The organism is Bacteroidota bacterium, from assembly GCA_036522515.1.
Classification (GTDB): Bacteria; Bacteroidota; Ignavibacteria; order UBA10030; family SZUA-254; genus VBOC01.
In genome coordinates this window covers 1-57671 of record DATDFQ010000044.1, presented here as the reverse complement: position 1 = coordinate 57671, position 57671 = coordinate 1, and the positions used below count along the sequence as shown (strand labels likewise).

39 protein-coding genes (1 of these 39 running past the window's edge) are annotated in these 57671 nt (G+C 57.9%); 17 read left to right on the top strand and 22 right to left on the bottom strand.

Annotated features, from left to right (window positions below):
• Positions 1-1145 carry the final stretch of a T9SS type A sorting domain-containing protein gene (locus VI215_08505; GenBank protein ID HEY6192347.1) on the top strand. It extends 2314 nt beyond the left edge of the window, so the window shows 1145 of its 3459 coding nt (coding positions 2315-3459); its start codon lies beyond the left edge, outside the window; it ends in the stop codon at positions 1143-1145.
• Positions 1146-1521: 376 nt separating this feature from the next.
• Here VI215_08505 and VI215_08500 read toward each other — a convergent pair whose 3' ends face one another.
• Both VI215_08500 and VI215_08495 read right to left on the bottom strand, forming a co-directional pair.
• Positions 1522-1782 (bottom strand): hypothetical protein, encoded by a 261-nt coding sequence (locus tag VI215_08500; protein HEY6192346.1) that lies wholly within the window; start codon positions 1780-1782, stop codon positions 1522-1524.
• 77 nt (positions 1783-1859) lie between these two features.
• The gene (locus VI215_08495; protein ID HEY6192345.1) at positions 1860-2324 is read right to left on the bottom strand and encodes an AraC family transcriptional regulator; all 465 of its coding nucleotides are present in this window, start codon (positions 2322-2324) and stop codon (positions 1860-1862) included.
• A 478-nt stretch (positions 2325-2802) separates the two neighbouring features.
• Here VI215_08495 and VI215_08490 point away from each other — a divergent pair, with 478 nt between their 5' ends.
• The 3 genes from VI215_08490 to VI215_08480 all read left to right on the top strand — a co-directional run bounded on the left by VI215_08490 (position 2803) and on the right by VI215_08480 (position 4873).
• Positions 2803-3990, top strand: coding sequence for a sialidase family protein (locus tag VI215_08490; protein ID HEY6192344.1), 1188 nt, complete (start codon positions 2803-2805; stop codon positions 3988-3990).
• Positions 3987-4283, top strand: a complete 297-nt coding sequence (locus VI215_08485) for a MoaD/ThiS family protein (protein ID HEY6192343.1) — start codon at positions 3987-3989, stop codon at positions 4281-4283. The genes VI215_08490 and VI215_08485 overlap by 4 nt, the downstream gene beginning before the upstream one ends.
• Before the next feature lie 101 nt (positions 4284-4384).
• Positions 4385-4873 carry a DinB family protein gene (locus VI215_08480; protein HEY6192342.1) on the top strand — a complete coding sequence of 163 codons (489 nt, stop codon included), beginning with the start codon at positions 4385-4387 and terminating at the stop codon, positions 4871-4873.
• A gap of 4 nt (positions 4874-4877) precedes the next feature.
• On the opposite strand, the gene VI215_08475 is transcribed toward VI215_08480, so the two are convergent.
• From VI215_08475 to VI215_08440, 8 genes are read right to left on the bottom strand one after another with little or no spacing between them, the layout of a single operon-like run.
• Positions 4878-7310, bottom strand: coding sequence for a TonB-dependent receptor (locus VI215_08475; protein HEY6192341.1), 2433 nt, complete (start codon positions 7308-7310; stop codon positions 4878-4880).
• A complete protein-coding gene (locus VI215_08470) occupies positions 7311-8309 on the bottom strand; it encodes a hypothetical protein (protein ID HEY6192340.1) in 999 nt (332 codons plus the stop codon).
• Positions 8310-8364: 55 nt separating this feature from the next.
• Positions 8365-9519: a glycosyltransferase gene (locus VI215_08465; protein ID HEY6192339.1), complete on the bottom strand. Its 1155-nt coding sequence runs from the start codon at positions 9517-9519 to the stop codon at positions 8365-8367.
• A gap of 12 nt (positions 9520-9531) precedes the next feature.
• Positions 9532-10221 (bottom strand): ChbG/HpnK family deacetylase, encoded by a 690-nt coding sequence (locus VI215_08460; GenBank protein ID HEY6192338.1) that lies wholly within the window; start codon positions 10219-10221, stop codon positions 9532-9534.
• Positions 10218-11309: an aminoglycoside phosphotransferase family protein gene (locus tag VI215_08455; protein ID HEY6192337.1), complete on the bottom strand. Its 1092-nt coding sequence runs from the start codon at positions 11307-11309 to the stop codon at positions 10218-10220. The genes VI215_08460 and VI215_08455 overlap by 4 nt, the downstream gene beginning before the upstream one ends.
• Positions 11306-12340: a phosphotransferase gene (locus VI215_08450; GenBank protein HEY6192336.1), complete on the bottom strand. Its 1035-nt coding sequence runs from the start codon at positions 12338-12340 to the stop codon at positions 11306-11308. The genes VI215_08455 and VI215_08450 overlap by 4 nt, the downstream gene beginning before the upstream one ends.
• Positions 12333-14138, bottom strand: a complete 1806-nt coding sequence (locus tag VI215_08445) for an ABC transporter ATP-binding protein (GenBank protein ID HEY6192335.1) — start codon at positions 14136-14138, stop codon at positions 12333-12335. Before VI215_08445 ends, VI215_08450 begins: the two co-directional genes overlap by 8 nt.
• Complete coding sequence (locus VI215_08440; protein HEY6192334.1) at positions 14128-16731, bottom strand: glycosyltransferase; 2604 nt, start codon at positions 16729-16731, stop codon at positions 14128-14130. Before VI215_08440 ends, VI215_08445 begins: the two co-directional genes overlap by 11 nt.
• Before the next feature lie 889 nt (positions 16732-17620).
• Here VI215_08440 and VI215_08435 point away from each other — a divergent pair.
• From VI215_08435 to VI215_08425, 3 genes are all read left to right on the top strand, one after another.
• Positions 17621-19834: a DUF5916 domain-containing protein gene (locus tag VI215_08435; GenBank protein ID HEY6192333.1), complete on the top strand. Its 2214-nt coding sequence runs from the start codon at positions 17621-17623 to the stop codon at positions 19832-19834.
• Positions 19835-19844: 10 nt separating this feature from the next.
• The gene (locus VI215_08430; protein ID HEY6192332.1) at positions 19845-20294 is read left to right on the top strand and encodes a hypothetical protein; all 450 of its coding nucleotides are present in this window, start codon (positions 19845-19847) and stop codon (positions 20292-20294) included.
• A 175-nt stretch (positions 20295-20469) separates the two neighbouring features.
• Entirely contained in the window at positions 20470-20949 is a 480-nt protein-coding gene (locus VI215_08425) for a hypothetical protein (GenBank protein ID HEY6192331.1), read from the top strand.
• 82 nt (positions 20950-21031) lie between these two features.
• On the opposite strand, the gene VI215_08420 is transcribed toward VI215_08425, so the two are convergent.
• On the bottom strand, positions 21032-21634 hold the full coding sequence (locus VI215_08420; GenBank protein ID HEY6192330.1) for an ester cyclase: 603 nt from the start codon (positions 21632-21634) through the stop codon (positions 21032-21034).
• Positions 21635-22145: 511 nt separating this feature from the next.
• Between VI215_08420 and VI215_08415 the strand changes: the two genes are divergently transcribed.
• Positions 22146-22592 carry a nuclear transport factor 2 family protein gene (locus tag VI215_08415; protein HEY6192329.1) on the top strand — a complete coding sequence of 149 codons (447 nt, stop codon included), beginning with the start codon at positions 22146-22148 and terminating at the stop codon, positions 22590-22592.
• 36 nt (positions 22593-22628) lie between these two features.
• Entirely contained in the window at positions 22629-23573 is a 945-nt protein-coding gene (locus tag VI215_08410) for a 2-dehydropantoate 2-reductase (protein HEY6192328.1), read from the top strand.
• 49 nt (positions 23574-23622) lie between these two features.
• Here VI215_08410 and VI215_08405 read toward each other — a convergent pair whose 3' ends face one another.
• The gene (locus VI215_08405) at positions 23623-24249 is read right to left on the bottom strand and encodes a plasmid pRiA4b ORF-3 family protein (GenBank protein HEY6192327.1); all 627 of its coding nucleotides are present in this window, start codon (positions 24247-24249) and stop codon (positions 23623-23625) included.
• A gap of 32 nt (positions 24250-24281) precedes the next feature.
• Positions 24282-25412, bottom strand: coding sequence for a Fic family protein (locus VI215_08400; GenBank protein HEY6192326.1), 1131 nt, complete (start codon positions 25410-25412; stop codon positions 24282-24284).
• Positions 25413-26053: 641 nt separating this feature from the next.
• On the opposite strand from VI215_08400, the gene VI215_08395 reads away from it, so the two are divergent.
• The 4 genes from VI215_08395 (at position 26054) to VI215_08380 (ending at position 32456) form a co-directional block, all read left to right on the top strand.
• Entirely contained in the window at positions 26054-29299 is a 3246-nt protein-coding gene (locus VI215_08395) for a S41 family peptidase (protein HEY6192325.1), read from the top strand.
• A 350-nt stretch (positions 29300-29649) separates the two neighbouring features.
• Entirely contained in the window at positions 29650-30096 is a 447-nt protein-coding gene (locus VI215_08390; protein HEY6192324.1) for a response regulator transcription factor, read from the top strand.
• The gene (locus VI215_08385) at positions 30089-30715 is read left to right on the top strand and encodes a hypothetical protein (protein ID HEY6192323.1); all 627 of its coding nucleotides are present in this window, start codon (positions 30089-30091) and stop codon (positions 30713-30715) included. Before VI215_08390 ends, VI215_08385 begins: the two co-directional genes overlap by 8 nt.
• A gap of 409 nt (positions 30716-31124) precedes the next feature.
• Positions 31125-32456 (top strand): aminotransferase class V-fold PLP-dependent enzyme, encoded by a 1332-nt coding sequence (locus tag VI215_08380; GenBank protein HEY6192322.1) that lies wholly within the window; start codon positions 31125-31127, stop codon positions 32454-32456.
• 395 nt (positions 32457-32851) lie between these two features.
• Here VI215_08380 and VI215_08375 read toward each other — a convergent pair whose 3' ends face one another.
• The 8 genes from VI215_08375 to VI215_08340 all read right to left on the bottom strand — a co-directional run bounded on the left by VI215_08375 (position 32852) and on the right by VI215_08340 (position 49278).
• Positions 32852-38650, bottom strand: coding sequence for a PKD domain-containing protein (locus VI215_08375; GenBank protein HEY6192321.1), 5799 nt, complete (start codon positions 38648-38650; stop codon positions 32852-32854).
• A 65-nt stretch (positions 38651-38715) separates the two neighbouring features.
• Entirely contained in the window at positions 38716-39018 is a 303-nt protein-coding gene (locus VI215_08370; protein HEY6192320.1) for a T9SS type A sorting domain-containing protein, read from the bottom strand.
• 257 nt (positions 39019-39275) lie between these two features.
• Positions 39276-39941: a response regulator transcription factor gene (locus VI215_08365; protein HEY6192319.1), complete on the bottom strand. Its 666-nt coding sequence runs from the start codon at positions 39939-39941 to the stop codon at positions 39276-39278.
• Complete coding sequence (locus VI215_08360) at positions 39938-43258, bottom strand: PAS domain S-box protein (GenBank protein ID HEY6192318.1); 3321 nt, start codon at positions 43256-43258, stop codon at positions 39938-39940. Before VI215_08360 ends, VI215_08365 begins: the two co-directional genes overlap by 4 nt.
• 81 nt (positions 43259-43339) lie before the next feature.
• Positions 43340-46291, bottom strand: a complete 2952-nt coding sequence (locus VI215_08355; GenBank protein HEY6192317.1) for a protein kinase — start codon at positions 46289-46291, stop codon at positions 43340-43342.
• A gap of 125 nt (positions 46292-46416) precedes the next feature.
• Complete coding sequence (locus VI215_08350) at positions 46417-47193, bottom strand: VOC family protein (GenBank protein ID HEY6192316.1); 777 nt, start codon at positions 47191-47193, stop codon at positions 46417-46419.
• Between the two features lie 57 nt (positions 47194-47250).
• Complete coding sequence (locus VI215_08345) at positions 47251-47835, bottom strand: YdeI/OmpD-associated family protein (GenBank protein HEY6192315.1); 585 nt, start codon at positions 47833-47835, stop codon at positions 47251-47253.
• A 3-nt stretch (positions 47836-47838) separates the two neighbouring features.
• Positions 47839-49278 carry a PLP-dependent aminotransferase family protein gene (locus VI215_08340; protein HEY6192314.1) on the bottom strand — a complete coding sequence of 480 codons (1440 nt, stop codon included), beginning with the start codon at positions 49276-49278 and terminating at the stop codon, positions 47839-47841.
• 269 nt (positions 49279-49547) lie between these two features.
• Here VI215_08340 and VI215_08335 point away from each other — a divergent pair, with 269 nt between their 5' ends.
• From VI215_08335 to VI215_08320, 4 genes are all read left to right on the top strand, one after another.
• Entirely contained in the window at positions 49548-51044 is a 1497-nt protein-coding gene (locus VI215_08335; GenBank protein ID HEY6192313.1) for a pyridoxal-dependent decarboxylase, read from the top strand.
• The gene (locus tag VI215_08330; GenBank protein HEY6192312.1) at positions 51041-52021 is read left to right on the top strand and encodes an EamA family transporter; all 981 of its coding nucleotides are present in this window, start codon (positions 51041-51043) and stop codon (positions 52019-52021) included. The genes VI215_08335 and VI215_08330 overlap by 4 nt, the downstream gene beginning before the upstream one ends.
• Positions 52018-52389 carry a cupin domain-containing protein gene (locus VI215_08325; protein HEY6192311.1) on the top strand — a complete coding sequence of 124 codons (372 nt, stop codon included), beginning with the start codon at positions 52018-52020 and terminating at the stop codon, positions 52387-52389. The genes VI215_08330 and VI215_08325 overlap by 4 nt, the downstream gene beginning before the upstream one ends.
• Positions 52390-52521: 132 nt before the next feature.
• Entirely contained in the window at positions 52522-54465 is a 1944-nt protein-coding gene (locus tag VI215_08320; GenBank protein HEY6192310.1) for a prolyl oligopeptidase family serine peptidase, read from the top strand.
• 114 nt (positions 54466-54579) lie between these two features.
• Here the strand turns inward: VI215_08320 and VI215_08315 are convergent, their stop codons facing one another.
• On the bottom strand, positions 54580-57288 hold the full coding sequence (locus VI215_08315; protein ID HEY6192309.1) for a protein kinase: 2709 nt from the start codon (positions 57286-57288) through the stop codon (positions 54580-54582).
• Positions 57289-57671: the final 383 nt, after the last annotated feature.

The window sequence follows — 57671 nt, the reverse complement described above, 5'->3', positions numbered from 1 at the left end:
CCGGGAATGGAAGGGCCCACTTTGAACTGCGGTTCCATGAGAACTCTCCCCAATTCGAGATGGTCTATGATACCGTGACAGGCGGGGGGAGCAACGCGACGATCGGGGTGCAGCAGGGCACGGGCCCGAACTTCTCCCAGTATGCGTGTAATGTGTCGGGAAGCGTCACGATCGGGCGTATGTTGACGTACACGCTTCCGCCCTGCGTGGATGGCGGCGGGCCATGCGGGAATTGTGTGTTGACATGTCCCTCGAACGTCAACGTCAGCAACGATCCGGGCCGTTGCGGCGCGGTGGTAAATTATCCACCACCGACGACGAGCGGGAGTTGCGGCACGGTGACTTCGACTCCGGCCTCGGGCTCGTTCTTTCCCATCGGGACCACACAGGTGCATTGTGTCTCGACGAGCGGGCAAAGTTGTTCGTTCACCGTGACGGTGGCGGATACGACGCGGCCGACCTGCTCGATCACGGTGAGTCCGTCGGTTTTGTTGCCGATTAACCATAAGCTGCAGAATGTCTCCGTGAAGATGGTATCGGTCGACAATTGCCCGGGACTCACGTGTGCTCTCACCTCGATCACAAGCAGCGAGCCCGATAGCGGCATTGCCAAAGGCGACGTGCCGCACGACATTCAGGGTGCGAGCTTCGGGACCTGCGACACCCTGGTGCAATTGCGGGCTGAGAGGTTCTCGAGCACCGCCGACCGGGTCTACACGCTCACCTACACCGTGACAGACGGGGCGAACCACAGCTCCACGTGCACCGCCACAGTCAGGGTGCCGCTCAGCAGAAAGGGCGCGACCTCAATCGGATCGCTGGCATCTGAGGTGAACCTGCGCCCGGGAGAGGCGTACCTCGCGCAGAACTATCCGAACCCCTTCAACCCGTCGACCGATATAGCGTTCGCGCTCAGTGTTCCAGGCTCGGTGTCGCTGAAGGTCTTCAATGTGCTGGGGCAGGAAGTATCGAGATTGCTGGATGCGGAGCCCCTGGATGAGGGGGTTCAGAGCGTCGAGTTCGATCCCGGCGCGCTCCCGAGCGGGGTTTACTTCTACCGCCTGGAGTTTGAGCCCCAACGGGAAGAGGGATCGCCTCCCCCTGCGGCGTTCGTGCAGATCAGAAGGATGCTGTTGATGAGGTGAGCGCTAAGAGCGTCATCCCGACATCGTACGTATCGGGATCTTAACGAAGCTACGCTTCGGAAAGATGCTGACCAGGAGCATGTCAGCATGACGAGGTGGTATGATAGAGAAAGGCCGGCTCGTCTTGGTGGATGGTCGACGGGTCGGCCTTTTGATTTCATCTTGTTTGTCATCCTGAGGGAGTGAAACGACCGAAGGATCTTGATTATCGGACTACGAACAGGATAGAAGATCCTTCGCGGAGTTTACACTGAGCGAAGCGAATGTGCTCAGGATGACAACCAAGCGCTCAGGATGACACGCGGGCTGAAGGCGTACACGGGGCGGGGAACCTGCCGGTTTGTGTGGCCTGAGTTAGCTGTGAGTTGCGTTATTTCTACAGCGAGTTGAGCGCGTCGGCGATCGCCGCCGATTTCTCAACGTTGTAATTCCCGGAATACACCAACGTGAATCTGTCCGGGATCTTGTTGCCCGGGAGCGAAGCGCCCGAGATTGGTGTGCACGAAACGATGGAATGTCCTGCTTGAGCCCGAACAAATAACATCGTCTCTCTCACTACCCACGAGCCTTCCGGTACATCAGCGAGATCATGAAAGATCAGCTTGTCACCGATCTTATACGACTGTTGATCCGGCATCGTGAACACCCCCTTTCGGTGTTAATGATATTCGGCAGGTTCCCCTGAGCCGCATACCTCTAAACAAGTGTAGCACGTCACGGCCGCTTATGCAAGCGAATAAACATGCCCTTTCTTGGTGCAATTCTTTGGTGCAGTTTCTTGGGGGGAGTTTTCGGGGGAGTGTTTGCCGTCGCCGGGTTTTCTTCGTGGAGTGGGACAGCCGATTGAGTCTCCCGGCAGCGCCAGCGGAGCAGCTTGAAAGGGATTCCGAACACGCGTTTCACCCAGCGGTAGAATGCTTCGTCGTTCCTGAACTTGAGCCGGCCCCCGAGCTCGTACCCGAGGCTCGTCCCGCTCCTGAGCAAATCGACAACTTCATCCTTCTTTCGCCCATCGATGTAACGCTTGATCGTCACCCCTGTCGCTCCCCTGAACACGCGCTCCATGTCCCCGGCATCCATGCCGACGTCGGAAGCCATGCGCTTCAGCGGATTTCCGCTTCGCCAGTGTTCATGGACGTATTGGAGGACACGGGATTTTCGCTCTTCGGAGTTTGTCATGTCGGTGTTCGCGCCAGGTGATTGGGATTTTCAGCGCGGGGTTGGTCTGGTCGGCTGGACGGCGGAAGCCGCTACGTACATCCTGCGGGGGGAGGCACCGCACTTGATCGATGCGATCAGGGGTTAACGTGCTTACAATGCCGCGCGCTGTATCTTGCTTAACCAGCGGAGCCCGGCATTGGTTCCCCGTAATCGGGGCGTATTCGAGCCCTCGTATGACCGCCGAAAACGAGGGAACCAATCATCACAAAAATTCGTAGAATATTCATGGAAAGCAGTCATTGCCAAAAGGCGAATAAAGATCCCGGCCAGAAGCATGCCGGGATGACGACCCGGGGGAGTTTAGAGGAGCACCCGATTTTGACTTTTCCGAATCTATTTAATATTATGAGCGAGTCATACCGGCAACAACACCCAATTCTGGCGCCACCGAATCAGCCCCAAACCCAACAGGTTAACCATCTATGGGAGATATGATATGAGCGGAGTTCGAGTCCTGGTAGGAACGCGCAAAGGCGCGTTCATTCTAACGTCGGACGGCAAGCGGCAAAACTGGAGCGTCAACGGGCCCCATTTTACCGGTTGGGAGATGTACCATCTCAAGGGGTCTCCGGCCGATCCGAACCGAATTTATGCATCGCAGACGAGCGGCTGGTTCGGGCAGATCATCCAGCGCTCGAACGACGGAGGCAAGACGTGGGAGCAACCGGGAACGAAGCCGGGCGAGCCGACCACGAACCCCCAGGGAATGCCGATGGGCGAGAGCAACAAATTCGTGTACGACACATCCGCCGCCACGGGCAAACCGCTGACCACGCATCAGTTTTATGACGGCACACAACATCCGTGGGAATTCAAACGCGTCTGGCATCTCGAGCCCTCTCTCACAGACCCGGATACCTGTTATGCGGGCGTCGAGGACGCGGCGATCTTCCGCACCACCGACGGCGGGAAGAACTGGAACGAGCTCCCGGGCCTGCGCGGCCACGGGACGGGACCGAACTGGCAGCCGGGAGCGGGTGGAATGTGCCTCCACACGATCCTTCTCGACTCGACAAATCCCGGACGCATCTACGTTGCAATTTCCGCCGCGGGGGCGTTCCGTTCAGACGACGGAGGGAAATCGTGGAAGCCGATCAACCGGGGATTGGTATCCCAGTATATCCCCGACCCCAACGCCGAGGTGGGCCACTGCGTCCACAGAATCGCGAAGCACTCGTCGCGCCCGAACACGCTGTTCATGCAGAAACACTGGGATGTGATGCGATCGGACGACGCGGGGGATACCTGGAAAGAGGTGAGCGGAAACCTTCCGACGGATTTCGGGTTCGTCATCGACGTTCACGCCCACGAACCGGAAACGATCTATGTCGTCCCGATCAAGAGCGACGGGGAACATTTTCCCCTCGAGGGGAAGCTGCGGGTTTACCGGAGCAAGACGGGCGGGAACGAGTGGGAAGCCCTCACCAACGGCCTGCCGCAGAAGGACTGTTACGTGAACGTACTGCGCGACTCGATGTCCGTCGACACGCTCGATCCCTGCGGAATCTATTTTGGCACCACCGGCGGACAGGTGTACGTGTCCCCGGATGCCGGTAATAACTGGTCTCCGATTGTTCGCGATCTTCCGGCGGTTTTGTCGGTCGAGGTTCAGACACTCGCATGATCAGAGTTACCCTTCCATATCATTTGAGAACCCTCGCTCATGTCGGGGGAGAGGTCGAACTCAACGTGGAGGGCCCCGTCACGGTGAGCTCGATTCTCGACGCGCTGGAACTGCGCTACCCGATGCTGAAAGGAACGATCCGCGATCACGGGACACAAAAAAGGCGGCCGTTTCTAAGGTATTTCGTCTGCCAGGAGGATATCACACACGATCCGCTCGACGCGCCGTTGCCGGACGCGGTGATCTCCGGAACCGAGCCGTTCATGATCATCGGAGCGATAGCAGGCGGATAGGATACCCTTGCAAGATTCTCTGGACATGTCGTCGATGAGATCCTTCGCTTCGCTCAGGATGACAACTTGAGACACCACCCATCATATGAAAGGTTATCGTCATGACTGAAAAAGAGATATTCGTCAATGCCTGGAAGAGGGAATTCGCCACGACCCTCAAGATCTTGAAGCAGCTTCCTGCCGACAAGGCGGACTTCAAGCCCGACGCCGAGAAAACCAAATCTGCGAAGGACCTGGCGACGATGTTTATCGGCGAACTCGGTATTGCGGACGGAGTTGTGAACGGGAAAGTGATATTCGGAGGAGGGATGCCCAAGTTCTCTTCGTATCCGGAGCTCCTGAATACGTTTGAGAAAACCTTCAACTCGGTGATCCCCAAAATCGAAGCGATGTCCGAGTCGGACTGGAATTCAAAGATCGCCGCCCCGGTCGGCCCCAAACAGATGGGGGAAGTTCGCCGCGCCGACATGTTCTGGTTGATGCTGAACGACAGCATCCACCACCGTGGACAGTTTTCCATCTATTTGAGAATGGTCGGAGCGAAAGTACCCTCGATCTACGGCCCCTCGGGCGACGAGCCCTGGACCTAGGGGGCTAGTCTTCATCGTCGTACTTGAGGGATTCCTTCTCGGTTTTCTTCGAAGGCACACCCAGGTGATAGGTGAGCCCGAAATAAATGATCCTCGAATCCCGGACGCGTACCTGGTTTTCGGAGAGCGCGCCCGAGGTCCAGTCGGTTTCCTTCGTCCAGCTCTTGAACACGTCCGAGGCGCTCAGCAGCAGCGAGAGCCGCCGGTCCATGAAATCCTGCCGGAATCCTATATTCAGTATGAAGTAGGGAGAATCTTCTCCCGCGGGCGTCAACCGTGCGGCGCGGTATATCGGGTTCAGCTGAACCCGCGTCGTCGGCGAGAGACGGACATCGCACGTCATGGCTCCCCTCCAGGTGACGATCGATTTCACGGGGGCGAAGCCGAGCGCCGATGCGTCGATCTGATTGTAAAAAATATCGGCATTTGCGTTGGTCGAGATGAAGCTGGTCACCGAGCCCGATAGGACGAACTCAAGACCAGCAGCATCATCGGAGCCAAGGTTTTCGATCGTCGTGTAGAGCGTGGAATCGTTGAGCGCCGTCGTCACGTTTGTGAACCGGTTGTACTTGTGACGGTAGAAGATCATCGGGAGGAACGAAACCCTGTCGGTCTGAAACAGGCAGCCAAACTCCACCGAATGAGTGTAAATCGGGAGAAGACGGGGGTTGCCGGCAAAGAGATCAGCCGGATCGGAGTAGTCCGGGAACGGATTCAAATCCTCCGCCTGCGGCCGGTAGACTCTCCTGCTGTAATTGGATTGGAGCTCCATGCTTTCGTTCAATTTGTAGGCAAGATGCAACGTTGGATAGAGATTGAAGTAATCATTGTCGAACGTGGTGTTCCGGGTGGTGAGGTCGGAAGTCCCGTACACCTGCTCCGCGCGCAGGCCCGCCTTAAAACCAAATAGTCCGAAGCGGCGTTCGTACGTCGCATACGCCGCGTGGATCGCTTCGTTGTGAATGAAATGATTCGTCCTGGCGGGGTCCGTGACGAACGATTGCCGGAGCGTGTCCAGATAGGTGATGTTCAGATCCAAATCGTCGACGTTTCGCTCGCCTGAATAACCCGTCTCAAGCTTCGACACGCTGTCGATCGCCAGATTGTAGTCGATGGAGAGCTCAAGCTCCTTCCCCACTTCGGTCGTTGTCGAGTTATCATAGGTGAGCAACGGTTGGGGAAACATCGTCGCCGTCGTAAAGCGGCTCACATCCTGGCTGCGATCCTTCGACGCCTTAATATCGATCTGGAGCCGCTGGCTGCGGTCGAACTCGTGCCTGAGGTAGCCCTTCACAGTGTAGTCGGGCTCTCCGACAGTCCCGTTATGAATGCGGCTGGAGTGCTGGGTGACTCCTCCCCCCGCCCCTTCGCGCGTCGTGGTTTTCATTCCGAATGTGGTCGCATCCCGCCGGACATAACTTCCGGAGACTCCCGCCGTGTTCGACTCGTCAATCCTCAGATCTCCTCCCATCAGGACCAGGTGCGAAAGATTGTGGGTCGTAGAGGTGTCATCCTGTTCGTAATAGTTGCGGATCGTCGAACCGCTCATTTCCGCGACCGACTGGCTCTGGATGTGAGTGCGGTTATCCTGCCGCGGGCTGTAGCTCCCGTACATGCTGAGCCCGTCCTGGCTGTAATCCACCCTCAGATCCCCATTGTAGCGATCGGCATTTCCCGCGTTCACGGTCAAGCCGCCGTTGAAACCGTCTCCGCTCCCCTTTTTGAGGACGATGTTGATAATTCCCGCCTCCGCGTCAGGTTTGAATTTCGCGGAAGGGTTCGTCATCACCTCGATCTTCCTGACGGCACTGGCGGGGATTTGCTGCAAGATTTCCGTCTTGCCCGATCCCATGCTTGGCGTAGTTTTACCGTCGATCATGATTAAAACGTCGCCCGATCCGCGGAGTGCGACCTTCCCGTCGAGATCGACTTCGACCGAGGGAACGTTGCGAAGCACGTCGCTTGCCGAAATAGACTTGCTCTGGATGTCTTCGCCCACATTATAGACTCTCTTGTCGATCCCGAGGTTGAGCAACTCCTTTTGGGAAGTGACGGTCACCTCCTCGAGGGCCAGCGTCGTTTCGGCGAGAGAGATCGTCCCGACGTCTATGAGGGTGTCTGCCGGGGTAACCCTCACCGGCGCGATTCTGGCTCCCGCGTATCCGAGGAGGGTGATCTGAATTCCGTACTCTCCCGCAGGGATATGACTGAACTCGAACATTCCATTTTTATCGGTCACCATCCCCGTGACGAGCGAGCTATCGGCGGTCTTTTGAAGAACCGCGTTCGCGGCCTCGACCGGCTGATTTGTCGCAGAGACCACCACTTTTCCTCTGATCGTCTGTGAGCGGAGGCTGCCGGAAAGGATCAGCAGGAAGAAGAATAGGACCGGGAGAGATCTCCGACACCGCCCCACGATCTGCTTTAGACCTGCCATTTACAGGAGCCCCATCCGTCGCGCGGTTTGGAAGAGTTGATCAAACCGCCAAAAAGATTTTTCGCGCAGCGTCCAATCGGGCCGTTCCCCCAACCATCGGAAGTGAAGATACATTCTTGCCGCGTCGAGGATCCGTTCAAATTGAGAAGGCGGCCCTTCCGGCCACCGGGCCCGAAGGTATTCCCGTTCGCAGAGCCGCACAATCGAGGCAGGCCAACGAATTCCTTCAGTCAATGCGGCGAGGTCAATTTCGCCGGGGGCGTATGCGGCCGACTCCCAATCGATAATGTAGATCTGATCCCTGCGGAGCAATACGGTCTTCGCGTAGAACTCCCCGTGAATGACCGTCCGGGGAGCCGCCAGCAAGGGTTTGAACCATTCGTCTCCGCTCTCCCAGAGGCGGCTTAACCACGGAAAACGGGAGAGGAGCGATTCGGCGTACTCAGCCGTACGGAGAGCCCACCCCCCGTAATAACGGGCGTCGTACGACGCCAGAAACGACAGGTCCGGCTTCCGGGCGTCCGTTTCATGCGTCGAGTGGAATGTCCCGATCCAGTTCACCGCCTTCGACATCGCTGCCGGCTGCCTCACACGCTGTCTCACGCTGACATCGCTCAGCCGTACGGACCGGTCGATAAATTCCAGGAGTAGCCACGCATCTCTCGTCCCGCTGCCGGCTTGAGTTCCGATGCACTTTGGCCTGAAGTCCGGATACGAATTGAGAATGCGCGCATACACTTCCGCTTCGTAGGCGATTCCGCCGCGGTGTCCGAACGCATCGTGCTCCCGCCCCCCCGCATACTTGATGAACAACTTGCGTGTCTTGCCGTCGGCGGAACGGCAGGTTACGACCTCGTTCGGAAACGTGCTCATCATCCGGGGCGGCGTCCGGTCGAGGAGAGCCACATCCCCGCGCTTGCCGCCACCGGTGCTCAGGGTGCCCGACAGCCGGTCGAGCAACGTCTGCGAGTCCGGGAGGAGCGAGGCGGGCGTTCTCACCGGTTCGGCTCCCGCCGGTTGAGACCGGACGAACAACTGAAGATGTGAACCCGGCTCACTGGAGAGAATACTCCAATATTTTTCCGGCCACGTGATTTGCGTCGAAATAGGTCTCCGCGAGTCTCCGGGCGGCGCGGCAGTGCCGCTCGTAGTCGGAATTAATGATCTCGAGCGCCTGCGCCGCCTCTTCAGCCGTCGAGAAGCGGAACATCCCTTCACCGTTCGGCAGGAAGGAACTCGGTCCCGTGTCCTGGACCACCACGGGCTTGCCGCTGGCGAGATAACAGAGCGTACGGTCGCTGACCCAGGCCGTGCGGAACTTCACGTAGGACGGTTTCGTGCAGCTGAATTCTCCCCGCGAGCGCTGAATGTATGTTTGGTACTTTTCGGGAGTGTCCGCGACTTCGCGGGACTGGCGTATCCGCCATCCCCGTTCTTCGAGCTCCCGGCGTTCTTCCTCGTCTTTCAAAGTCCCCATAAAAAGCGCAAGCTCCAACGGTTGACTCGTCAGGCGGGGCATCCTCGCAAACTTCAGGAAGGCGACGCGTTTCGTGTTTTCGAACGAATCGCCGTTGTCCACCACCCAGTCGTCCGCATCCCAATTGGAAACCGTGCTGAAGACGTCCGCCGCCGGGTCGAACACGTACGGCCATTGCTCGAGGGATACGGGGGGGTGTATATGGTTCCACCGGAGACCGCAGTCCGGAACCATGGCCCCCGATCTCCCGACGGTTTCCCCGATGGTAAAGTAAAGAGTATGACGCGGGACTCTCAACTGGCCCCTGCTGATCCAGAACTGGAGCAACCCCGGGTCTATGTCGATGAGGGCGGAGCGCTTGAAGAGCGCGAGAAGGGCCGGGTTGATGGCGTAGTGGAAATTGAATAGAAGCGAGGCCTGGGCGATGATGGCCTCGGCCTCGGAGCGGTTCCGTCCGAGGAATTCGATGGCGCCGCCCCGGGAGGCCGCCGTGCTTGTGTCGACGTAGAGGAGCAGATTTCCGCCGATGCCAAATCGCTCCATCCGTGCGGAGAAGGTGGAAAGGAGGAGCGCGTCCTGCTCCGGATCGCCCGTCGGGCGGAACTCTTCCATCCAATAGACATCGTATCCCAGCCGGCGCAGCCCCTGCACGTATTGCATGTAGACCCAGAAATGCCCGCCCCCGTCGGGGAAGTTCACGACATTATAGGCTGATAGGACTACGAGAGACATGCTGCTCCTTGATCACGCCGCGGCCATCGGGGCGAGCAGGGCGTAATCCTTGTAATTGACAAGCACGATCGACTGTTCGGCCAGGGCGCTGCGAATGAGCGGGTCGCACAGGGTCCGCAATTCAATTTCACGATGGAGTGAATAGTCGGATGCGAAATCCTTGTCGACATAGCCTGGATGACACCTTAACTCGGTGATCCCCTCCGGGACATCCGTTTCCAGGATTCGAGTCAGATTCTCCACGCTGATTTGCTCCGGGTGCGGGAGTCCGCCCCATTGCCCGCAAAATTTCGAGAGGCAGCGGACCGACGAGTACTCGCGCAGGGGCAGTTCGTACTCCCCCGCAAAGCGGAGAAACTGCGCCAGCGCCTCCGGATGCCGGTGGACGTTGTTGTGGGAGTCGATGTGCGTCGGCGACTTGTCGGTCAGTTCCATGAACTGGTAATACTGAGCGCGCAATTCCTTTGCGAGGCCCTCCCCCATGTCGAACAGGCAGTCTCCGAAGTTTTCGGCGAGCTGGATGTGCAATCCGAGGCTCATTTCGGGGACCGTGCGGCTTAGTGCGGCGGCATCGCTGCTCCACCGCGAACGCACCATCAGGCTGGCGCTGGTCAGGATGCCGCGCTGGTGCGCCTCGAGAATTCCCCGGTTGATGCCGTAACTCGCCCCGAAATCATCCGCGTTGACGATGAGATATTTCATAGCGACATGACCTCCTCAGTGCTGGTTTCGTTGTACTCGACGAACGCCTGGTCCATCGTCTCGAACCATCGTTCGATTTCTGCGAGCATCTCAAATCCCCACTCCGCGCGATCCCGGATTACGGCAATCGCCGGCCAGATGATCCGGTTTGCGATTCTTGCGAGCTCGTGCGTCTCGAAGAGCCGGTTAAGATCTTCCGGCCGCGCGATCGCCCAGTCGATGCGCCTGACCGCTCCGAGATAGAGCTCGAAGATCCGCTGCCGGTGCTCGCGGGGAAACCTCAGCAGAAAGGTCGAGAGATCGTAACTCCCGGGCCCGGCGGCGGCATGGTCCCAATCGATGAGCCGCGCCTGCAAACCGGTTTCACCCGGAACGACGAACGTGTTGGACGTCCAGAGGTCTCCGTGGAGGAGGGTTTCCGGACCCCCGAGCTGTGCCAGAAGATTCGCGCGTTCCGGCCCCTCCTTCATCAGGAGATGCAGCCTGTCTAGCAGCCGGTCGCACAGGGACCGGAGCTGCGGGGTCACCCCCTGCGCCTCCGGCGATCCGATCGCCTCGAGACAGTGAATCGCGTCCTTCACGTTCGACGTATAGAATTGGATCCCCAAATCTCCGCCATGGAGACGGACCTCGGGCAGGAGAGGGTGATCCGCAAACCGGCGGTGAATCTTCGCGATCAGATCGATCACTGCCTCCACCCGGGGCCAATCGGTCACCTCCGGCGCCAGAGGCGAAGCTCCCAGGTCTTCATAGACATGCCACACGCACAGGCCGTTCCGTTCCGCTGCGATCCCGAGAAGGGCGGGGACGTTCTCAGCCAGCCCCACCGCCGGCAACCATCGCTTCATCGCAAGCTCGTTCCGTTGGCCGATCCGCGGTTCCAGCCGCTTGACGATCAGAGACCGGACCTCCGCCCCGCATTCGAACCGGAGGCGAAACACCGCGGGGTTCGGCAATTGCAGGCTCTCCCATCCAATCAGGCGGTAAGACAGGTCCGGCGCTTCCAGCAGCTCGCCAAGCAACCTGCAAAGCTCGCTGACGCCCGGCTGGCGCACATTCTCGAGCAATCCTTTGAGGTTTTGAATCATGAGGCCGCCTGACTTAAGAGCGGTTCGCCCCTGGTCCAGTTCATTGTTTTCAACGCTTCGACCATCCGCCTGTCGTAACTCATCAGATAGGAAATTGGCTTCACCAGGAACTCATGCTTATCAAACTCCATGCTCTGCGAAACCCAGTACATGTCGTCGATCAATCGAAAGAGTTTTCCATACTCCGCGAGGCGTTGGATGGCCAGGGGAGCCAGCTCGCATTGCGACGCCTTCATCGCCGAATAATAGACCGTGAGATCCGGACTGACGGTCCGGCCCGTAAACTGGGCAAAATCCGCGGCGGGAACGCCCCACCCCGCCGCCTCCCAGTCGAAGGTGACGAGCGCCAGCTCCGGAGTCGTGCGGATACAGACATTCTTGATCACAAAATCTCCATGGACCAGGGTTTGCGGCATCTCGGAACAACGATCTTCCACCTCGGGCCAGTTTGATTCCATCGCATCGCAATGCGAGATCATCGCGTCAAGAGTCCGAATATTGTCGGCGGGAAGCGCCGGGTTGGAGAGATGGCGCAGAAACACATCGCGCGAGGCTTTCAGGAGGCCCAGGTAATGGATCGGATTGCGCGCCGGAAGGAAACGCTCAAGACCTGCGCCGGCTGCCGCGGCGTGTACCGTCGCGAGCCAGTTTCCCGCCAGCGCACGGTGCCCCGAGTCGAGCGGAGAGTACGCCTCGCCCGTGGCTTCCTCCATGAAGAGCCAGCAGAACTCCCCGCTGTCTTCTTCGAGGAACCCGTAACACTGCAGTGCGCCGATCGGCAGGCGCGCGAGGAATTCGCTGTGGATCATATGCTCGATCCGCGCCGTGGCGGCCAGACACCGCTTTGCGATGACCGCCGATCCGCTCGGTCCGATCCCCGCCATCCTGTAAACAGCCGACTTGTTTCTCAGTTTCAGAACCTCGATCGCGGCCGGCTCGTCCCCGCCGGGGTTGATTCGATTCCAGGCGACGACCGCCCGGTGCTCCCTCAAATCCGGAGGGAGAGCTTCGTTGGTTACGGGCTTAGACATGGGCTTCCTTCACCTCTCTTCTCTCTTTTGGTTTTGAGATGAGCAGCTCTTCGAGATCCGGGTAAGAAGCGGCATCAATGGTCCTGACGTATCCGCCTTCGATTCTCAGGATCAGCTGGCAGTTGCTCAGAGTGCCCGGCCGGTGCGCGATGATGAACGTCGTTCGTCCGCGGGTGAGCCGCCGCATCGCGTCCACGATTGCGGCCTCGGTGTTGATGTCGACAGAGCCCGTCGGTTCATCGAGGATCAGAATCGGAGCGTCCTTGAGAAACGCGCGGGCGATCGAAATCCGCTGGCGCTCGCCGCCGGAGAGAAGCATGCCTCGCTCGCCGACGAGCGTGTCGTATCCCCCGGGGAGCCGGGTCACGAACTCGTGCGCGTTGGCGGCTTTCGCAGCCCGGATAATTTCCTCCTCCCCCGCGTCAGGCCTTGCGTACGCAATATTCTCGGCGATGCTCGTCGAGAAAAGGACCGGCTCCTGAAGGACCATCCCGAACTGGTTTCGCAGGTCTCCCAGGTTGTAGTCCCGCAGATCGACGCCATCGAGAAGAATTTTGCCTGCCCGCGGATCGTAGAAACGATTGAGCAGATTCACAAGGGTCGTTTTTCCGGCGCCGGTCACTCCCGAGATCCCCACGCAGGTTCCCGGCTGGATGTCGAAGGAGAGTTCCCGGAGGATTGGGCGATCATTCTGATAGGAAAAGGAGACGTCGCGGAACGAGATCGCACCCGCGGCGCGCGAAAGAGGAAGAGCGTTCGGGCGTTCGACAACGTCGGGCAATTCATCCAGAAGCGCGAACGCGCGCTCGGCGCTGGCCAGGTAATTCTGCATGCTGGCCGCCTTCTTGCTGATGTTTTTCAGCGGCACGGATAATTGCGACAGGTATCCCATCACCAGCAGGAGCTCGCCCAACGTCATCGTGCCCGAATCGATCTCACTTACTCCGATAAAAAGAACGCCAGACATTCCGAAGGCCATAATCAGAGCCACGAGCATCCCGTAGCCTCCTTCCACGAAGGCGAGGTAAATGCGTGCCCGCATGCCCTCATTCGATTTTGAGACGAATCGCTCCTCCTCTCGATCTTCCTGGCCGAACGCTTTCACGACGCGCGCGGCGCCGAGTACTTCGTGCACCACCGAGAGGGCCGAGCTTTCGATTCGTTTGACCTCCCTCGACTGGCTCCGAAGCCGCCTGCGGTAGGCCCGGGAGACGAAGTAAATCACCGGTGAGACGCCAAGCGCCACGCAGGCGAGCTGCCAATTGATCCTCGTCGTCACATAGACCATCGAGAGGAGCGTGAGTGACGAAGTCATGAAGGGGACCAGCCCTTCGACCGTGATGTTCTGGATGGCGGAAGCGTCATACTGGATGCGATAGGTCGAATCCGCCGTCCCTTTCGTGTCATGATAGGAAAGCGACAGGCGCTGCACGTGCCGGAACAACTGCGCGCGGAACCCGCGCAACATCTTTTCACCGGCATATGTCGTGAGGAGGGAATTCGCGTAGTCCCTCGCCTGGCTCAACGCGGCGACTCCGATGAGAAGCCCTACGACGAACAGGAGCAACCCGGTACCGGGTTGTTTCAAATACTCCGGCAAAACCGTATCGAGGAAACCGGAGAGCGGGCGTTTCCCGATGACGTTGTCCACGGCGATCTTCAGGGGGAGCGGGGTGAGCAGCGCCAGCGGCGGCGACAACAAGCTCAGGCAGAGGATGGCAAGCAGGTACCGCCAGTAGGGAAACGCCTGCTTCCACAACCGCCGGTAAAGCTGCAGGTTGCTGCGGTCAGGCGTCATCGCGCTCTTCCTGTTCTATTTTTCTGACGGCGCTCAGGAACGCGGCGGTAGCCGCGGCACACTCCCGGAGGGTGAACGATATGAGCGCGAGGCTGATCGATCCGAGGACCGCCACGGCGATCCAGCTCTTATCTTCGATGGCATCGAGAGTGATCACCGTGAACACCGCGGTCAAAACCAAACCCACAATGGAACACCGCGGCCACGACCGGATTCGCAGGAGCTGCTGGCCGTCGCCGTGATGCTCGACTGCGACAAACATCCGGGCGGAGCCCAGCAATCCTCCCCGCACTTCCAGATCCCAGGGGTCGAATTCCCCTCCCCGCCTGGGGAGGGCGCCGAAACGGCGTATTCCCGATTCCAGGGAACGCAGCCGTTCTTCCACCGCCAGAGAGTGTTTGCTCCAGATATTTGCAAGCCAGGGCCGCGGGATTGCGTATCCACAAACGACCCGGCTGCGCCAGATTGTAAGTCCCTGACGCAGGCGCCCCCATAAACGAGCCGCGGGCTGCAGGACATGGAGAATTGCCGTCAGGGCCCGTAGTTTTGCCCTGCCGAAGCGCGAAAGGGGTGAATGCGTGAACGAAACGCGAATTGCGCTTCGCGTGGCCTGCACCATCGGAGCCGCAACAGCCACTCCCAGCAGGGGAAAACTAAGCCTGAGGGGGGGCCAGTGAAGGCTGAGCAACGATAGAACTCCCAGGACCGTGATGAGAAGGTACCACTCGGGCATCATCGGCAGCGCGTCGATGAGAGTCGGGGCGGGTTCATAGAGGGACTGGAACGGAGCCAGCCCCCACGTGCCGTGGTAGATGCGCCCGTTGCGCCAATGAATGTACGGGACCCCGTAGACCCGTCCGGTCCATTTGGCGTAGCCGGCAATGCTGTATTTCTCCGGCCACTTCTTCTCAAGGAGCGCTTCGGCCTTTCCGTACCCCTTCTGCTGCCGGAGATAGGCGCGTACAGAATTACGCCGGTGGTGCCAGACGACTGCGGCGGGGCTGAAGCCCAGAGTCCAGCCATATCGCTGCAGGCGCCAGCAGACGTCCACGTCGTCGCCCGCCACGCGAAACATCGAATCGAATCCGCCGATCGCCCTCAGACAACTCTTGCGGAACGACATATTGCACCCCGGAATATGCTCCGCCACGCGGTCGGAGAGCAATACGTGCGTCGGCCCCCCGGGGGCATGGGAGACACACTCGGCGATCGAACCGTCGGTCGAGGGAGAAATGTTGGGACCGCCGACCGCGGCGTCATTTGCATAACTCGGGTTCAGAAACGTCACCGCCAGGTAATGCAGCCAGTCGGGATCCGGGTAGGCGTCGTCGTCGATATAAGCGACTATTTCTCCGGTGGCCGCTCTCCATCCCGTGTTCCGGGCGCTGCTGAGCCCGCGGTTTTGAGTGCTGATGACGCGGCAGTCGTATTCACGGGCGATGCGCGCAGTGTCGTCGGTGGATCCGTCGTTTACGACAATCACCTCGAAATCAGGGTAGTCGAGGTTTTGCAGGCCGTCCAGGCAATCACGGATGGTACGGGCGCCGTTGTAACTGCACACGACCACCGAAACACGCGGCCATCGAATGTCCTTCGCAAACGGCACTTCGGCGAATGCCCGCCGCACCGCGGCAAGAGCGGGTTTCGAGTTCCGATCCCGGTCGGTCAATCCGAAACTCCAGTCCGTCACTTCAGCCCCTCCCCGGAACCACTCGTCGGTCCAGGCGTACACGAATACTCCGGCGCAGCCCGCGGCAAATGAACACCGGACCTGCCAATCCACGCTCTCCGCCTGAGCCTCTTCGCCGTTTCTCAGACTATCAAGCCCCATCTCGGCCATGACGACCGGCCGGTCGCCGGCGATATTATGCAATCGGGCAATGTAGGGTTCCAGGGCCTTCTGGGATTCGAGATAGATATTGAAACAGACGAAATCGAGGAACGGAAGCTGGAGATACTCGGTAGAAGGGTAATTGACGTAGGTGACGAGCCCCTCAGGATCTTCCCCCTTCGCGCTATAATAGAGCCGTTCGAGGAAGTGTTCCACTTTACCGGCACCATGCCAGCGGACGATCGAAGCCGGGATTTCGTTGCCGATGGTATAGCAGAGGATCGCCGGGTGGCCGGCGCGCAAGCGAACTTCGGTCCGGACCATCTGCTCGATGGAACGCGCGCACTTCCGGTAGTCGACAAAGGCCACCGACCGCTCGACCGGGAGCCCGGCGATCACCCGAAGGCCGCGCCGTTGCGCGATGTCGAGCAACCAGATTGGAGGAGGTGTGTAGGTGCGGACGGCGTTGACGCCGTTATCCGCCATCAGGGCAAAATCGCGGTCTACCACCCGCCGGACCGGAAACTCCTCGTCATCGCTGTTGGGGCGAAATGTCCCGTATGTCACGCCCCTGACATACAGTTTCTCACGGCCGGCAAAGATGAACTTCCCCTGTACCCTGGGGCGATCGGCGGTGCTGCCGTTCGAAGGATGGATCCCTGAGCCGGCAAGTGTGTAGGAGGAGGGATCGAACGGGTCGCCATCACCGCGGTGTTTTGACACCACGGTCAGACGGGGACGCTCCTGTACGGCTTCCCCCATCCTGGATCCGTTGCCGCGTAATTGTCTTACCCTGTGTAAAGGATTGCTTTCTTCCATAAGTTCCGCGAAACCGCAGTTGTGATCGGGAGACTGTGCGCGTTTCCGCTTTACACTTAAGAACAAAGAGCCAATAGCCCCACTCCATCCGCGAGCCGGGAGTATCGCGGTGGAGAGAAGCTCAATACGATACAGCAAAATTTACTCGAGCACTAGGGTAAAAGCCATCGCGACATTTGCATCAACATTGCGTACGGGAGATGTCGCCCTCTCCCTCCTCGGGCCGCAAGAGAACTGAATTGCCGCCCTCTATTCGTCCCTAACAGGCATCGAATTTCAAAAGTTCATCAGATTAATGCGGGTGAATGGGAAGGTGAAGGCTCCCGCGCGGAATTGATTTTAGAAAAAGTGCGATTAGAATATTGGCAGAAAAGAGGGCGTTTTGAAATCCGGCTATCTTTTTTAGATTTCCAATTTCTTTTAAAGGCCCCACTCGTAAACATTCACGATTTTCTAAGGGGTTCAGATGAGAAAAATGAGAACCGGGAATCCCCGGAGGCGGGGATTTTTGAAAAAGTTTTAATCTTATTTTCATGCAGTTCCGGGAACCAAACACCATCCCGGCCTTGGAACATGCCGGGATGGGGAGAAAAGAGGATCCACGGCATTGGATGAACTCGATTTTGGCCCTCCCTACCCGGGATGGGCGGAACTAATGCAAATTTCTCTCGTATCAAGTAAGCATATGCCTGCACCGGCGGGAGAAGATCCTGCCCGGAGAAATATGCCGTTTGCGGGCTGACCATCAAATCTATCCTTCGATGCGCGATCACCAGGCTGTCGCGGGTTCACCCGAAGGCTGTTCCGAAACATTGTGAAGACGGAGAGACTCATGACCCCCAGGTTACGAACCCGCGCCGGCTCTGTGGTCATATCGGCTGCAGCCTGTTTTCTTTTCATCACGACTCTCGAAGCGCGCTGGTTCCCGCCCGGCGATAGCGTGATTCCAGCTCCCCCCCGCTTCGACGCGCTCCATCCGGTGCTTGTGGCAACTCCGCCGGTCATCGACGGCATCCTGGACGAACCTGTCTGGAACCTTGCCCCGCACGTTGGCGGCTTCAAGACGTTTGCCCCCGACTACGACATCGTTCCGAAGGAGCAGACGGACGTGGCGCTCGCGTACGACCGGCAGAATATCTACTTTGCGTTCCGCTGTTACGACGATCCGGGAAAAATCAAAGCCTCGGTCTCGCCACGCGATAAAATCACGGGAGACGACTTCATTTGCATCAACCTCGACGCCGCCAACGACCAGCAGGGCTTGAACGCCTTCTATGTCAACCCCCTGGGGATTCAGGCAGACAGCCGCTTCGCGGCAGGCATAGAAGATTTCAGTCCCGACTACGTCTGGTACAGCGCGGGGAAGCTCGATTCCATCGGGTACACCGTGGAAGTGCAGCTCCCGCTGAAAAGCCTCCGGTATGCGAACGACGACCCGACGGTGATGGAAGTCATTCTGGAGCGATTCATCAGCCGCCGCTCTGAGCACAGCTCGTTTCCGCGGCTCGATCCTGCGAAGGGTTTCGCGCTTCTCACCGAGATGTACCCGCTTGAATATCCCGGCATCGAACACTACAAGCTTGTGGAGATCCTTCCGGCAGTCACCGCGACCCGTCAGAATGTACGCCAGGGCACGGATCTCGTTCGCGATAAACAGGAAGGGAATGCGAGCCTGACGACGAAGTACGGAATCACGACGGACCTGATCCTCGACGGAACCCTCAACCCCGACTTCAGCCAGGTGGAATCGGACGCGGGGCAGGTGGATATCAATTTGCGCTATAGCCTCTTCTATCCCGAGAAGCGCCCCTTCTTTCTCGAGGGGCAGGACAATTTCAATATCGGGGCGAACGCGAATCTACTCGATCCGACGATCTACTATTCCCGGACAATCGCCGATCCGTTTCTGGGCACGAAGCTGACCGGGAAGGTCGGAAACGGAAATACCCTCGCGGCTCTCTATGCGATGGACGAGGTTCTTGAACCCGACCGTCCCACGATGGGAAGATACATCCATGTGCCGGTTCTGAGATACAAACGGACCCTTTCAAGCGACAGCTACGCCGGTTTTCTCTACGCGGGGAGAGAACTGGAGCATGGCTATAATAGAGTGGGCGGGTTTGACGAACAGTACAGGGTGTCGGACGCGGGCGTTCTGGAGAGCAACGGGTTTCTTTCGTGGGCGAAGGACGATCCGGCGGGCTCACCGGTCGAAGGGAACACGCTCGGGGCGCGCTTCTCAAGCGGGACGCGCAATCTCGATTACAATCTTAATTTCCGGGAGGTGTCGGAGAATTTTCGAGCCGATATGGGATATATCACAAGAACCGGCGTGGTCAACTTTATAGGATTCGTCCGGCCGAAGTTCTATCCGGACTCGAAATTCTTCCAGCGGATCGAACTCGAACTCTCACCGGGCGGCACGAAAGACCGGCCGAGCGGGCTCTGGGAAACTTCGGACGATTTCGCCTTTAACATTTTCTTTTCAGGGAATTGGCTTTACAGAACCCGCTTCAACTACTCCACCGAGGTCTTCAACGGCGAACTCTTTCAGACGAGCGGCGTACACACGCAATTGAAGGGACAGATCACCAAACAGGTTGCGATGACGCTCCTGTACCGGCGCATCAGGGCGATCTATTACCCGACGCCGGAGCAGGGAAAAAGCAACGTCGTGAATGCGGTCCTCACGCTCCAGCCATCGGAGAACTTCCTTGCCGAGGGAAGCTACATCTATACGGATTTCTACCCGGACGCCGTCGACACCAAGCTCTACTCCTATGGAATCACCCGCGTCAAACTGACTTATCAGGTAAATCAATATCTCTTCTTTCGCGCGATCGGCCAGTACAATGACTACCGGAGCGAGTTTACGAACGACTTTCTCGCCTCCTTCACCTATATCCCCGGGACAGCCGTGTTCATAGGATATGGATCGATCTTTGACAAGGTGAGCTGGGACGGGACAGACTATGTCCCGAGCGACAGGCTTCTCGTGATGCGGCAGGGACTCTTCCTGAAGATGTCATATCTCTGGAGGTCGTGAGCTCTCCGGATTGAAACTTTTCTTCGCGAAAGCGGGTTCTTTCAGCATGGCGTACCGGAACAAGTACTTGCGCATCCCCATACTGCTCTGCCTTCTGTTCGGGAGCGCGCAACCTAGCGCAAATTTTCTGGCTTGCACGGTGACGATCCACCGGTTCGCGCGGACGGTGGGCCGGATGGTTGACTGCTGCAAGGAAGCGAGGGGATGCAATGCCCGGAACACTCTTTGCAGCACGAAATCAAGTCCGGCGCAAAGGCCGCTGCCCTGCTGCCATTCGGTCGTTCCGTTCACGTCCGTATCCGAGCAACTGCGGATCGGCGTTCCCCAGCCGTTGCAGCCCGTAACCCTTCTTCCCGGGTGCCAATCAGCTCTCCTCCAACCCCAACTCGTCGAATGGAAAAATGTTCCTCCGTCGCCCGATGTGGGAGTGGAGATCCTCACTCTGAACCTTCGGATCTAGACCCTCGAGCGGTTTCCCCAAATTTGTCTGCTCCTCGTTCCCACGCTCTGCGTGGGAACGCAGTCCGCGGCGCTCTGCGCCGCAGGATAGTCGGGACGCAGAGCGCCCAAACAGGCGTTCCACCGCGGAGCGGTGGAACGAGAATATTATCACCTTTCATAAAGGAATTAAAGCCATGAAGAACCTATCAGTAATCCCATCACTCTTAGCCCTCACCCTTGCACTCATCGCCGGGGCAAAATCGACTAATTCCCGGGATCATGCAACCGTCCCGGGAGACGCGTTCGCTCTGTGGCCGTCGGAGGGAAAGCAGAAGGCGAAAACCGAGACCCCGTTTGCCTGTGTTCCGGAAGCACTCTCGCCTGCGGAGAGGAAGCGCCACTTCGATGAGCTGGGTCCGATGCTCCGCAAGCTCAGCACCGGCATCCGGGAACTGAAGGACGGATATGCGATCGATTTTCCGCCGGACCGGAAGACATTCGATCTTGTCTCCGAATGGGCGATACAGGAAAAGCTCTGCTGCCCCTTCTTTGACATAACGGTTCGCCTCGGACGGGAAGGCGGCCCTCTTTCATTGATTCTGACAGGCCGGAAAGGGACGAAGGAGTTCATCCATGACGACTTCGGCCCTTGGTTTGAATCGTCCAAGGAGTGAGCTGAGCCTGTGCCTATAAAAAAAGCCCCGCTCGAAAGGCGGGGCTTTTTTTGAGTAAGGGCCCGGAAGGAGTGAGGCGCGTTTACTTCGCTAAACCTATTTGAGCCATATACGTCTGGTTATCCCAGAACAACGATTCTTCTATCATCACACCGTTTTTCCAGTGGCCGATCGTGCACATGGGGAGCTTGAACGCCTTCCCGGTCGGCTTGATGGATTTCCCCTTGCCGACAGGCATCGGTTTGGTGAACGTTCCCTCCATGATGCCCTCGACACAGGTCCATTCTCCGTTGGCCGAGCCGATCCGGATCGGATGTTCCTTTAGTCTCGTGTCAGGGGCGTAGACGAACATCGCTTTGAGATCTTCGATGTGTTTTTCGATTCCATTCGTGTGATGACCGTCGGGCCAGTTTACCACGATGTCAGCCGAATGGCTTTCATGCAACCGGACCCATTCCTGATTGCTGAACACAGTATAATCGAGCGTGTCAAATGTTGCGAGGTTTTTCTCGAGCGTCGCATTGCCGTCGGCGATTGTTTTCAGAACCGTTTGCATGGAATCAATCTTCGCCTGCATTTCTTTCGTGTATCCGCTGTTGTCGGCACAGGAGCAGAGTCCGGTTATCAACACAGCGAAGGTCAGAAATGTCGCCAGCAGCAATGGGTTAGATGGTCCAGTTTTCATGATAGGTCTCCCTGAGATAGTTTTGATGAGGGGGGTTAGTTGTTCGGGATAACCGGTAAATGTATTGAGAAATCGCCTGAGTGTCAATAAACCCAAGTGACGGGTACTTGCTGATTTTCGTTGTCTTTGCGTCCCGCGACCTGAAGGTCGCGGCTACCGATGCCTCGGGCTTGGTAGCCGCAGCCTTTAGGCTGCGGGTTTTCGGCTCGGCTGTTGAAATTCCCCCACTACCAAGTGACGGGTAGAGGCGCATTTTCATGTTTTGCCGTCATCCCGACATGTTTCAGGTCGGGATCTTTCTAAAAGAGTTGAAAGATGCTGACCAGGAGCATGTCAGCATGACGAGTTTGAGAGGATCACCGCCAATCTGCGACACCACCGGCCAACTGATGCGGTCGCAAGTTTCAGCAACTGAGTCTGTTTCGGGTCTAAACCCTTTGGTATGTTAAGAAGAGGCAGGAGGAACCGCTCCTCTTGTTTATCATCCAATCATGTGAAGGAGACGTGACGCATGCGTAGCACAACAATGTTTGCAGCTCTCTTGTTTGGACTTCTCGCCTTCCTGCCGGCGAAGGCGCAGGTGAATGATTCGGCTGCCATCAGAGAAGCCGCCCTCAACTACGTCGAGGGTTATTACAATGCAGATTGGCAGAGAGTGTCAAAGGGAGTCTCTCCCGAGCTTGCCAAGAGAATCGTCATAAAAGACACGCTGGGGAATTTCATGGTGAAGAACATGGGCGCGTCGGAGCTCTTGTTCGCCACGAAACACAACCGGAATACGAATGTCCTCAATCCCGATCAACCGTTTAGAGGACAGGTAATTATTTACGATATTCAGGGGAAGATCGCGACCGCAAAGGTGGTCACCAACAAGTTCAAATTCATCGACTATGTACAGATGGGCAAGATGGACGGGGAATGGAAAGTCATCAATGTCCTCTGGGATTTTACTCAATAGTTCCACGAATCGACCCGGGGATTGCGAAAGGACCTGATGGGTCAAAAGCTCAAAGTGGCAATCCTCGGATTGGGAGGCGTGGGCGGGTACCTCGGAGGGAAGCTGGCGGCCCGGTACGCCGGCTCCGATGCAGCGGAGATCATGTTTATCGCGAGGGGGGATCATGAGCGGGCCATCCGGTCGGGCGGTCTGAAACTGATCACACCCGAAGGCGAGCAAATATCGCATCCTTCGAGAATCACAAGCCGGCCTGAGGAACTGGGAGTTGTCGACCTCGTGATCTGCTGTGTGAAAAGCTATGACCTGGAATCGAGCCTTGAACTTCTCAGACCCTGCATCACCGATCATACCGTAATACTCCCGTTCCTCAACGGCGTCGATGCCAGGGAGAGAATCAGCAGAGTATTTCCGGACGCCCGGGTGTGGGAGGGCTGCATCTATATTATTTCGAGGTTGATCGCGCCCGGGGTCGTCAGGCAGTCCGGCACACTCAGGAGGCTCTATATTGGTTCGGAGAATGAAGCTCCCGGCAAGCTTCAGGAGATTGAAACGCTCCTGACATCGGCGGGCATCAATGCAAAAGTGTCCGGGAACATCACACAGACGATCTGGGAGAAATTCCTGTTCATTTCACCGTTTGGCACCCTCACCTCCTACCTCGATCTTCCGATCGGGGACATTCTCGAAGACAAAGAACAGAAAGAAGTGCTTCTGAACCTGATAAAGGAACTGAAGGCCGTGGCAGATGCGAAGGGGATCCCGCTTCCGGAGGACATCGTTCAGTCGACACTGGCGAAATCGACGTCGCTCCCGTATGAGTCCAGCTCCTCGATGCGTGACGATTTTCAGAAGGGGAACAGGACGGAGGTGGAGTCATTGACCGGTTATGTGGCGGCGGAAGGAAGAGAGCTCCACGTTCCAACGCCGACGTATGACAGGATGCTGGCAGGTTTGAAATCGCGCGGACAAAATGTTGGTTAGAGAGTTGAATTGGATCCTGCGTTGAACGAGGTCTGCGCGTGCAACCACCCTACGTTGCGCTTGGCTTGATCCGCTTCCGGAATTTCATTCGCTTCAATTCGCTGTTCACATACTCCAGATCGACTTCATCGGGCCTAAAATATGGTCCGACCCACTCATTCAATTCGTGAAAATCGGGATGATGCGGGTTTGCGAGCACCCCGAGCAAATTGTGATACCCTCCCGGTCCCCCGCAGTCTTCCGGTGGGGTGCGCCTTTTTCCCGCAACGCAGGTGGGGTAATGGCATCCAGGCCTGGGCGCGAAGATCTTCTCCACGGTGATCCCGTGGTCCCATGAATCCCCAAAATCGTATGTATATGTGAAACGCAGCTTCTCCTTTTGGATTTCTTTCGCGAGTATCACAGTTCTTTCGTCGATAACAGAGTGGATATAGTCCGCACTCGGCGCACTGAAAATTCGATCGTGGATACGAAATTCATGAAGATGGGCGTCCGACCACATGAAGGCGGATTGTATGATGCGGTGGAGTTGGGCGAAAGTGACATATCCGGGAACTTGCAAACGGCGCCAGATGGGCGGCGAACAGTCTTCGATAGCAATCTTGAGCTGATAGATATCTGCCCCCCGGACTTTACCGCCAGTGGCGATCTCCCTTCTCCGCTGAGGGCCTTTCATGTGCGCGCTCATTTGCGATCTCTTCCGAAATCTCAGAACAAGTCCAGATACTCGTGGAATGTGAAAATCCTGTTCCTCCTACCACCAGTAGTTTCACTCAATATTCCAAGCTTCACAAAATCGCGGATCAACGCATTTGCCGTCGCGGGCGTGACGTCCAATGTGCCGGCGACATCTGCCGTGGTGAGTCGTGGCGACTTATAGAGATGGGTGAGGAGCCTTCGTGCCCGGGGGAGTTTCGTTCCAAGCGTCGGAAGTCGGTTTGATTCAATATTCTCACGGAGAGCCAGGATCTTCTTTAAGGTTGTGGTCCCCTGCCTTGCCGTCTCGGTTACGGCGACAAGAAAGAACCTTATCCATTGAAGGAGATCATTTGCAGTCCGCACGCGCATGAGATTGTCAAAGTAGGTGGCTTTGTGCTTTTCAAAGTAAGCGGAGAGGTACAGAGCCGGTTTCGACAAGATGTCGTTGCTGACAAGGTAGAGTGTGATGAGGAGCCGGCCAAGCCTGCCGTTTCCGTCGAGAAACGGGTGGATCGTTTCGAACTGATAATGTGCCATGGCGATTCTCATGAGGTGGGGCATTTGGAGCTGATCATTATGGAGGAAGTTCTCCAAATCGCTCATCAGAGAATGCACCTCGGTGTGGTGCGGTGGAACAAAAACGGCATCCTGAGGGTTAGCCCCTCCGATCCAATTCTGACTCCTCCGGTATTGACCCGGGAGTTTCCTTTTCCCCCGAACTCCCGCCATCAAAGTCTTGTGCGTTTCTTTCAGCAGCCTTGTTGAAATCGGAACATCTTTGAGCCTCCTAATGGCGTAATTCATCGCCCGGCTGTAGTTGTGTACCTCCTGCCATTCGTCCTTCTTCTCGGCATCCACGTCCGACTTTTTCATAACCGCATCTTCCATTTCGGTCCGGGTCCCCTCTATCCGGCTGGAGGTGGTAGCTTCCTTGATCACGTGTATCCTGATGAAAAGCTCGATATCGGGGACGTGGGAAGAGAACGCGTTGAGCTCGCCCAACATGCGGTTCGCCTCTGCGAGTAGTGCGTTGACCTTCGGGTCTGACCAGGTCCACTCGACGTTGAGGCGACTCGGCGAGAAGCTCCTATATCCGAATTGCCGTGTATAGGTGCCCGCGGTGAATTTTTCCAGGATCACGTGTTCAACAGTCGAATGAAAACATGCATTGTCTTATTTTAAAAATATACGATAAATTAAAATAAGAAAATCCTTATTTTAAGTCAAGAAATATGGTGCTGGCTGAATTTCGCTTCCTACTCGTCCCGCGACCTGAAGGTCGCGGCTAAAAGCGTTGAAAGATGCTGACCAGGAGCATATCAGCATGACGAGCTGGGGAGGAAGACGGCCAGGCTGAGGAACTACCTATCCACCGGCCGGTTTGTGTTTTTCGCCATGATTTTGAATATTGATAAGAGGTTTGCCTGTAATTGATGAGAAAAGAGGATTTGAACCTATGCCCGTCTACGAATATAAATGCGCATCGTGTGAAACGATGTACGATATCTATCATAAGGGCCGCGAAATTGTTGAGGATATCGTTTGCCCATCGTGTAAATCTTCGAGCTATAAGAAACTGATGTCCGCGGCCGGGGTTTCAACGAAAGCAAACTCATCGGCCCCGGAGTCGTGCGGCCAGGGTGATTGCTGCGGCGGTGGAAGTTGCGGTATGAATTAGCGCGGAATTGAACCTCCTGAAAACCTCCTTCCTTCTTTCTGCTCGCGTCGCTGTCAACCTGTTCAGTGGTCAGTCACCTCAATTCTGTCAATAGGAGTAACGCATGTCCAATAGATTCCAATTTCTGTCAATCGCACTCATTCTCGGAACGACCCAGCTTCTGTTCGCGCAAAAGGAGGCGCGGTTCATGCGCTTCCCCGACATTCACGGGGACGCGATCGTCTTCTCGTATGAGGGTGATCTCTGGCGGGCGAGCGCCAGCGGAGGACTCGCGGCGCGGATTACGAGCTTCCCGGGAAACGAGTATTCGGCGAAGTTCTCGCCTGACGGACAGTCGATCGCGTTCACCGGCACGTACGACGGATCGACGAACATTTATGTCATGCCCGCAGGCGGGGGAAACCCGAAGCGGATTACCTATGCGCCGGGAGGAGTTCAGACGGTTTGCTGGACGCCCGACGGCAAGCGTGTCGTATATCGCTCCTATATCGAGAACTACATAGGCCGCGACCCGAATCTTTACTTCGTGGATCGCGACGGGTCCGCTCCCGACCGCTTTCCGATCGATCGTGCCCGGTTATGCAGCTTCTCAAAAGACGGCACGAAAATCCTTTATCAGCGGAGAGAGGACGAGGAATATAACAGGAAGCGATATACAGGCGGCGACTATCCGGACATCTGGATGTATGATTTCCGGGCGAACATCTTTACCCCGGTCACCTCATATGTCGGAAAGAACGTCTATCCGATGTGGATCGGTGATGCGATGTATTATGTTTCCGACCAATCAAACAAGGTTTCGAACCTGTGCAAGATGGACTTGCGGTCGAAAACGATCGCGCCCCTGACCGCCTACGACGACGTCGACGTGATGATGCCGTCCACCGACGGGGAAAACATCGTCTTTATGCATGACGGGTATGCGCACCTCCTGAATGTGGCGAGCGGTGCCGTGAAGAAGCTTTCGATCACCGTTCCCTCCGACGAATGGACTCTCAGACCGAGAGCGCTGAACCCGAAGGACTACATCCACTCGATGAACGCCGCAAACGACGGGAAAACCGCCGCGATCGAAGCCCGGGGCGACGTGTTTATCGTGAAATCCGACAAGCCGCAGATCCCGAACATCTCGGAAACACCCGGAACACGCGAGATGTATCCCGCGATTTCTCCCGACGGCAAATCGGTTGCGTTCTTTTCGGACAAGTCCGGGGAGTATGAGCTCTACACGCAACCGGTGGGCGGAGGTTCCTGGACGCAGCTCACGACGACGTTGAACCGGACGAACTACCATCCCCTCTGGTCGCCCGACGGGAAGAAGCTTCTCTTCGGCAACAAGAACTTCACCATCTATTATGTCGATGTCGCCACCAAGAAGCTCGTTACCGTGGATCAATCAAATCAGCTGAAGAACGACGAGTTCTACTGGGAGATCAGCGACTACAACTGGTCGCCCGACAGCAGGTGGATCTGCTACAGCTTCGTCGAATACAATAAGAACAGCCGGATCTTCCTCTTCGATACCGAGACGGGAAAGAAGCAGGCCGTGACGGACGATTTCTACGACAACATCAGTCCCTGCTTCGACGCCAAAGGGGATTACCTGTACTACCTCTCGAGCCGAAACTTCGACATCCAGTTGGATTTTTACGAGGACAATCATATCGTTTCAGCCCCGCAGAACGTGATGGTCGTGCAGCTTCGGGCAAACGAGCGGCCGCCGTTCGCAGACACATCGGGCGGAAAGGAACCGAAGGGGGGCAAGTTCCGTATCGATCTCGAAGGGCTGAGCAAGAGGACCTACCCCATCCCGAACCTCTCGGGCAATTTCTTCCACTTGAGGGCCGGCAAGGGAAAAGTGTTGTGGTCGTCCGTGGACCGCTTCACAACGGCCGAGTACGGAGATATCTTCCAGCCGACCGGGGCCACGAAATGGCAGCTTCACATCTATGATATCTCGGAGCGGAAGGACAATCAGTTAACCGACAAGATCGCGGCATGCCAGCTCTCCGCCGACGGTTCAAATATGATCATCCAGAGCGGCTCCGATTATTATCTCACCTCGGTCGAGAAGGCGTACCAATCGAAATCGCCCGGGACGAAACTTTCGCTGGCCTCAATGGTATACAACGCGGATCCCCGGCAGGAATGGCTTCAGATCTTCAACGACATGTGGCGCTGGTACCGGGATTTCTTCTACAATGAGAAGATGGAGGGAAAGGATTGGAAGGCGCTCGGAGACAGGTACCGCTCCTATATTCCCTCGATCGGGTCACGGGACGATTTGAACTGGGTCATGTTACAGCTCGCCGGAGAGCTCGCCACTTCACACACGTACATCAGCGGGGGAGATGTCGGTCCGAATTTATCAATCTCCACCCCTCTCTACACCGGCTGGCTCGGCGCGGACCTGGTGGCAGACAAGACGAGCGGCTATTACCGCTTTGGGACGGTCTACGGTCCGACCGAATACAACGCGAATCTCTCGGCGCCGCTTGCAAGGCCGGACGTCGAGGTGAACGAAGGGGATTATCTGCTCGAGATCGACGGCAGGGAGATCAAGGCGCCGGACGATTACTTCAAATACCTTCAGGTGACGGGCGGGCAAAAAGTCAAAATCACGGTGAACGACAGACCGTCGAAGACGGGGTCCAGGACGTACGAGGTCGAGCCGATCCGCAACGACAATTCGCTCCGGTACGCCAGGTGGCTCAAATCGAATATCGACCACGTCTTGAAGGCAAGCGACGGGAAACTGGGGTACATGCATATCACCGCGATGGGCGAAGGAGGCATCGGAGAGTTCGACAAGTTCTGGCGGGCGTTCCGATACAAGCAGGGGCTCATCATCGATGTCAGGCGCAACAGCGGCGGATGGACCGAGTACTTCATGATCGACAAACTTGAACGGCAGATGGTCGCGCAGAACGTGCTGACCAACATGGTGCCCTTCCGGTATCCGGGGAGCACCTCGAGCGGAAATTACGTCGTGGTCTCGAACGAGAACAACGGTTCCGACGGCGAAGCGTTCATAGAGAATTTCAAGGCGAGAAAACTCGGAACGGTCGTGGGCGTTCCCTCCTGGGGCGGATTGGTGGGGATTCTCAACACGCAAACGACCATCGATAACGGCCACGTCGAGCAGCCGAACAACGCGTTCTATAATGCGGACAGCAAATGGTGGATTGAAAACCATGGCGCCGATCCCGACATCGTAATCGATGACGATCCCCAGAGCGTGATGGCGGGGAAGGACGTCCAGCTTGACAAGGCGATTGAGGTCGCGCTCAAAAACATCAAGGAGCATCCCTACAGCTTCCCGCCGGTGCCGCCCTATCCTCACCGGTAGCGAGAAACCGCTCCGTTTGCAACGGCAGCACTCACAAAAAGCCCCCGCATCGATCCCGGGGGCTTTTGCCGTTTCTGTCCGGGAGGGTTTGAATAGTACGCCCTAATGACCCATTCGCTTCCCGCGAAATCCCGCGAAATGGTGCAAATATTTTCACAAATCTGCGAATCAAACGCGATCAGCGGACAATGGGGAGATTTGCCTAAGTGATTGGCTGTACTTTTTTGGGGTAATAATTACGGAAAATATCCGATTGACGCGACCCCGGGAAAATAGTATCATTGGGGTGCATTCTGCCGGAAGAGGTTTTCCGGCCAACCTTCGATTGCAAACTACTTACGGTTACCGATATGAAAGCTGCGCGGAATTCATCCGGGCCGGTAAGAGTTTTAATAACGCACGACAACGCGTCGTTTCGATCCGGCCTTCGCTCCTTTCTCGACAGTCAGGAGAACATCGAAGTTGTGGGGGAAGCGGACAATGGAACCCTCACGATCGAAGTGGCTAAATTACTAAAGCCGGATCTCATTCTCATGGATATTTCCATGCCGGGAGTCTCCGGGCCCGAGGTATTCCGGTCGCTGAAGAGGGTCTCCCCGAAATCCAAATTAGTCATGGTGAATGTGCACGACGAGGCAGGATACAGAGATCTGGCCCGCCAAATGGGCCTGAGCCGGTTCGTCTCGAAGCGGCTCCTGAAGAACCGCCTCCCCGAGGTGCTTGGACGCCTCAGGCGAGTCAAGGATCGCGCTTCATCACGGGATCGTCGATCTTCCACCCATCACCACCATGCGTAAACTACTTCCCGATAAGACCTCGGCAAGCGCTTCGGTGAACGGGGCGGTCCGATTGCCGCGATTTGATTCGGTGGCGATCACCCATATGGATTCGCTCTACGCGTATGCGAACTGGCTGACGGGGAACTCGGAGGCGTCGAGCCTAATCCTCCGCGAAGCGTATGGGGAAGCCTCGCGCGCCCGGGCGGATGATCCCGACGATAAGAAAATCCTCGTCTATCTTTTTCAAACTCTGAGGTCAAAGCTTCTTCGCTTCCGTGAAATGGGCGCCGGCGTGCGCCGGGGTTTCGCCGGCGATGCGGGGGGCGCAAGATATAGTGCGGATCGCGAGCATCCCGAAAGTTCCGCGGATCCTTTGACGGAACCTGTCGTCTCCTTTCTCGAAGGGCTCATCCGGCGATCGATCAGATCGATGCCCGAGGAGTACGGTTCGGCGGTTCTTCTCTGCGAGATCGAGCAATTTACTTATTTTGAAATCGCCAACATCATGGACTGCGCCGTGGAAGAAGCGAGGCGCCGCGTGAATGAAGGTCAGCGGTGGCTCCGGCGCGAACTGACCCGGTATAGCAGGGTCCTCTCCGAGGATCCTTCCCTCACCTCATCACCCTCCTTTTCGTAAGCAACCCCCTGTCATCCTGAGGAAGCGGAGCGACCGAAGGATCTGGCCGGTTCGGATCCAATGCGTTCGGAGATCCTTCGCTGCGCTCAGGATGACAATCGGCGGGTGGCTGCGATCCGAACAAACCAAGCGACTACTCCAGATTCTTGCTCGTTCCCACGCTCCGCGTGGGACCGCATTTTTCGGCCGCTCTGCGGCCGGGGTATAGGTAGCCGCAAGCTTTAGCTTGCGGGTTTTTGATCGGAGAGCTGTGCCATGGCGGGAAAAAGACCGCAGCCTAAAGGCTGCGGCTACCGAGACCGAGGCATCGGTAGGCGCGACCTTCAGGTCGCGGGATGACGAGATGAGGTTGACATTGGCCCCATTCATCGCTAAGTTCATGAGTATTTTCAGAGGAAAGGATCGTTGAATGAGGTACAGGACCATAGCCAGGCCCGGGTGGAAATCGCGGAGGGATTTTCTCTCCTCGGCCGGCAAAGGATTGGGTTTAGCCGCGATTTCGTACGCGTCGGTCGGGGCGCTTCTCAGGGATATTGATATTTCCGCGAAAAGCGTCGAGCATCTCTCGCCGCTGCAAGCCGCGTCGGAGGAGGATTTCTGGTCGGAGATCCAGCAGTCCTTCAGCGTGACGCGGGGAATTATCAATTTGAACAACGGAGGCGTTTCCCCCTCGCCGCGGATCGTCACCGACGCGCTCGTCCGTTACATCTGGGAACAGGAGGACGCCACCGCCTATACGATGTGGAGGATTCTGGAGCCCCAATCGGAAACCATACGGACGGGGCTCGCCGAGATGTTCGGGTGCGACCGGGAAGAGATCGCCATCACGAGAAACGCGTCGGAATCCCTGGAAATATTGCTCATGGGATTGAGGCTCCAGCAAGGGGACGAGATCCTCACGACGACGCAGGACTACCCCCGCATGTTGACGTCGCTCCGCCAGCGGGAGCGGAGAGAGGGAGTGACGCTTAAGCTCGTCAAGGTTCCGGTCCCGGCAAAAGGCTTCGGCGATATCGTCGACGTGTTCGAGAAGGGAATTACGCCAAAGACCCGGCTCATCCTCATCTCCCATGTCATCAACAGCACCGGCCAGATCATGCCGGTAAAATCCATCTGCGAACTCGCCCGGTCGAAGGGGATCGAGGTCGTCGTCGACGGAGCTCATTCCTTCGCGCATCTGGAGTTCCGGCAGCCGGATCTGGGGTGCGATTATTTCGGGACGAGCCTGCACAAATGGCTTTATGCGCCGAAGGGGACGGGGTTCTTATACGTGAAACGGGACAAGATCGAAAAACTCTGGCCCCTGATGGCGGCCGAAGAGAAGGAAAACCCCGATATCAGAAAATTCGAGGAGATCGGAACGCACAGCGCCGCCCCGAAGCTCGCGATCGGCGAGGCGATGCTCTTTCACCAGGGAGTCGGCGCGAAACGGAAGGAGGCGCGATTGAGGTATCTGTCGCGCTACTGGATGAGCCGGCTGAAAGATGTACCGAAAATCCGGATCAATACCTCATTCGACGACGACCAATCGTGCGCGATCGGGAATGTGGAAATCATCGGAATCGAGCCGGGGGCGCTCGCGGGGCATCTGATGGAGAAGCATAAGATCTACACGACGACATTCGCGCTCGACGACTTCCGGGGCTTGCGGATTACGCCGAACCTCTATACGACGATCCCGGAGTTGGACCGGTTCGTGGAGGCCATGAAAACGGTTTGCTCACAAGGGCTTCCGAAATAGGAGGGCATCACACCTTCATCCCTGCTCGTCATCCCGACATGTTTTAGGTCGGGATCATTCTAAAGCGTTGAAAGATGCTGACCTGAAGCATGTCAGCATGACGAGATAGTGAGTATCCGCGGCCTTCATCTCTGTCCATCATCCCGCCAAGCTTTCCGCCCCCCTCGTTCCCACGCTCTGCGTGGGAACGCAGTCCGCGGCGCTCTGCGCCGCAACGAGGTTGGGACGCGGAGCGTCCCGGTATGCATTCCGCCGCAGAGCGGCGGAACGAGAGGTCAATACCCAGACCAGAAACAACGAAGCCGGCCCCGGGGATCCGGGACCGGCTGTTCGTTGTCAAAAAGCCCGCAAGCTAAAGCTTGCGGCTACCGATTCATCGGCAGATTGCGGCTACCCTACCTCACCAACAACATCTTCTTCACGCTGAAGTAGGTCTGACCTGTAATACCGTTCTCCGCATCCGGCGTTGTCTCGGCGGAGAGCTGGTAGAAGTAGACGCCCGAGGAGAGCCGATGGGCGTCGAATTCCACCTGTGAATCCCCCTCATCCAACACCTCGCGGTTGATCAACGTGGCGACGACCTGGCCGAGGACGTTATAGATCCTGAGCGTTACGGTCGCCTCCGAAGGCAACGAGAAGGAAATCGTCGTCGTCGGGTTGAACGGATTCGGGTAATTCTGGTACAGGACAAACTGAGACGGCACCAGGGACGCAGGTGTGGGCTTGATCTTCCTCGTCGTCGGAGCATTGCCCATCACGGCCTTCAGGAACGGCACGTCCATGAGAGCCTTCGCCCCTCTGAGCTGGAGCTTGCCGGGAATCCAGACAGCCGTATCGGACCCGTCGAAGGGGAGAGGCTTCGAGAAGGCGCCGTTGATCAGCTCGACAGCCGTATTGAGATTGATGTACAACGTGGTATCGTTGTACTCCCAATTGGTCATCAGGTCGCTGGCGTAATCGGCGATATCGTTGAGCGTCATCCCTTCCAGCGGATCCCCTCCGCCGTTGTCATAGACGAGGTCCCCGAAGCCGGCAGGCGTCTTCGGCGGATCCGTCTCGCTTGCGGCGATGTTCACCTGCAAGGCGAGGAGATTCGCCATGAGCCGGTTATTGAACTTCGTCGCGGGAAGCGATTTCTGACGCTTGAGGATCGGCTTGCCCTTGATGAAGTCGAACCCTCTCGGTTTGCCCGTCTGCAAGAATCCTTTCGTGTTGAATGTCTTAAAGACATCGCTCTGACTGTGGGGCATCAGATACCCCTTCACCTTCCCGGCGGAGTTGAGCTGATCGGGTGAACCGACGAGCAAGGAGCCGCCCTGCTTGAGGACTTCATCGATGACATTGGCGGTGTTCGGCATCAGGACCGGTTTCCCGGGCTTCGCCCTCTTCACGGGCTTTACCTGACTCGGATCTGCGAGCTGTTCCAACGTGAACGTCCGGTATCGCAGCGTGGTATCCGGATCGAACACGTTGAGGAAGATGATCGTCGCCCCGTCCGTCGAATCGGGAAGGCTGACCACGATCGAATCTCCATGATCGGAACGCAACGAGTCGTTCAGATAGATCCTGTCGAACTTGTAATTCCCCACCTCTTTCCGCACGATGGAGTAGGTGCCCGGCACGCACGAGGGGATCGGGGTGTTCGGGAACGGGCTGATGTTGTCGGTCAGGAATCCGTCGAACAGCACCCGCCACGTCGCACCGTCGCTGTTCAGATAGGAGATCTTGACCGGCCACGGGTAGGGCGTCGGTATCACCGATCCCGCCGTCAGATACGTATCGTGGCCGATGCCGACCGTATCGTGCGTGATGATGATGTTGATCCACTTCTTCTTGTTGCCGAAGTCGAGCCCGCTGATCGTCCCGCTGTCGGTGATCGTGACGTGATAGAACGGCGGCGAGACGGGCCAGGTCTGCTGCCATCCCGGCCTGCCCTCTTCGACCACGCAATACTCCCCGGCGCAGAGGTTATAGAAGCAATAGAACCCGAGAGAATCCGTCATGGTGCACGCAATCGTATCCTTCGTGGGATAGTGATCGATGTTGCACTTCACCAGGCAGATCCTCCAGTTCGCGATTCCCACCTCCGTTCCGTAATTGAACTTGTGATTCCCGTTCGCGTCGTTCCATTTTCTTCCGCAGAGCTTTCCGTGGCAATGCAGGCTGTCGCAATCCTTCAGGGTCAGGTTATACGGACCCGACGTGTCTTTGCAGAATGTCGGGCCGGGACCGGTAAGGATCAGCGTATAGGTCCCGCTGCCGATCGGAGTGAGCGTGTCGTTCGTCCCGTTCGGCGGCGGGATGGGAACGTTGTTGAAGAACCACTGGTAGGTGTAGTAGCCGATGAACGGACCGATCGGGCCCGGGATCTTGACGCTATCGCAGAGCAGATCGCATCCGAACGGATAGAGACTGAGGTTCGGAACGTTCGAAGTCACAGTAATGGCCCCGGTGGCGCTGCATCCATGCGGGGTCGTGACCGTCACGGTGTAGACACCCGGCAGGGTCACCGTGATGCTCTGGGTTGTGGCCCCCGTGTTCCAGACATTGTTCGTCGGGTACGAACTGGTCAGCGTCACGGAGTCGCCTTTGCAGAGCGCCGTCGGACCGCTCGCCGTAATAACCGGCGGAGGCGGCACCGGGTAGACGTTTACCGTGAATGGCGCCGAGACCGCGGAGCATGGAGGCGAATTGGAATCGGTCACCGTCACCGTGTAGGTATAGGCTCCCGGCGTGTTCAGGAGGACGGTGATGCTCTGGGTCGTAGAGGCGTCCGACCAGAGATACGAGTACGGCCCGGCCGGAGCGTTGAGCGTGATCAGGCCCGATCCGCAGATCACCGGAGTGCTGCTCGGTGTAATGATGGCGGGCGGGAGAGGATTCACAACGACCGAGACCGGAGGCGATATACAGATGCATCCTCCCGCGTCCGTGTCGATGACGGTGTAGGTTCCCGTCACGGTCGCGGAGTACGTCTGGAGGGTCGCGCCGCCGATATTGACCCCGTTCAATTGCCACTGATAGCCGCTCGCCGGAGACGAGGTGAGCAGCACCGATCCGCCCGCGCAGATCGGCGGCGGGTTCGTCGGGTTGATCGGACAGTTGGTGGAGGGAGCGGTAATCGTAATCGAGTGCATTACCGTGCTCGTGCAGCCGTTCGAATCCTTGACCGTCAGAGAGACAACATACGTCCCGGGGACCGCCCAGGCATGCGAGGTGTTCTGCAGGCCCGAGGTGGCGCTGTCGCCGAAATTCCAGAGCCAGTTCACCACAGGCGCGCCCGAGCCGGAGAGCGGCACGTCCGTTCCCGCGCACGCGGTGGCGGGGAGAATAAACGCCGCGCTCGGGGGAGCGGAAACGTTGACGGTTTTCGTGATCGATACGATGCAGGTGCCGTTCGAAACCGTCAGGGTCACATTGTGCGGCCCTGGAGTGGTAAAGGTCGAGGACGGATTTTGCGCAGTCGAAGACCCGGGCGTCCCTCCCGTGAAGGTCCAGTTCCACGAGGTAATGGAGTTGGGCGGGAGGAACGTCGAGAGATCGGTGAATTGCATCACGCCGCACACCCCCGCGAAGCTGAAGTCGGCAGCAAGCGGGACGGCGACGGGGTGCGAGACGCTGATCGGGCAATTGCTCGGATCGAGGCCGCTGTAGGTTACGGTGTACCATCCCGCCTGGGTGAACAGGTGTGTCGGGTTGGTGAGCGCCGAGGTGTTGTTCCCCAGACTTGCGGGATCTCCGAAATTCCAGCTTGTGCTGGTGATTCCGCCGGTGGTCGATCCGTTAAACTGCACGGGGTTGCAGACTGGCTGGGTGATGGTAAAGCTGATCGTCCCGGTCGGTGTACACGGACCGCCGCCGGTGCATGGGGCGGATGTAATCGTAATCGGGTTCGAAACGGAAGAGCAGCCGTTTGCGTCCGTGACGACCACAAAATAGGTTCCGGTCGCGGATACTGTAATGGTCGGAGTTGTCTGATTCCCCGGCGACCAGAGATACGTGTACCCGGGCCCTTGCAGCGCGTAGAGCGTGTCGACAAAGGGCGGCGGCGGAGAGCAATAGCTCGTCGGATTGGGAGTGGAGATGCTCGCAACCGGACCGGGGCTCACAGGCACCGTGATCCGCGCGGTATCCGAGCATCCGAAAGCGTTCGTCACTTTCACCCAGTATGATCCGGGCGCGGTAACAATGATCTGCTGTGTGTTTGCCCCAGTGTTCCACTGATACGAATTCCCGACACTCGAGGTGAGAATAACCTGGCCTCCGGGGTTACAGACCTTGCCGGTCATGGAAATCGTGGGAGTCGGTTTCGGATTCACCGTCACAGGGAATGTGAGCGTGGAGGCGCACACTTTCAGCTTGACGACGGCCGGTCCACCTGGGCCGTGCCACAGAACGGTGATCTGGTTCGTTCCCTGGCCGGAGACGATGCTTCCCGAGGGAGAGGGGTTCCCCGACCCGTCGACAATTGACCACGTATAGACGATGCCGGGATTCGGGCCGCCCGCGGTGAAGATCGACGTCTGATCCATGCACGCGACATTGCTGCCCGTGATGTTGGGAATCGAAAGAACCGTCACGGGGATGGAGATCGGAGCCGAAGCGCAGTATGGCGGAACGGTCATGACCTGTTTGACGGAGATGGTGCCCGGTCCGGACCACATCACCGATACCGGATTCGCCGAGGGAGAACCGATGATCGTTCCTCCGGTGACGGTCCATAGGAATGTGAACCCGGGGCCCGAGGGCGTCGCCGTGTACTGGTAGGTCCCTCCGGGGCAAATGACCGGCGGTCCGGTGATCGCAACAGCGGGGGGAACCTGCGTGACCGTGACATTCATGGTGACGCTCGGATTACAGAAGAGGGTGGGATTCAGAGGCACCGCGGTCACGGTGTGCGCTCCGCCCGTCGTCCACGTGACGACGATCGAGTTGGTCCCGTTCCCCGTGAACGTACCCCCGGTGACAGTCCAATTCGCGTTGGCGCTCGCGAAATAGCTCGACGTCGAGCCGATGCAGAAGGGTCCGGGCAACCCGAACATCTGGAACACGTCGCGCACGTTGATCATGATCGTCGACGTCCCGCCGCAACCGAGCAGAATATTGTTCCATGTCGCCGTCAGGGTGTATGTTCCGGGAGTCGTCCCCCAGTGAATCTGGATCGCGTTGGTATTCGTCCCCGAAATGATGTTCCCGCCGCCTGAAAGCACCCAGTTGTAGTAGGTGCCGGGCCAGAGGGGGAGCGTGTAAACTTCGTTCGTGCTCGGGCAGACAACCAGGTTTCCCGTGATCGGTCCGTTCGTCGAGATAATCGGAACGATTACGGTGGTCGTGTCCTGACAGACGTTTCCGCATCCGGTGACATAGACCGAGACCGTCCCTTGCGGTCCGGGGCCCCATTGCACGCAGATGGTGCTCTGGTTTGTGGGTCCGACGATAATTCCCCCGTTCACCGTCCAGTTATAGACCGCTGTCGGGCATCCGGTCGTCGAGTAACACGCCTTCGCTCCCGCGCAGACCGTCGCCGGGCACGTGATGACCGGCCCGTCGAGGGTGCTCACCGTAACCACGTGGGTGACCGAATCCTTGCATCCGCACTTGTTGTAGGCCACGAGGGTGATGGTCTTCGGCCCCGAGGTCGTATAGGCGTGCGTCGGGTTTACCGCGGTGGAGGTGTTTCCGTCGCCGAAGTTCCAGAAATAGGTGAGGGCGTTCAGAGACTGGTTGATGAAGTTAAGAGGAACATTCTTGCAGACATTGGAAGGGACGCTGAATGCGGCCACGGGCGAATCGATAATCTTGACGCATTGTTCCTTGGTGGCGACGCACCCCATCGCGGTCGTCTCGGTGATGGAGATCGTACCCGGTCCCGCGGGCCCCCATAAGACCGTGACACAGTTGGAAGTCGCGCTTCCGACGATGGTTCCGCCCACCACTGTCCAGAGATACGTATCCCCGGGCACGAGCATCGTACAGTAGCTGGTGTAGGAGAGCTCGCACGCCCCGAGACATGAATGTTTATCGTCGGGTTGGGTCCCGTTCCGGGCGCTGTCGAGGCAGCTCGAATCCGGCGCGAAGGAAGGGACGATCTGGGGGTTCGGGTATGGGCTGCCGGGAGGGCAATTCTGGCTGTAGGCGATGAGAAGTGTCAGCCGGCAACAGACGAGCAGAACAATGAGTCGAAGAAGTTTCATGATACTTCCTTTCGATGAACTAATTGATGAACGGTTTGTTGCTTCGCCCGGCCATGCTGCCTCGGTCACGGCCTTGCGAGGATGATTTTCTTCGTATCGATATAGCTTTTTCCGCCGTACTCGGCGGAGAGCCTGTAAAAATAAATTCCCTGCGCGTTGCCCGGATTTTGCGCCCATTGAGACGACCCGACTTCCACGTGGTGCGTGCCGGCGTCGTAAACGACGTTGTCGATGAGCGTCGTTACCTCCTGTCCGGCGGTGTCGAGAATCGTCAGTGTTACCAGGGCTTTGTCCGGCAGATCAAAATCGATCCCGGACGGATTGAAAGGATCCGGATAGGTTAACCTTGATGCGAGTTCCCCTCCCATGACTATTTCTCCTCTGTAAGCGTGCACCAGACCTTTTGGCTCTTTTTGAGTTGAAACCCGGAGACCGGGCGGCGATTACGCGCGTCTGACGCGTGTAATCGGAGTGCAAAGTACAGAAGAGGAGGGGGTCCCACAATAGTGGATTCCATGATTCCGGGGTTGGAAATACATGAGGGGAAGGGCGGGGCGGAACGAGCCCGGGAACGGCGGAAACGGCGAAACGGGCGCTTTAGAGCAGGGTTTGCCTCTTGGGGCTGCTACTCGAGCGAGGTTAAACCCGCCCGGATGGCATACTTGGTGAGTTCGGCGATACTATAGAGATTCAGCTTCTCCATAATATGCTGTTTGTGCGTGTCGATCGTGGGAACGCTCACATGGAGCCGTGCGGCGATATCCTTGGTGGAGGTGCCTTCGGCGATGAGCTGGAGGATCTCCCGCTCCCGTGCAGTGAGTTGTGAAGGCTGGGCGGCGGGCGATGACGAAAGATGCTGGAGGTAATCCTGGACGACGATCCCGGCAATATCCGGACTGACGTAGATCTTGCCCGCGAGGACGGTTTGGATCGCGCGCTCCAGTTCGTCGAGCGCGCTATGTTTCAGAAGATACCCGGTCGCTCCGGCGGAGAGCATCTCGCCCACGTACCGCTTGTCGGCGTGCATCGAGAGGGCGATAACGCGGACCCCCTCGACCTGGGCGATGATCTGGCGCGTCGCCTCGATCCCGTTCAGGTCGGGCATCGAGATATCCATGATCACGACGTCGGGCTTGAGGGAGTGGGCGAGCCGTATGGTTTCACGGCCGGTCTCCGCCTGGCCGATGATCGTCATCTGGAGCTCGTTTTCCAGGATGCTTCGCAAGCCCTCGCGGACGAGCTGGTGGTCGTCTGCGAGGAGGATCCGCACGGAGGGTTTCTCCTGGTTCATGCGCCGGCGCCCTCCAGCGGCGCGAGGATCGTGACGCGGGTTCCCCCGCCGTTGTGCGGACCTATCTCCAGCCGGCCGCCGAGGTAGGCCAGCCGTTCACGGATATTGAACAATCCAAATCCTCCTCCGTTGAACGAGGATTTCGACGTGCGCGCGGCGTCGATTCCGATCCCGTCGTCGGTGATGTCGATCTGGATCGCGTCGCGCGCGCGGGAGAGTGAAACGGCGGCATGTTCCGCTTCGGCGTGCTTGATGATGTTGACGAGCACCTCCCTTACCGCATGAAACAGCAATACTTTCACGTTTTCAGAAAGCTGCTTGGGGTTCCGGTCGTCGTGAAATTCAATCCTGAGCCCGTGCTGGTTCTCCATCCGTTCGGTCAGCCATCCGATGGCGGCCTCGAAGCTGAGCTCGTAGAGGATCGGCGGGCAGAGTTCAAAGGTCAGCGTTTGCGTGTTGGTGATCGATTGATCGATGAGGTCGCGGAGGTCGCCGAGGAGCTTCTGGTGGGCATCGGGGAGTCCGGATTTCTCGAGGCTGCGGATCTTCATCTTGCCGAGCGCAAGGGTCTGCCCGATGACATCGTGCAGATACGTCGCCATGCGGCGGCGCTCCCGCTCCTCGGTCATGGAGAGCTCGGAGGTGAGGGAGCGAAGCTTCCCTTCCGCGTGCTTCCGTTCGGTAATCTCGAACGAGGTCGCCAGGCGAACGGGATGCCCCTGGAATTGAATCCACCCGGAGGTGCAATCGACCCAGCGCTCCCGTCCGTCCTTCGTGATGATTCGGGCTTCGTAACGCTGGGCCGGGCCGGCGCTTTCCGCCTTCTCCTGCTCCTTCGACCGAAGCAGCTCCCGCTCCTCGGGGTGAATCAGGTCAAAGTAGCTTTTCGCAAGAAGCTCGGCCCGGGAGAACCCCGTGAGGTTTTCGGCCCCCGAGTTGACGAAGAGCAGCCGGTTCTCCCCGTAAATGAAAATCGCCGAGGAAGTCATCTCCGTGACCGTACGGAATTTTTCCTCGCTTTTTCGGAGGGCGAGATCATGGTTGCGCTTCCTGATGAGGAGCACGGAGCCGAGAGCGACGACGGCGAGAGAGAGAAGTCCGGTCGGTATCAAAAACCCCGGCCGGAGATACATCGGCAGCGGCACCAGGAATGATCCTCCGGCCCCCTCCGGGGTATAATTGCCGAACAGACCCCTCGCCTGCACGCGGTAGGTGTACGATCCCGGATCAAGATCGACGAACGTGTGTTCATTCGTTCTGCTCCAGGCGGACCAGCTTCCTCCCTGAAGTTCGAACCGGGTCATGATTTCCGTCGGGTCGAGTTCTCCCCAATAGGCGTGGGCCCGCCACCGAAGCAGGATATTCCCTCCTTCCGTTCTTGGAACGTCGAGCACGACGCGGGGGGCGGGCGTGTTGCTGGCGTCGAGATTGAGAATCGCGACGCCCCCTCCCTGTGTGCCGACCGCCACTTCGCCCGCGAGCGGCAACACGGGCCAGAGCACCGGATGTTGCAACCCCGAGAGCCTGTCGAATGTCGACCACCGGTTGTTCGCGTAACTGCACAATCCGTCCGCCGTCGCAATCCAGAGTCTCCCCGTCGGGTCGACATTCATATCCCAGATATAATCGTCGATCAAACCGTCCGCCACCGTCAGGTAATGGACGCTGTCGTTCCGGTCGACATACCCCACTCCGACACCGAGGGTGGATGCGTCGCCAAACCAGGGCCGCTGGGCGCTGTCGATCGCAAGGGTGAATACCCTCTTGGTGCGCAACCCGGTTCCGAACTTCCAGTGCGTCCAGGTGCCGTTCCGGGGGTCGGGGACATCGCGCCCCGGAGCTCCCGGTTTCCACCGGCTGAGTCCGGCACCCGTTCCGAACCATAACGATCCGTCCCTCGCCTCGGCGAACGCGTAGACCCGGCCGCTGGTCAATCCCTCATTCACTCCCCACGGGATGAACTCATTCCCCGACCGGAGGAACGCCCCCGGTTCGAGCCGCTCGCGTCCCGGCGCGTTCTTTCCCATTCCCAGGAACCAGAGACGCCCCTCCCGGTCTTTTCGTATCTTGTGGATGTGGATTCCCCCGCGGCCCGGACTCACTTCGAAATGTTTCCATCGCGAGCCGTCCCACCGGTAGACCCCGTCGAACGACGATCCGCTCGAGATCCATACGCCTCCCTGCTCGTCCTCGCCGAGACCCGTGACGACGTAGAGCGGTTCGGAGTTGATCCCGGAAACGTAGCGGACCGACCCGTCCGGGTTGTGGACCTCCACGCCGTCGCTCGTCGCCACCCAGAGCCTGCCATCCCGGGTTTTCAAAAGCTCGTTCGTATAGTTCCGCAGATCGGGCGAATCGTGTTTGAGAAACCTCCAGCGGGAGGACGATCTCTTATAGAGGAACAGGCCGTGATCGGTGCCGATCCAGAGATCCCGGTTCGTTCTGAACTTTACGAATTCGATATCCCGGATATCCGGATTCATGAGCTGCAACAGAGACCATGCGCCCTGCTGCCGGATCTTGACGTCGCCGGAGCGGTAGGCGACGATCGCCTCGTCGTCGACGCCGACATCGAGCGATTTGACGTCGTCGGGCCTCTCGGACGGGTTCCGCACCGGCGACGATCCGTTGTGCCATTCCCACAATCCCCTCATCCCGAAAGGGTAGGTCAGGCAGGTGATCCCGGTTCCGTGTTCGTTTTCCGCAAGGAGGCTCCCGGCCCCCGGCGTGAAATCGCAGGCGATCTTCATTTTCCATTCACCGGACTCGAAGCGGTACATTCCGCTGAAGAGGTTGGCCCATACGCTGCCGCCCCTCGTATCCCAGAGGGAAATTGTCTTGCCCGCCGTCAGGTTCGATGAAGGAGTGAAGGGAGACGATTTCCCGTTCCGGTAAATCAGGATCGAGGAGTGATCCTTCATCAGAAGGGCGTCGGGCGGGAAGGTCGCCAGGTCCGTGGCGTAATTGAGAGAGATCGGGGAAAAGCCGCGCCTGTCTCCCAGATAATATGTAACGCCCGAGACCAGCAGGAGTTGGTTCGCGCCGAAGCGCTTCGCCGCCTCGAAACGGTCGACGGGGAGGCCCATCGAGCTGTCGACATGATTCCAGCGGAAACCGTCATACCAGGCCAATCCGGCGCTCGTGAGGGCCCAGATCGTGCTGTCGCCCGTCTCCACCACATCCATGATCCGGTTCGAGGGAAGGCCCGAGACGGTCGTAAACTCCACCCACCGCCACACCTCGTCGAATCGTGTCGTCTGGGCGGAGGTGCAGGAGATAATTATGGGAATTGCGAGGGTGGAAAGAAGAGCCCTCATGTGCCAGGCTATCAATTTATTCCAGACCGTGGTTGTTACCTTGAGGGTGGGTCGTCCCGGTTGCAGCGAACGCCGATGGAATTAATTCAAGCTGATTCCCTTGAGCTTTGCATAACGCGCCTTTGCATCGTCCAATTCCTTCGATTTGAAATCGGCGTCCTTCCAGATCTCCAGAAATTTTGCATACTCTTTCACCGCATCTGCGGTCCGGCCTTCTTTTTCGTACGCGACGCCGAGCCAGTAGTGCGCCTTGACCGAGGCGACCGGCGCATACCAGCCTGTCGGCAACAGATCGACCACGGGATCGATGTACCCGCTCGGGATCCACTCTGCGACCCGGCGGAATTCTTTCACCGCCTCCTCCACCTGACCGGAGCTCAGAAGACTTCGCCCAAAAAACAGCTGCGGCGCTGCCTTCACGTGAAATATTTGTAATGCCTCCCGATATTGCTCCGCAGCGGCCCGATAATTTCCCTGCTCGAAGGAGAATAACGCCCACGTGTAACTCCTGGCCGCTTGAATACGGGGTATCTGCCTCGAAACCACTCCTTTGAGATCCTCAAGCGTTTTCCTGTACATGGCCGAATCGCCGGATTTCAAATACGCCCAGGCCAATGCGTCCCGGCCATACGCCAGGTCGGCGGGGTTCTTTCTGAGCTGCTCCGACCTTAACCATGCGTACTTTGTCATCATGGGATAGTCGCCCAATTCATACGCGTTCAGGAGCAATTGGAGCCAATCATCCGGGAGCAGATCAAGGGATTGTTTTTCGTGATGTGCATTCAGGTTTTCAATCAGTCGCCGACGCGCCTCTGTCAATTTGCCCTGGTGGGCGGAAAAAAGCGCAGAAGGATCACGCGGCCTGTGCAATTCCATCATGTACTCTCGGGCGCGAGCGTAATCCCCGTGGTTCATCGCATCGAAGCCGAGGGGGATGTTCGATCCGAAATCCGATCGCATAGAGACCGCTTTCCGGTACCAGCTCATCGCAGAATCCCGCTCCCCGAATAGAAGGTACAAATCGCCTTTGGAGTCGTAGGGGTTTGGTTCGCCGGGTGCAAGGTTTAAGTAGTGATCGAGCGCCGCAAAGGCATCCTGCCGTTTGTCGAGCGCGGCATAACCGTACGCGAGGATATTCCATAGAGATTTATCCATCGGATCACGTTTCAAACCGGCTTGAATAACCCGGATTGCTCCCTCGGGGTCACAGAAGGGTTGGTAGTACGTGAGCGCCAAGACCAGGTATGCAGCCTGTTCTCCGGGATACTTCTCAATCAATTGTTCGAGGATTCGTTTCGTCGAAGCGGGATCCTGCCCGACGTTTCGCGCATACGATCCTTCAATCAAGAGGCGCTCCCTCTCGCCTACGTTGTTCCGGAGTTCATACGCTCTGCGCATGGCGGCGTCCGCTTCCGTGTTTTTACCCAACCTGAATTCCACTACCGTCAGCCAATTGTATGCCATCGCGAAATTGCTATCCAGTTCAATTGCCCTCTTCAGCGCCGCCTCCGCTTCATTAACTGAAAATTTCTCAATGAGGTCCACACCCTCCAGATACGAACGGTAGGCTTCGGTCGAGCGTGTGGTAGCCTCGGCTATCGGTCTTGTATCAGTCTGCCCGGTCAGGTTCAAATCCCCCTTGACGAGGAGCGCCAATGTGTCGGCGAGGGAAAAGATTCTCTCCTTTGAAAATCCCGAAAGCCGCTGGGTGCTCAGGATTTTTCCGCTCTGAACTTCAAGGAGGCGGTAGGTGACCGCCAGCGTGGGTTCCTTTTGCAGGATACTCCCCAACAACATCATCGAGACTCCCGCCCTTTGGGCGATCTTTGTCGCGAGCGAAGGAGGGATCGTTTTCGAATCGCCCTCCCCCAGTTCTTTCCGGATATCGTACAGCCTCTCGCGGCTGATGACGTCCAGGTTCCTGGTCTGAAAGAGCGCGGTGATCAACAAATTGGATAACATCTCGCCGGTGTGGTCTTTGTCCTCCGGGTCGGGAATATTCTCGAAGTACATCACCGCCAGCGAGCTCGGTTCCGATGCTGCGTTGCTTTTCTGCGTGCTGATCTGAAAGTTGAACGGGTTGAACACGATTGCAATAGCGATCAGGATGGCTAGCGTTCCAACCGGTATGAGGAGCTTCAGAAGGCGTCCCGTTTTTTGAGGAGCCGCGGCGGGCATCGGGGCGGTCGTTGAGCGGGCGTATCCCGTCCGGGCATACTCCAGGCTCTTCCGCTCACGCCGCAGATCTGCCAGCAGGTCGTCCACATGCTGGTACCGGTCCTCCCTGTCCTTGGCGAGAGCCTTGAGGACAATCCGCTCCATTTCGGCGGATGTTTTGTCGTTGTAGCGTGCCAGGGGTTGCGGGTCTTCGTTGATCAGAGAGTAGATGAGCGCCGCCTGGTGTTCCGCATAGAACGGCAGGTGGCCGGTGGCCAGTTCGTAGAGCACCACGCCGAAGGAAAAAATATCGGATCGTTGATCGACCTCTTCGCCCTGCGCCTGTTCGGGCGACATGTAGGCGGCCGTTCCGAGGGTCGACCCCGCCTTTGTGAGTTTTGTCGCCCCCTTAACCTTTGCGAGCCCGAAGTCCATGATTTTCACCTGGCCCTTCGGTGTGATCATGATGTTGTCCGACTTGATGTCGCGGTGGACAACCCCCTTCTCATGCGCAGCCGCGAGTCCGTCGCAGACCTGGATCGCGATATCGAGGGTTTTCTGCTGAGAGAGGATTTCCCTGGAAGCGACGGCTTTCAGCGTCTTCCCCTCAATGAATTCCATGGCAAGGTAGAGCCGGTTCTCAAACTCCTTTATCTCATAAATGGTCGCGATATTGGGATGGTTGAGCGAAGACGCGGCCCGGGCTTCATGGTAAAACCGCTCCTTCTCGACCGCATCGGAGGCCAGGTAATGGGGAAGAAACTTCAGAGCGACCACCCGGTCGAGTTCGGTATCCTGGGCCTTGTAGACGATGCCCATGCCGCCTTCGCCGAGTTTCTCGAGTATCTTATAGTGGGAGACAGTCTGGCCGATCATCTTGAATTCTTAGGGAAATCGAGCGAGAATCACAAATCAAGGTATTGAGAAATCAGGTGAGTGTCAAGACGGCAAAACCCCGACCGGCAGCGGGCCGATCGGGGTTTTGGGTTGTTCAGGCTTGCTTATCGGGGGAAAGGTTTGAAGATCGCGAACATCGCCCCTCCCGGATCCTTCAGATACGCGAACCGGCCGGTACCGGGAATATCGGTCGGCGGCAACACGGTGCTGCCACCGAGCGATTTCGCTTTCGCCTCGATTGCGTCACAGTCTGCGACCTGCAGGTACGGCAACCAGTGCGGCGGCACGCCCTTCATCTGTTCGGTGAGCCCGTACATCCCTCCGATGTCGGATCCGCTGTTCGAAAAGATTGTGTACGGGGGAGTGATCGGAAGAGGCTTGGTCGACCATCCGAAGAGGGATGTATAGAACTTGCCCGCAAGTTGCTCGTTGCTCGTCCCGAGCTCGAACCAGCACGTGGAGCCTGTTTCGTTGACGATCTGGGAGCCGGTGTGCTTCTTCGCCTGCCAGAGACTCAGCATCGCGCCCGCGGGGTCCTGCAGCACCGTCATCCGGCCGACGTCCATCACATCGAACGGAGGCATGACGGTTTTCCCGCCGAGCGAGGCGACTTTCTTCGCGGCGTCGTCGACATTGCTGACTGCGACGTAGCAATTCCAGTGGGGTGGAATTCCCTCCTGCGACTTCTCACGCTGGTAGAGGGCGCCGACGTTCTTTCCGTTCAGCTTCAGCATCGTGTAGAACGCGCCGTTCCCCATCGGCGAGTCTTCGTAGGTCCAGCCGAAGAGTTGCGTGTAAAATTGCTTGGCAGCGGGCTGATCGGCCGCCATCAGCTCGATCCAGCAGAACGAACCGGGTTTATGATTGGCTACTTCCGGCATGGCAGGGTCTCCTTATGATGAGTTCGGTGGATTATGTCTGGCCTCCCTATTTAGGGTTTATCGAACCATTCCAAATTTCTTGTTCAGGGCGGTCATTTTGATGAAGTACCTGAGCCGGACTTTGAAAATCTCCGGGCGGTGTCTTGCGGCGTCGATCCATCCGACCCGTATATGTTTATAATGTTGGGGATAGGCGGAAAAGTTCCTCCAGACGACCGGATCTTTTCGCAATGTATCGAGAATGTCCTTTGGGAGTCTGAATTTCCTGAGACCGCGCGAGAGAGAGGACCCGGTTTTCCGTTTCTCCATGTGATGCTGAATGCTTTTCAAGCCGGAGGCGGTCATTTTTCGGGCTCTGATGAGGCGCCTGACCCGCTCCTTATTCATCTCGGAAAGGACGCTGTTCTTTCGCCGGGGGCTGAATCGTTGAGCATAGCGCTTCGCGTCGATCGGTTTCAAAGTGCTGTCGATCCATCCGTAACACAAGGCCTCCTCCACCGCGTGGTTATACGGGATGCGCGCCTTTCCGCTCTCCTTCTTGTAGTAGACGAGCCAGATCTCGGGCGACGTGCCGTGGTGTTTCGCCAGCCACGACCGCCACTGTTTTCTGTTCGTTACGTAGAGGGTTTTGCCGAGCTTCATCTCCTACAACATCCTGCCCGCAATCTGGCCGATGGTGATCATCGCGGCTTCAATCCTTTCCGACCAGGCGTGGCCGCAGTTGAGCCGGATGCATTGATTGAACTGTCCCTTGGGCGAGAAGAGAGGGCCGGGCACGACGCTGATATTCTTCTCGAGCGCCTTTTGATACAACTCCATCGAATCGACCCCCCTCGGGAATTCCACCCATAAGACCGTCCCTCCTCTCGGGCGCGTGACTTTCGTGCCCTCCGGAAAATACCGGCGCGCGGCCTGCACCATCGCCTGCATCTGGGCCTCGTACGACCTTCGAACTTTCCGGAGAAAATGATCGTATCCGCCGGAGTTCAGCATTTCGGCGATCGCCAGCTGCGGAAGGCTCGCGGTCGAGATAGAATTTGCGAGCTTGAGCCGGCGAACCTGTTTCAGATATTTGCCCGGGACGGTCCAGCCGATCCGGAATCCCGGCGAGATTGTTTTGGAAAACGACGAGCACGACAGCACGTTCCCTTCTTTGTCGTACGCCTTCAACGCCTTCGGCCGCGCCCCTTCGTGCGACAGGTCTCCGTAGATATCGTCCTCGATGAGCGGCACGCCCATTCTTGAAAGCATTCTGACCAGCGACTTTTTGTTCTCTTCGGGCATCGAGCAGCCGAGGGGGTTGTGAAAATTAGGCTGGACGAACACACCTGCAACCCGCTGCCGGTTGATCGCGGACTCCAGAGCGTCGAGGCAGATCCCCTCGCGCGGATCCGTGGGAATTTCGAGGGCTTTCAGATTGAGAGTGTCCAGGATCTGGAGGATGCCGAAGTAGGTCGGGGACTCGACCGCGATCGTGTCGCCGGGGTTGGCGATGACGCGGAGGCAGAGGTTCAACGCTTCCGAGCAGCCCACGGTGACGACGATCTCCTCCGGGGTGAGATTGCATCCCCAGTCGAGGGAGCGGCGGGCGATCTGGCGCCGGAGTTCCATGTTTCCCGCCGGCGATCCGTACTGGTTGCTCTCATGCTCATGCCGCCGCGCGGCGGCGCTGAGAAACCTGTTCAACTTCCGCGTGGGAAGAAGGTTGTTCGAGGGCGTCGCCGCGCCGAGCGGGACGACAAGCGGGTTGACGTTGCTTTCATGGACTTCAAGCGCAAGGTCGGCGATGTCCACCTTCGTGGCGGTCGGAGCGGGCGCGGAGATCCTCGGCTCCATGGGGAGTTCGCGCGGCTGCATCCGGACGTAATAGCCCGATTGAGGGCGGGCTTCGATCAACCCCTTGTTCTCGAGCGTGATGTACGCCTGCAGGACCGTCGAGAGGCTCACGCCGAGTTTCGATTTCAACTTTCGCACCGAAGGGACGCGCTCGCCCGCTTTGATGGCTCCCCGGTCGATCTGTTTCGCGATTTTGTCCGCAACCTGTTCGTAGAGATGCGTCGTGGGTGCTTGCGTGGTTGTGCTCATAGTGTGCTCCTTTATTCCTGTCATTCTGAGGCGCGAAGCGACGAAGAATCTGCCACGATGCTACGTATACACGAGTAGATCCTTCGCTTCGCTCAGGATGACAATGATGTGGTTCGGATGACAATTCAAATATACCTCCATTCCCGGTACCGTCAAATACAATTTTCAAAAAAGTGAACTGTATCGGTTACAATTACTGAAAACTGCATCTGTTTTGGTTGAAAAAGGGATGGTATATTAAGAAAAAGAATGAAAGGCAGGGGGTCTGAATGAACACGAACAAGCGCTCTGAAAACCTCGATCTTCCCATCGAGGAGCTGCGGGAACGGCTGTACGACGCGGTCGACATGGTCGTGGGGCTCTATGACGGGATCGAGCGCAAGAAACTTTTCGCAAGCAATTCTCCCGGGGAAGTGAAGGCCCTCTTTGACGAGCCGCTTCCATCCTCCCCTTCGGATATCGGCTCGCTGCTCCAGAGAGTTGAGCGCGATGTCTTCGGGCACTCCACCCTGAACATCAGTCCGAATTTCTACGCGTATGTGGTTTCCGGCGGGAATCACGCGGGCCTGCTCGCGGAGCTTCTCGCATCGGCCCTGAACCAGAACCCGGGCAAGTGGAACCTCGGCGCGGCGGCGGTGGAACTGGAGCTTCGCGTGGTGCGATGGATCGCCGAGTTCATCGGGTACGATTCTGACGCCGCGGGAGTGCTCGTGAGCGGAGGATCGGCGGCGAACCTTACCTGCCTCAAGGCCGCGAGGGATTTCAAGGCGCGATTTGACATCCGGGGCTCCGGCGCAAGAGCGGGCGCCCCGCTGACGATGTATGTTTCCACGGAAGGGCACTCCTGTCTCACCAAAAGCGTGGACATGCTCGGGCTCGGCAGGGAATCACTCAGAAAAATCCCGGTGAAGGATGATTTCACGATCGACCTTGAACTGCTTGAACAGAAGATTGTCGAAGACAAGGCGGCCGGGTTTATTCCCATCTGCGTGATCGGCAACGCAGGTACGGTGAATACCGGGGCCGTCGACCGGCTGGCCCTGCTTGCGGGGATCGCGAAGCGGCACGACCTGTGGTTCCATGTGGACGCCGCGTACGGAGGGCCAGCCGCTGCGACACCCTCGGGGCGCGAGCTGTTTGCGGGGCTGAAACTTGCGGACTCCATCGCCACAGACGCGCATAAATGGCTTTACGCACCGTATGAAGCGGGCGTGGCGCTTGTGAAGAACAAGGAGGCGCTCCGAAATTCCTTCAGCATCATGGCGGACTATCTGCGGGACGTCGACAACACGGGCCGTCACGATTCGACGGAGTACAACTTCGAGCTCTCCCGCAATTTCAAAGCGTTAAAGGTCTGGATGGCTTTCAAAGCGTACGGGGCGGAGAAGATCCGGGCCGCGATTGAGGGGAACATCCGGACGATCCGGCATTTCGCGCGACTCATAGAGGCGGCGCCGGACTTTGAGATGCTCGCGCCCGCGTCCCTCTCGATCGCCTGCTTCAGATACCGCACCGGGGACCCGCAATTCTGGAATGACGAGGCGTATCTTTCGTCGTTGAACAGGAGCATTCTCCGGGAATTGGAGCGGGACGGAAGGGTGTTCCTGTCGGGCACCGTCATTCACGGGAAACAGGCGCTCCGGACCTGCCTGGTGAACCACCGGACTGAGACGGCCCATGTGGAATATCTGTTGAGAATCCTCCGCGAGGTCGGGCAGTCGTCTCATACGTCGCTCCATCGGGTCGAGCAGGAAGTCGCCACGTGAAGAAACTCCTGAACAACAGGATCATACTCGCGTTCGCAGCGATCTATGTCATCTGGGGCTCGACGTTTCTCGGCATCCGTATCGCGATCGAGACGATACCGCCGTTCCTCATGGCGGGAATCCGGCACCTGACGGCGGGGCTCATTCTTTATCCCTGGTCCAGGGCGCGGGGCGCCGCCAGACCCACGGCGATCGAATGGAGATCGACCGCAATCATCGGTGTGGCGCTCCTTTGCGTCAGTAACGGCACGGTCACATGGTCTGAGCAGCGCCTCCCCTCCGGGATCGCCGCGCTGATTGTCGCCACGATACCGATGTGGATTGCGCTCCTGGCGTGGGCCGGGTCGAAGGGCGTGCGCCCGAACCGGGGGACGATCGCAGGGCTCGTCATGGGGTTCGCCGGCATCGTGCTGCTCATCGGCCCGGACCGGATCCTCGGTCACGGGAAGATAGATCTCGCGGCCGCGACAGCGCTCATTTTTGCCGGAGCTTTTTGGGCGAAGGGGTCGCTGTTCTCACGCACGGCAAAGCTTCCTTCTTCGCAGCTCCAGGCCGCCGGCATGGAAATGCTCGCGGGGGGTGCAGCGCTTCTCATTCTCAGCGGCGTGACAGGGGAATTGTCTCATTTCGATCCTTCCACTGTCTCGCTCCGGTCGTGGCTTGCTCTTTCGTATCTCACCGTTGGCGGCTCCATCGTCGGCTTCACCGCCTACGCGTGGCTCTTCAGGGCTACGACGCCTTCGCGAGTCGCGACTTATGCCTATGTGAACCCGGTCATCGCGATTCTGCTCGGGTGGGGGTTTGCAGGCGAGGAGTTGGACGCTCACGTGTTTGTCGCCGCGGGCGTGATCGTCCTTGCGGTGGTCCTCATCATCACCGCGCAGCAGAAAGGGAGTTACAGGTTGCTCTTCCGAAAAGCAGCGGACAAACCCGTGGCGGCCGAACACCTCCCCACAACAACCGGGATTCAATCATGACAAACGAAACCAGGTACGTCACAAAGCTCGATATTAAGTTCCAGCACCTGGAACTGATCGACATCCCCAGCATGGTCAACGAGTGTAAAGACAAATGGTTTAATCAGACTCTCACGAAAGTCAACGACAGCGTCGTACGGCTGGGGATCGTGGAAGGGGAGTACCACTGGCACAAGCACGACGCCGACGATGAGTTCTTCTATGTCCTCGAAGGCAAATTGCTGATCGACCTCGAGGGGAGGACGATAGAGCTGAACCCGGGGCAGGGGGTGACGATCTCAAAAGGCGTGATGCACCGCCCGCGCGCCCCGAAGAAAACCGTCATGCTGATGATGGAAACCAGCGGAATCGTCCCGACCGGAGATTAACGGTTTTCCCCGTGTAACTCCTGCCCCCGCCCGCCGTACACCCCTGTGAATCAGACTCTGCCCGGTTATGCGTCCACCGGAAGCATTCACAGGCAGAAAGCCATCCAACCAGGTTCCTTCGAGGAGTCATCCATGAAGAGGTTCATCGTTCCGGTTCTGGCAGCTTTTTTCTGCCTCACGAATTCCTTTGCGCAATCGGCCGACATCCTTCCCGCCGACAATCTCGTCGTCGAGGGAATCCCGCCGATACCGTCGCAGATCGCCTCCGAGGTCGGACGCTATACGGAGTTCCGCAGCGCCGCTCTTTTTGGATGGAACCCGGCCAGGCACGAAATGCTCATCTCGACCAGGTTCAGCGACGTCGCGCAGGTGCACTATGTCAGGTTCCCCGGCGGTGCGCGGACGCAAATGACCTTCTTCCCCGATCGCGTCGGGAACGCCTCCTTCGGTCCCGTCCACGACGACTATTTTGTCTTCAATAAGGATATCGGCGGCGGCGAGTGGTTTCAGAATTACCGCTTCGATCTTTCGACGGGCGATATTACGCTGCTGACCGACGGAAAATCGAGGAACACGCTCGGCATCTGGTCGAAGGACGGAAGCCGCATGGCGTACGGCTCGACCCGGCGCAACGGCAAGGATATCGACTTCTATACCGTCGACCCCCTGAACCCGAAATCGGACGCGATGCTCGCACAGTTGAGCGAAGGAGAAGCCTGGAATCCGCTTGACTGGTCCCAGGATGGCACGGAGATTCTCGCAGAACGGGAGGTCTCCGCAAACGAGTCGTATATCTGGATGTTCGACGCCAGGACGGGTGAAAAGAAACTGATCACGCCGCAGAAGAAAGGCGAGGAGGTCTCCTATCAGGGCGGGAGGTTTAGCTCGGACGGCAAGGGGTTTTACACCGTGACGGACCGGGGGTCGGAGTTCCTCCGGCTTACCTATATCGACTTTGCGACCGGCAAGCACGACTACATCACCAAAGACATCCCGTGGGATGTGGACGATTTCGACATCACCGGGGACGGCAAGACAATCGCGTTCACGACCAACGAAGACGGCATGAGTGTCTTGCATCTGATGGATCTGGCCACGCGAAAAGTTCTGCCCGTGCCGAAGCTTCCGGTCGGCGGAGTCACGGGGCTGCAGTTCCACAAAGACGGCACGCTCCTTGGGTTCAACATGACCTCCGCCCGTTCCGCTCTGGATGTCTATTCGCTGGACATCGCGCAACAGAAGGTCGACCGGTGGACATTCAGCGAAACCGGGGGGCTGAACATAGAGAAGTTCCCCGAGCCCGAGCTTGTCAGGTGGAAATCGTTCGATGGGAAAATGATCTCCGGCTTCCTCTACCGGCCGCCGGCGAAGTTTTCAGGCAAGACGCCCGTGATCATCAATATCCACGGGGGGCCGGAGTCCCAGTTCCGCCCGGGATTTCTCGGCAGGAATAATTATTACCTGAACGAATTGGGCGCCGCGATTCTCTTCCCGAATGTCCGCGGATCGACAGGCTACGGGAAGACGTTCCTGAAGCTCGACAACGGGTTTAAGCGCGAGGATTCCTACCGCGATATCGGGGCACTGATCGACTGGATCAAAACCCAGCCGGGGCTCGACGGAGACCGGATCATGGTCACCGGGGGAAGCTACGGGGGCTTCATGACGTTTGCAGTCGCGACCACCTACAACGATAAAATCCGGTGTTCCCTTCCGGTGGTCGGGGTCACCAACTTTGTCACGTTCCTGGAACACACGGAGGCATACCGGCGCGACCTGCGGCGGGTCGAGTATGGAGACGAGCGGGAGCCCAAGATGCGGGCCTTCCTGGAAAAAATTGCGCCTCTGAACAAAGCCCAAAACGTGACGAAGCCGATGTTCGTGGTGCAGGGAAAGAACGACCCGCGGGTGCCCTACACGGAAGCGGAGCAGATGGTGTCGACCTTGAAGAAGAGTGCCACGCCGGTTTGGTTCCTGCTGGCGAAAGACGAGGGGCACGGCTTCGCAAAGAAGAAGAACCAGGATTACCAGTTCTACGCGACCGTGATGTTCATGAAGCAGCACCTGCTGAAATAATTGCGGTGTGTGACATCAGCCGTGCTCGCCTCCGCCGCTTTTAGAAAGATCCCGACCTAAAGCATGTCGGGATGACGAGAATAGGAGATTCCGGGGCTCGACGGGTGCAGCTGATTACTTTCGCGTTATTCCGTGGGCCCAGTCGAGCGCGATCATGATCGGTTTTGAACTGCTTCCCTCGACCGAGGAGTTGATGAGAAATCTCTTTCCATCTTTCGAAACGGCGTACCTTGCCGCCGCCACATAGACGTCGACATCTGTGTCGAATAACGGTTTCGGAATCCCCTGCTCGAATGAAGTCCCCCTCCCGGTCACGCTGACCGCCATGACCTTTTTGTCCGGGGCGAGGTAGAAAAGCTCCTTCCCGTCCTTGCTCCACAAGGGCGCCGCGCCACCCGAGATGGAGACCTGCCACTTCCCCTGCGTGAGGGGAAATGCCTGGACATAGACCTCATACTTCCCCGATTCATCGGAGGAGTATGCAATCCATCGCCCATCCGGGGAAAAATGACCCGAATACTCGCTCGCGGCGGATTGCACGTACGGATACGGTTTTCTATCTCCTCCAGTGGGCAATATCCACAAATCTTCCTTCGTTCTCTGGCCGAGCTGCTGAAACAGTAGATACCGCCCGTCCGGTGAACAATCCATCGGGAACTTCCCGTCCGGGGATTTGAACAGGAGCTCCTCGGTTCCCGCGCCGCTCCCGACCTTTTGATAGAGATTGGCAACTCCCTCGGGATTCGAGTCAAAGAACACCCGGCTTCCATCCGACGACCAAACCGGATCGTCGTCGACCGCGGAGCTGAATGTGAAACGGGATTCAGTCTGGCGCTGGAGATCGAGTATCCAGAGGTCGTTGTTTCTGGTCAGCGGATCGACCCGACGGAACACAACGCGCTTCTCGTCGGGAGAGACACAGAAATCAAAATTGGAGCCGGAGGTCCCGGCCTTCTCAAGCCGTTTCCCGGACCTGTCGAACCAGACGAGTTGCCTGTTGCCGGTCGAGCCGGCGCCGAGTCCGAGGGCAAGGACCCCTCCGGAGGACGCCGAGAAGAGACCGAAGCTGTAGGTCTGGTCGAATCCGACATCCTCGGTGATCGGAAACGCCTGGCCGCTCAGTGTTCCCTTCGACGCGTCAAACGGCTGAGCCATAAGAGACCGTTCCATGACGAAGAGCAGGTATCCCGGGGAAGCGTAGATGGCATTCGATTTGATCGGAAGGAGCAACGAGCTCTCCTTGGAGTCGAGCGACCCGAGGAAGACTCCGGTTTTTTCGTCTTCCGTGCTGCGCCGGAGATAAACGAAGTGTCGCCCGTCAGGGAGGAAACTCGCCCACCGGTGTGAATCTTCCCTTCTTGCAGAGTCGAGGGTAGTCAGTTCAGTGGGTGTTCCACCCGCTTCGGGTACCTGCTGAAGCCCGCTCCCAAAGTTGGGCGCGAAGACAATGATCCCGGCGCTGCTCCACGTTCCGCCCCTTGCCTGCGGGGCATCGGCCAACGACTGTACCGGGCCGCCGGATGCTTCCACCTTCCGGAGCTTTCCGTTTTGGAAGAAGCCGATGTAGCGGCTGTCGGGGGACCAGAATGGATAGATTGCATCGTCGGTGCCCGAAACGGGTGTTGCGAGAAGAGAGGCAAGAGGTCTCAACCAGAGCATCGATCTCCCTGACGAGTCTCTCGCCGCATAAACAAGCTTGAGACCGTCCGGGGAAATCACAGGAGCCTGACCCAGGAACGCCCCTTTCTCGGGGGGTGGAATAATGAATCGGACCGGGTTTGATTCTTTGGCCGGCTCGCGCCAGTACAGGAAGGCGAATAATGCCGTGGTAAGGAGAAAGAATGCTGTCGTCGATGCGAGGAGGAGCGGCCGTTTCTTTTTTGCAGGGGCAGGCTCGGGTGCGGCGGATGGGGTGTGAGCCGCGGAGGAGATGAGACCGGTTTGAACGGCCCCTGCAGAGCTCTTATAAACATCGCGCACTGCCGTCACCCTGCTCATCCGCTGCCGGCTCGACTCGCGCTTGAAGCGCTTGAGGTCTTTCGCGATATCCTTCACCGAGTTGTAACGTTCGTCGGGTTCTTTCTGCAGGCATTCCAGTACGATCCGGTCGAGTTCAGGATCGAGTTCCGGTTTGACAACGCTCATCGGAGCCGGATCGACGTTGACGATCTCGTACATGAGCGCGGTTTCGTGAACCCCTTTGAAGGGGAGTTCCCCGGTGAACAGTTCGTAGAGGAGGACGCCAAGAGAGAAAATATCCGAACGGTGGTCGGTCTCCTGGCCCTGCACCTGCTCCGGCGACATGTATCCTGCGGTTCCGATCGTGCTTCCGGCTTTTGTCAGGCGGCTTGCCCTTGAAGCCCGGAGCTTCGCGAGACCGAAATCCATGATCTGAACGATCCCGTCTTTCCGGACCATGATATTCTCGGGCTTGATGTCGCGGTGCACGATCCCTTTCTCGTGCGCCGCGGAGAGGCCCTCCGCGATCTGCACGCCGACGTCGATCGCTTTGGCGGGGTTGATCGAGCTCATCTTCTCGCGGAGCGTCTGGCCGTCGACAAACTCCATCACGATGAACATCTGCCCGTCGTGCTCCTGAATGTCGTGGATGGTGCAGACGTTCGGATGGTTCAGCGCCGAGGCGGCCTGCGCTTCCTGGACGAAGCGGGCCTTATCCTGGGCGGATGCGGCGAGCTCGGGGGGAAGAAACTTCAGAGCGATCGTGCGTTTGAGCTTGGTGTCCTCGGCTTTATACACCACGCCCATCCCGCCTTCACCGAGCTTCTCGAGAATATGGTAATTGGAAATCGTCTGTCCGATCATGGCATCAATTCTAATGAAAATTCGAGTGTTTTCCTAACGGGACCAATCTCAGGTACTGCCTGATTTTCGATGCCTGATCGTCCCGCGACCTGAAGGTCGCGGCTACCGATGCCTCGGGCTTGGTAGCCGCAGCCTTTAGGCTGCGGGTTTTCGGCTCGCGTGTTAAGATTGACCCACTACCCAATCTCGCTCCCATGCTCCGCGTGGGAGCGTCGAAATGGGACGCTCTGCGTCCCATCCTCGTTGCGGCGCAGAGCGCCGCGGTATGCGTTCCCACGCAGACAGACTGTGTGAGAACTTCCCCAAAGGGGTTTCATCAGACTTTGACGTGGGGATTTACACTTCTCCTCGTTTAGAAGATCTGCTCTGCCCGAGGATCGATG

Coding starts and splice junctions, on each gene's coding strand:
- VI215_08500 (HEY6192346.1), bottom strand. CDS start 1,782: ATGCCGGATCAACAGTCGTATAAGATCGGTGACAAGCTGATCTTTCAT.
- VI215_08495 (HEY6192345.1), bottom strand. CDS start 2,324: ATGACAAACTCCGAAGAGCGAAAATCCCGTGTCCTCCAATACGTCCAT.
- VI215_08490 (HEY6192344.1), top strand. CDS start 2,803: ATGAGCGGAGTTCGAGTCCTGGTAGGAACGCGCAAAGGCGCGTTCATT.
- VI215_08485 (HEY6192343.1), top strand. CDS start 3,987: ATGATCAGAGTTACCCTTCCATATCATTTGAGAACCCTCGCTCATGTC.
- VI215_08480 (HEY6192342.1), top strand. CDS start 4,385: ATGACTGAAAAAGAGATATTCGTCAATGCCTGGAAGAGGGAATTCGCC.
- VI215_08475 (HEY6192341.1), bottom strand. CDS start 7,310: ATGGCAGGTCTAAAGCAGATCGTGGGGCGGTGTCGGAGATCTCTCCCG.
- VI215_08465 (HEY6192339.1), bottom strand. CDS start 9,519: ATGTCTCTCGTAGTCCTATCAGCCTATAATGTCGTGAACTTCCCCGAC.
- VI215_08460 (HEY6192338.1), bottom strand. CDS start 10,221: ATGAAATATCTCATCGTCAACGCGGATGATTTCGGGGCGAGTTACGGC.
- VI215_08455 (HEY6192337.1), bottom strand. CDS start 11,309: ATGATTCAAAACCTCAAAGGATTGCTCGAGAATGTGCGCCAGCCGGGC.
- VI215_08450 (HEY6192336.1), bottom strand. CDS start 12,340: ATGTCTAAGCCCGTAACCAACGAAGCTCTCCCTCCGGATTTGAGGGAG.
- VI215_08445 (HEY6192335.1), bottom strand. CDS start 14,138: ATGACGCCTGACCGCAGCAACCTGCAGCTTTACCGGCGGTTGTGGAAG.
- VI215_08440 (HEY6192334.1), bottom strand. CDS start 16,731: ATGGGGGAAGCCGTACAGGAGCGTCCCCGTCTGACCGTGGTGTCAAAA.
- VI215_08435 (HEY6192333.1), top strand. CDS start 17,621: ATGACCCCCAGGTTACGAACCCGCGCCGGCTCTGTGGTCATATCGGCT.
- VI215_08425 (HEY6192331.1), top strand. CDS start 20,470: ATGAAGAACCTATCAGTAATCCCATCACTCTTAGCCCTCACCCTTGCA.
- VI215_08420 (HEY6192330.1), bottom strand. CDS start 21,634: ATGAAAACTGGACCATCTAACCCATTGCTGCTGGCGACATTTCTGACC.
- VI215_08415 (HEY6192329.1), top strand. CDS start 22,146: ATGCGTAGCACAACAATGTTTGCAGCTCTCTTGTTTGGACTTCTCGCC.
- VI215_08410 (HEY6192328.1), top strand. CDS start 22,629: ATGGGTCAAAAGCTCAAAGTGGCAATCCTCGGATTGGGAGGCGTGGGC.
- VI215_08405 (HEY6192327.1), bottom strand. CDS start 24,249: ATGAAAGGCCCTCAGCGGAGAAGGGAGATCGCCACTGGCGGTAAAGTC.
- VI215_08395 (HEY6192325.1), top strand. CDS start 26,054: ATGTCCAATAGATTCCAATTTCTGTCAATCGCACTCATTCTCGGAACG.
- VI215_08390 (HEY6192324.1), top strand. CDS start 29,650: ATGAAAGCTGCGCGGAATTCATCCGGGCCGGTAAGAGTTTTAATAACG.
- VI215_08385 (HEY6192323.1), top strand. CDS start 30,089: ATGCGTAAACTACTTCCCGATAAGACCTCGGCAAGCGCTTCGGTGAAC.
- VI215_08380 (HEY6192322.1), top strand. CDS start 31,125: ATGAGGTACAGGACCATAGCCAGGCCCGGGTGGAAATCGCGGAGGGAT.
- VI215_08375 (HEY6192321.1), bottom strand. CDS start 38,650: ATGAAACTTCTTCGACTCATTGTTCTGCTCGTCTGTTGCCGGCTGACA.
- VI215_08370 (HEY6192320.1), bottom strand. CDS start 39,018: ATGGGAGGGGAACTCGCATCAAGGTTAACCTATCCGGATCCTTTCAAT.
- VI215_08365 (HEY6192319.1), bottom strand. CDS start 39,941: ATGAACCAGGAGAAACCCTCCGTGCGGATCCTCCTCGCAGACGACCAC.
- VI215_08360 (HEY6192318.1), bottom strand. CDS start 43,258: ATGAGGGCTCTTCTTTCCACCCTCGCAATTCCCATAATTATCTCCTGC.
- VI215_08355 (HEY6192317.1), bottom strand. CDS start 46,291: ATGATCGGCCAGACTGTCTCCCACTATAAGATACTCGAGAAACTCGGC.
- VI215_08350 (HEY6192316.1), bottom strand. CDS start 47,193: ATGCCGGAAGTAGCCAATCATAAACCCGGTTCGTTCTGCTGGATCGAG.
- VI215_08345 (HEY6192315.1), bottom strand. CDS start 47,835: ATGAAGCTCGGCAAAACCCTCTACGTAACGAACAGAAAACAGTGGCGG.
- VI215_08340 (HEY6192314.1), bottom strand. CDS start 49,278: ATGAGCACAACCACGCAAGCACCCACGACGCATCTCTACGAACAGGTT.
- VI215_08335 (HEY6192313.1), top strand. CDS start 49,548: ATGAACACGAACAAGCGCTCTGAAAACCTCGATCTTCCCATCGAGGAG.
- VI215_08325 (HEY6192311.1), top strand. CDS start 52,018: ATGACAAACGAAACCAGGTACGTCACAAAGCTCGATATTAAGTTCCAG.
- VI215_08320 (HEY6192310.1), top strand. CDS start 52,522: ATGAAGAGGTTCATCGTTCCGGTTCTGGCAGCTTTTTTCTGCCTCACG.
- VI215_08315 (HEY6192309.1), bottom strand. CDS start 57,288: ATGATCGGACAGACGATTTCCAATTACCATATTCTCGAGAAGCTCGGT.